Consider the following 57671-nt stretch of genomic DNA (forward strand, 5'->3'; position numbering starts at 1 on the left):
GCAGCAAAATGCCGCACACGATGCCAACCAGCCCCTGGATCCGGAATAGCTGTGCTGCCACGGCGCCCGCCGAAATCCGGTCGAGCGACGTGAACAGTACCGGCGCGACGGCATAGCCGATAGTCAGCAGACTGCCGACCCACAGCACCGTCAAAAGACGAAAAAGTCGATGTGGCATCTGGGACACCGCAGCCGCCATCAGACGTAGCTAACCGCGATAATTTCGTACTCGCGCACGCCGCCCGGTGCCTGCACCGAAGCCACGTCGCCTTCCGACTTGCCGATCAACGCACGCGCGATCGGCGAGCTGATCGAGATCAGACCATGGTCGATATCTGCTTCGTCGTCACCGACGATCTGGTACTTGACCGATGCACCCGACTCCAGATCTTCCAGTTCCAGCGTCGCGCCGAACACCACGCGGCCGTCCGCGTCGACCTTGGACGGGTCGATCACCTGTGCACCAGCCAGCTTCGATTCGATCTCGGCAATCCGGCCTTCGATAAAGCCCTGCTTTTCCTTCGCCGCGTCGTATTCCGCGTTTTCCGACAGATCGCCCTGCGCACGCGCTTCAGAGATCGAATTGATCACCGAGGGACGCTCAACCGATTTCAGGCGCTGCAATTCATCGCGCAACATTTCCGCGCCGCGCTTCGTCAATGGAACAGTGCTCATAAACAACTCTATGCAAAAAACAGCCGTAAAAAAAATCACCGCGGTTAAGTGCATTCCGCGGGAACCAGCGCCCCGGGGCAAAACCCGGGCCACAGCACCTACGGAACGCCGCTTAACCGCGGCACTTACTTCTTGGACAAAAAGTCGAAGCCTTAGTTTAGGCGAGCGTGCAGCCCTTGTAAATCATAGACTTCGAGGTCCTTCAAATAGCGCAAACCTTCAACTGCAGCACGCGCGCCGGACATCGTCGTGTAGTACGTGACCTTGTTCGCCTGCGCGCTCATGCGGATTGAACGCGAGTCGGCGATCGCTGCGCGGGTTTCGTCGACGGTCGTGAAGACCAGCGCAATCTCGCCGTTCTTGATCATATCGACGATGTGCGGACGGCCGTCCTTCACCTTGTTGACGACCTTGACCGGCACGCCGGCCGCTTCGATCGCGGCAGCCGTGCCCTTGGTCGCGACGATCGGGTAGCCGAGTTCGTGCAGCATGCGCGCGACTTCGACGGCCTTCGGCTTGTCGGCGTCCATCACCGTCAGCAGCACCGTGCCCGATTCCGGCAGACGCGAGCCCGCGGCGAGTTGCGACTTGAACAGCGCTTCGCCGAAAGTCTGGCCCACGCCCATCACTTCGCCGGTCGAGCGCATTTCGGGTCCGAGCACCGGGTCGACTGCCGGGAACTTGACGAACGGGAACACGGCTTCCTTGACGCTGAAGTACGGCGGCACGATTTCCTTCGTGATGCCCTGTTCTGCCAGCTTCTGGCCGACCATTGCGCGCGCCGCAATCTTCGCAAGCGGCAGGCTGGTCGCCTTCGACACGTACGGCACGGTACGCGAGGCACGCGGGTTCACTTCGAGCACGTAGATGATGTCTTCTTTCGAGCCATCAGCCTGCGGCACTTGCTGGATCGCGAACTGCACGTTCATCAGGCCGATCACATTCAGCGCCTTGGCCATCGCACCGGTCTGACGCTTCAGCTCAGCCACGGTTTCTTGCGACAGCGAATAAGGCGGCAGCGAGCAAGCCGAGTCGCCCGAGTGGACGCCTGCCTGTTCGATGTGCTCCATCACGCCGCCGATGAACACGGCTTCGCCATCCGAAATGCAATCCACGTCGCATTCGATCGCGTCGTTCAGGAAGCGGTCGAGCAGCACCGGCGAGTCGTTCGACACCTTGACGGCCTCGCGCATGTAGCGCTCGAGGTCGCGCGGCTCGTGGACGATTTCCATCGCGCGGCCGCCGAGCACGTACGACGGACGCACCACCAGCGGGTAGCCGATTTCGTCGGCGAGTTTGAGTGCTTCGTCTTCGGCGCGTGCAGTGCGGTTCGGCGGCTGACGCAAGCCCAGGTCCTGCAGCAGCTTCTGGAAACGCTCGCGGTCTTCGGCGGCGTCGATCATGTCCGGCGACGTGCCGACGATCGGCACTCCGTTCGCTTCGAGGTCGAGCGCGAGCTTCAGCGGCGTCTGGCCGCCGTATTGCACGATCACGCCGACCGGCTTTTCCTTGTCGACGATTTCGAGCACGTCTTCGAGCGTCAGCGATTCGAAGTACAGACGGTCGGACGTGTCGTAGTCGGTCGAAACGGTTTCAGGGTTGCAGTTGACCATGATCGTTTCGTAGCCGTCTTCGCGCATCGCGAGCGCGGCGTGCACGCAGCAGTAGTCGAACTCGATGCCCTGGCCGATCCGGTTCGGGCCGCCGCCCAGCACCATGATCTTCTTGTTGTTGGTCGGGTTCGCTTCGCACTCTTCCTCGTAGGTCGAGTACATGTACGCGGTTTTCGTCGCGAACTCGGCCGCGCACGTGTCGACGCGCTTGTACACCGGGCGCACGTTCAACTCGATACGGCGCTGACGCACTTCCGCCGGCTTCGCGCCGAGCAGCTTGGCCAGACGGCGATCCGAGAAGCCGCTCTGCTTCACGTACTTCAGTTCTTCCTTCGTGAGGCTGGCCAGCGTGCGGCCTGCCAGCGCCTTTTCCTTCAGGATGATCTGTTCGATCTGCGCGAGGAACCACGGGTCGATCGACGTTTCGTCGAAAATTTCCTGAGCCGTCATGCCGACACGGAACGCGTCGCCGACGTACCAGATACGATCCGGACCGGCTTCGCCGATCTCGCGGATGATCTCGTCGCGGTTATCGGTCTTTTCGTCCAGACCGTCGACGCCGACTTCCAGACCACGCAGCGCCTTCTGGAACGATTCCTGGAAGGTGCGGCCAATCGCCATCACTTCGCCGACCGACTTCATCTGCGTGGTCAGGCGCGAATCGGCTTCGCGGAATTTCTCGAACGCGAAACGCGGAATCTTGGTGACGACATAGTCGATCGTCGGTTCGAACGACGCCGGGGTCGCGCCGCCGGTGATTTCGTTCTTCAACTCGTCCAGCGTGTAGCCGACAGCCAGCTTGGCCGCGACCTTGGCGATCGGGAAGCCGGTTGCCTTCGACGCCAGCGCCGACGAACGCGACACGCGCGGGTTCATTTCGATCACCACCATCCGGCCATCTTTCGGATTGATCGAGAACTGCACGTTCGAGCCGCCAGTATCGACGCCGATCTCGCGCAGCACCGCGAGCGACGCGTTACGCAGGATCTGATATTCCTTGTCGGTCAGCGTTTGTGCGGGCGCCACGGTGATCGAGTCGCCGGTATGGATGCCCATCGGGTCCAGGTTTTCGATCGAGCAGACGATGATGCAGTTGTCCTTGGTGTCGCGGACCACTTCCATCTCGTACTCTTTCCAGCCGAGCAGCGATTCTTCGATCAGCAGTTCGCGCGTGGGCGACAGGTCCAGACCGCGCTTGCAGATCTCTTCGAATTCGTCGCGGTTATACGCAATGCCGCCGCCCGAACCGCCGAGCGTGAACGACGGACGAATCACGACCGGATAGCCGCCGCTGCCGGTTTGTGCAGCGATATCCGCCTGCACGGTCAGAGCTTCTTCCATCGAATGCGCGGTGCCCGACTTGGCCGAACCGAGGCCGATCTTGGTCATCGCGTCTTTGAACTTCTGGCGGTCTTCCGCCTTGTCGATTGCTTCCGGCGATGCGCCGATCAGCTCGACCTTGTACTTTTCCAGCACGCCGTGCGCGTGGAGATCGAGCGCGCAGTTCAGCGCGGTCTGGCCGCCCATCGTCGGCAGGATCGCGTCCGGGCGCTCCTTCGCGATGATGCGCTCGACCACTTCCCACGTGATCGGCTCGATGTAGGTCACGTCGGCCGTGTTCGGGTCGGTCATGATCGTCGCCGGATTGCTGTTGACGAGAATGACCTTGTAGCCTTCCTCACGCAGCGCCTTGCATGCCTGCGCGCCCGAGTAATCGAACTCGCACGCCTGGCCGATGATGATCGGACCCGCGCCGATAATGAGGATGCTCTTGATGTCTGTCCGCTTGGGCATAACGCTCTCGCTAATGTATTCCTGAATTCTTTCCGTCGGCGCGCGTCGGTGTTGCGTTGCGCGCGCTTTGCTGTGCGCTGCTGCTTGCTGCTGTGTGCTGCCGTTGGCTGTTGCGGGCGGCTCATTTGGGGGGCGCTTGCGCACCTTGCGCGCTGGAAGCGCTCATCGCCTGACGAGCCGCGCGCTGCCGGGATGCCGTGCCACTTCTTCCGGCAAGCCCGCAGCGCCGAGCCGCTTCAGCTTACGCCGCCGCGCTCTTGTCGCCCTTCTTCGCGTCCATCAAACCGGTGAAGCGGTCGAACAGATAAGCGATGTCGTGCGGACCAGGCGACGCTTCCGGGTGACCCTGGAAGCAGAACGCCGGCTTGTCGGTCAGCGCGAAGCCTTGCAGCGTGCCGTCGAACAGCGAAACGTGCGTGGCGCGCGCGTTCGCGGGCAGCGTGTCGGCGTCGACTGCAAAACCGTGATTCTGCGACGTGATGACCACGCGGCCGTCGTCCAGATCCTTTACCGGATGATTCGCGCCGTGGTGGCCGGTCTTCATCTTCATGGTCTTGGCGCCGACTGCGAGGCCCATGATCTGGTGCCCCAGGCAGATGCCGAACGTCGGAATGCCGCGCTCGATCAACTCACTTGCCGCTGCAATCGCGTAATCGCATGGTTCCGGGTCGCCAGGGCCGTTCGACAGGAAGATGCCGTCCGGGTTGAGCGCGAGCGCGTCGGCCGCGGTGGCTTGCGCCGGCAGCACGGTGACGTGGCAGCCACGTTCGGCCAGCATGCGCAGAATGTTGTACTTGACGCCGTAGTCGAACGCGACCACGCGGTACTTCGGCGCGCTCTGCGTGCCGTAGCCGCTGCCCAGACGCCATTCGGTCTGGGTCCATTCGAAGCTTTCCTTCGTCGACACGACCTTCGCGAGGTCCATGCCCGAGAGGCCCGGGAACGAGCGTGCGAGTTCGATCGCCTTGGCTTCGTCGTCCGAACCGGCGAGGATCGCGCCGTTCTGCGCGCCCTTGTCGCGCAGAACGCGGGTCAGCATGCGGGTATCGAGGCCGGCGATGGCGACGACGCCTTCGTCCTTCAGGTATTGCGGGAGCGTGCGCTCCATGCGGAAATTCGACGCGAGAACCGGCAGATCACGGATGATCAGGCCGGCGGCATGGACTTTCGTAGCTTCGACGTCTTCGGCGTTCACACCGACGTTACCGATGTGCGGATACGTGAGGGTCACGATCTGGCGCGCGTAGCTCGGGTCGGTCAGGATTTCCTGATAGCCGGTGATAGCGGTGTTGAACACGACTTCGCCGATCGTATGGCCGGGGGCGCCGATCGAGTAACCACGAAAGACCGTGCCGTCGGCGAGCGCGAGCAGAGCGGGAGAAAATGACGGCAACACGGGAGACTCCTTGGGGGAACACCCTGTTGCCGACCAGCCTATCCGACTGCGAGCCGCAGCGAAGCACATCGAGGATGCGCGCGCAGACTCGCTCGCGTACTGCCTGTAACGTTGCAAGGGGTGCGCGACATGTCCAATGTATCCATTGTGTGGACGGATCGGCTTGGTGCGGGGCCCTTCTTGCTACGCCATTGGCGCGCGGCGGATGAACGGTATGGGAGAGGTAGGCGCTAGGGTGCGGGTTGATAAGCTCAAACCTTGAAATTATAGCCTGAAACCGCCCTTCCCTCCAAATCCGAGATGGCGCGCGGACCCGGTGCAGGCCGGTCTCGATCCACGCAAACCCTTACTGGAATTGACTTTGCCGGCGGCAAAGAGAAATTTATCGACACCAAATCAAGATAGCGTCGATTAATCTCCCTTCGCAGCCGCGCGCCCGTCCGAACGCTCAGGCGTCTTGGCCGGCGCGCATTTCCACAGGACGGACCACCGCACGATTGGGCAATATGTACCAGATCGCGCTCAGCACCTGCAGCGTCACCAGAATCCCCCAGGCAGTCAAATGGGCGACTTCCGGGTAATGACCATTAGTTGCCGGCCAATGCGACAGCACCGCGCCAACGCCGATCTGGAAGCCGAAAATCAGCAGAAAGATAATCAGCGTGAGCGTGGTGTTCACGCGGCCGATCATTTGCGCCGGAAAATGACGGGCCATGACAGCGTAGCTAAGAATGCCAGTCCCCCCGAAAATGCCGTACGCCGCCCATAGCAAGCCGGCGGGCAATGGCGCCTTGAACATGATTAGCAACTGCGTCACTACATACAGCGCCATGCCGATTCCGCAAAACGCATAAAGCGAAATGCCGCGTCGCTCGAGACTGCGCGCCGCCGCGCCGAAGCCGACGCAGCCCGCCATCATCGCGAAACCGAGAACCGACACCAGCGCGGCGGCCTCACGCGGCTCGAAGCCTTGCACGTCGCGCAACCAGGCGCCGACCCACAGCGACTGCATCGCGTAGAACACGCCTTGCGTGACCACCGAGAAGGACGCCATTTTCCAGAACGCCGCGCTGCGCAAAATATGCAGCGTGCCTTTGAATTGCGCGCCGATACTGGTCTGATGATGAGTTTCCTTCGTGTCCGGCGCGAGCGTCCATTGTGCGAGCGCGACGAGCACCGTCAACACACCGAGTCCGACGCAAACCGAGCGCCAGCCCGCGAAACCCAGCACCCACGTCAGCGGCGAGCCGACCATCACACCGCCGAAACCGCCGATCGCCATCACCAGTCCGTTCATCAGCGGCAGACGCGCCGTCGCGAAATGCTGCGCCAGCGCCTTGAACGCCGCCCCTAGACAGACGGACACGCCGACGCCGATCAGCAGTCGCCCGATCATCATCACGCCGAGGCTCTGCGCCGCGCCGAACACCCAGATACCGAGCGCGGCGAATAGCAGCGTGGCAGCCGTCACGCGGCGCGCGCCGAAGTGGTCGAGCAGCACGCCCGCAGGAATCTGCGCGCCGGCAAATCCAAGGAAGTACAGGCTGGTCAACAGACCCAGATCTGCCGCCGACAACCCCAGGTCGTGGGTGATAAACGGCGCAAAACCAAGATTGACGCCGCGAAACAGGTAGGAAACGAAGTAGCCGGCGGAGAAGAGGAGAAAGACGCGCAGTTGGGTCGACGACATAGCTTTGCTTTGAATTGGACAGCCGAAGTAACCGAAGCACGAACGATAAAGGAAATGCGCGAAGCTCGCCGCAAATGATCTGCAGAATGAAAAACGCCGTCACCACAGGTGACGGCGTCAGGAAACACGGTGCGTGATCGGAGCGCAATTCATGCGCTGCCCCCGCAGCGCATGGGTCACTACCGTGGGAGCCGCTATTGGTCTACTTACCCTTCTTCGCGTTGGCCGCAGTCTTCGGGCGGCTCTCTGCCGCAGCCTTCGACGCCTTGCTGGACGTGGAAGCCGATACCTTCGTCACCTTGCCTTTGCTGGCGGCGGACGCGGTCGGCTTGCTGACCTTTTCTACCGGCTCGGAAACCTTCACCACAGCGGATGAGTGGCCCCGACCCTTCTTTCTATCGTAGCGCGATTCGCTTCGAGTGTCTGCGACACGGGTGCCGATCTTCTCGACCCCGCCGCCCGACACGTCGGCGGCGATACGCTCCGGACCCGGCTCGCTCGGCATCGCCTTGCCGACCGGCACGTGCAGCACGATCACCTGGCCGCGCGAAACCTGATCGCGGTGCGTACGGTTCCACGACTTCAATTGACCAACCGATACGCCATAACGCACGGCGATAGCAGCCATGGACTGATTGCGGCGCACGCGGATCAGCATCTTGCGGGTGTCGGGGACGTCGGGCTCCATCGCCAGAACCGCGCTTTCGGCGACGTCGGCGCTGATGTCTTCGTCGTCGTCCGAACCGCGGGGCACGACGATCGTCGAGCCTGGCTTCAGGCGCATGCCGACCGGAATCTTGTTCACTTCCATCAGCGTGTCGGCATCGACACCGATTTTCTGGGCGATCGCCGCCGGCGTTGCGCGCTGGTCGACCGTGTACGTGGTCCACGACGACAGCGAGCCGGAATACGCCTTCAGATTACGTTCGAACGCGCTGGCGTTGTCGAATGGAAGCAGGATTTGCGGTTGCGTCGCGCCGAGAATCACCGGCTTTCTGAACGACGGGTTCAGCGAACGGAATTCGTCCGTGGAGAGATTCGCGAGCTTCGCGGCCACCTCCACGTCCATATCGTGCGACGTGGTGACCGTCACAAAATACGGGTGGTTCGGAATGGACGGCAAAGTGAGCCCGTACATTTGCGGGTTCATCACGATGTTTTTCACCGCCTGCAACTTCGGCACGTAATTGCGCGTCTCGTTCGGCATGCGCAGGCTGAGGTAGTCGGTCGGCAAACCCGCTGCCTCGTTGCGCGCGATCGCGCGCTGCACGTTGCCCTCGCCCCAGTTGTACGCGGCGAGCGCCAGTTGCCAGTCACCAAACATGTCGTGCAGATTCGACAGATAGTCGAGCGCGGCGCTGGTCGACGCCAGCACGTCGCGGCGCTCGTCCTGCCACATGTTCTGCTTGAGGTTGTAGGTGCGGCCCGTGCCCGGCATGAACTGCCACATGCCCGCCGCCTTCGCGACCGACAAAGCCTGCGGGCTATATGCGGATTCGATGAACGGCAGCAGCGCGAGCTCGGTCGGCATATGACGCGCCTCGAGCTCCTCGACGATGTGGTACAGGTATTTTTGCGAGCGCTCGGTCATGCGCTGCACGTAGTCGGGACGCTGCGCATACCAGTTGACCTGCATATCGACGAGGTCGGTTTGCAGATCGGGCATCTGGAAGCCACGACGAATACGGCCCCAAAGGTCTGCGTCGGCGCTCGTCAGTTGAGTGACGGAACCCTTGTCGACGTCGATGGTTTCTTTGGCGGTGGCTGTCTTGCGAAGTGCGTCGGCTACGGCTTGCTGACTGGCGGGATTGGTTGCGGTGGAACTGCTCGTTGCCGGTCCTTGACTCGCGCAAGCGGCGAGTGTCAGGACCAACAACGCACTAAAGATAAATCTCATGAACGTCTCGGCTTCCACAAGGGCTGGAATTTGCAGCCGATAGTACGAAACGGCAACGTTTCCGTCAATCAGAAAATTACGAAAAAAATCAAGGAAATCTTGGGCTTGGCGAATTTTTCCGATTCATCGCGTGAGGAGTGCTTACATGCGGAACGAATTAACGGAAACGGTTTTTCCATTCGCGCATCAGCGTAAACGCGGCCAGCCGGTCCGTGATTTTTTCATGCAACTGATCCTGCAAGCTCGCCTGGACCGACGGTTCGGCGGCGCGCAGGAACGGATTCACCGCGCGCTCATGGGCGATCGTGGTAGGCAATGTCGGCACATGACGCGCCCGCAACTCGGTCGCCTTGTCGCGCCAGGCTTGCAGTTCGGCATTGTGCGGCTCGCAGGCGAGCGCGAAGCGGATGTTCGACAGCGTGTACTCGTGCGCGCAATGAACCTCGGTCGCGCCGGGCAACGCGGCGAGCGCGTCGAGCGATGCCAGCATCTGCTTCGGCGTGCCTTCGAACAACCGGCCGCAGCCACACGCAAACAGTGTGTCGCCGCAGAAAACGTGCGGCGTGCCGTTCGGATCGGCAGCCTGAAAATAGGCAATGTGCCCGCTCGTGTGACCCGGCACGTCGAGCACGTTGAATTCGAGCGCAGGTGTCGCGATCGTCACATGGTCGCCATTTTTGAGACGGTGTGTAAGATGCTCGATCGCTTCACCGGCGGGGCCGTAGACGGGAACGGCCTGGCCGTTCAGCAGATCGGCCACTCCACCGACGTGGTCGTGATGATGGTGGGTGAGTAAAATAGCGCTCAGCTGCCACCCGCGTCTCGCCAGATAGGCTTTCACGGGCGCGGCCTCACCCGGATCGACGACTACCGCGTGTTGTCCGTCGGACACGACCCAGATGTAATTGTCTTCAAACGCCGGGACCGGTACGTACTCGAGCGCATTCATAGGCGACGCATTCTTTGATATGACTGACCGAGCGATTATAGACTGGCCCGCCTGGACCGACTCGCCGCCTGGCCGCTATGTGCTGGAGTGGGAACAAACCCAGCTCGACCGCGTGGTGTCGGACGTGTTCGGCTATCATGCGCTGCAACTCGGCCTGCCGCAGCTCGACGCATTGCGCGAAAACCGCATGCCCTGCCGCGGCCTCGTGCTCGATGCCGCGAGCGGAGCCAGCGCTCCATACACGTTTCCGCACGGCCCGTCGCGTTATTCCGGCAATGGCGCGGTGCCGCTGTCCGCCGCCCCTTCGTTTTCGCCCGCCGGCTTGCCCGCGCCAGCCGGACGCAGCGCGGTATGGTGCGATTTGCTGGATTTGCCGTTCGAAGCCCAAAGCGTCGATCTGATCGTGATGCCGCACACACTGGAATTCACGAGCGATCCGCATCGGCTGCTGCGCGAAGCCGAGCGCGTGCTGATGCCCGAAGGCCAGCTGATCATTCTCGGCTTCAACTCGCTGTCGCTGTGGGGCGCGCGGCAGTCGGTCGGCAAGATGACCGGCCGGCCGTTCGTGCCCGCCGCCGTCGACCTGATCGCGTTCACGCGGCTGAAAGACTGGATCAAGCTGCTGGGTTTCGACCTTGAACGGGGGCGCTTCGGCTGCTATCGTCCGCCGCTCGGCAGCGACCAGTGGCTGTCCCGCTACGCGTTCATGGAAGCCGCCGGCGACCGCTGGTGGCCGATTTTCGGCGCCACCTACATGATCAAGGCGATCAAGCGCGTGCCCGGCATGCGTCTCGTCGGTCCGCTGAAAGTGAAAAAACCTGTTCTCGCCGCGGGCCTGGCGTCCGCCGCCTCACCGAATACTCGCAATCACACTCAATGACTTCCGATCTCATCGATATTTATACCGACGGCGCCTGCAAGGGCAATCCCGGCCCAGGCGGCTGGGGTGCGCTGCTGCGCTTCGGCGACCAGGAAAAGGAACTGTTCGGCGGCGAAGCCAACACGACCAACAATCGCATGGAGCTGATGGGCGTGATCGGCGCACTCGAAGCGCTGAAGCGCCCCTGCAAGGCCGTCGTGCACACCGATTCGCAATATGTGCAGAAAGGCATCAGCGAATGGATTCACGGCTGGAAGAAGAAAGGCTGGATCACGGCGGCTAAACAGCCAGTGAAGAATGCCGATCTGTGGAAACGGCTCGACGCGCTCGTCGCGCAACACGAGATCGAATGGCGCTGGGTGCGTGGGCACAATGGACACCCGGAAAACGAGCGGGCCGATCAACTGGCCAATCGCGGCGTCGCGTCACTCACGCAAATGTGATGACTGTTGCGGAGGGCGCGGCTTAAATTCGCGCCCCTCTCCTGGGTCATTTCTTCGCCGTATATTTTCCGCTGCACATTTTCTGAAGCAGGCTATTCCGACATGCGTCAACTCATCCTCGATACCGAAACTACCGGCCTGAATGCCCGTACCGGCGACCGGATTCTCGAACTCGGCTGTGTCGAGCTGGTGAACCGCCGGCTCACCGGCAACAACCTGCACTTCTATATCAACCCGGAACGCGACAGCGACCCGGGCGCACTGGCCGTCCACGGTTTGACCACGGAGTTTCTGAGTGACAAACCGAAGTTCGCCGAAATCGCCGATCAGTTTCGCGACTTCGTGCAAGGCGCGGACCTGATCATCCACAACGCACCGTTCGACATCGGCTTTCTCGACGCAGAATTCGCACTGCTGGGCTTGCCGAAAGTGAGCACCTATTGCGGCGAGATCATCGACACACTCGCACGCGCGAAACAGATGTTCCCCGGCAAGCGCAATTCGCTCGATGCGCTGTGCGACCGCTTCGGCATCAGCAACGCGCACCGTACGCTGCACGGCGCACTACTCGACTCGGAGCTGCTCGCCGAAGTCTACCTGGCGATGACACGCGGCCAGGAAAGCCTGGTCATCGACATGCTTGGCGAATCGCACGCCGGCGGCGACGCAAATGCGCCGCGGGTTGCGCTCGACTCGCTCGACCTCGTTGTCATTGCCGCCAGCGACGACGAAATTGCCGCGCACCAGTCGGTACTCGACGGTCTCGATAAGCAGATCAAAGGCACCAGCGTATGGCGCGTTGAAACCGTATCGACAACGGATGAGCAAACCGCTTAAAAAGTACTAGACAGGGGTAAAAATTCCTGACATAATTTGAATCTCTTCGGGTGGTTAGCTCAGCGGTAGAGCACTGCCTTCACACGGCAGGGGTCACTGGTTCGATCCCAGTACTACCCACCAGAATTTTGGTGTGTCGATCACCGAAGATTAAAGGGCTCACGTAGAAATACGTGAGCCCTTTTCTATTTTTCGGTCGACGTCGCGGTCCTCAAAGCAGCCCAGACAATCGGACTCAACGCCCTTGCACCGTCCGACTTCGCAGTCAACACCGTAACTTCGTACAATTGCGGCAGCCAAATACTGCTGATATAGTCAGCTTTCGGGCATTCGCCCCATCTGCTTTCTCCACCACTTCATTCGACCATAGGGAGGCGCCACATGTCCGCAGTGCATATCGCTTTCCCACACATGGTCCCGCGATCGCCGTCACGACCTTAACAAGTCGTTGCATCGTCGCTCAAGCGGCCTCGCCTCAACAGGCTAGCCGCACAAAATCCAGACAGTCCGTCGTTCCGTTGCCATCGCATCCCGGCATGCTTTGACTGTCTCGTCCTTTCGCTTCTGACTGGAACCTCGGTGCGCTCGCGCGTCATCGGGTCGTGGCAAATGGCTAACAAAAAACTCGACTTTCGCGGACAAGCCTTCAAGGATGTCCTCGGCTTCACCTTCCTTCACTGGGCGCAACAGCCGTGGCGAATCTTCGTCATCGCAGCGCTCGTACTGTTCGCGGCCCTCGCGGACGTGCTCACGCCACTGTTCGCCGGACGCCTCGCCGATGCCATCGCGTCCGGCCCGGCGGGCGACGCAGTTGCGCTGCACGCAGCAATCACTGCGTTCTGCGTATTGAGCGCGCTCGGCCTGAGCGCCACGCTGCTCCGCCAGGGCATGTACTTCAACATCATTCGGCTCACGCTGAAGATGATGAGCGAGATCGCGGCCAACGCGTTTCATCGCGTGCAACGCTTTTCGACCGACTGGCACGCCAACAGCTTTGCCGGCTCCACCGTCCGCAAAATCACGCGCGGCATGTGGGCGCTCGACCTGCTCAACGACACCTTGCTGATTGCCCTGTTCCCGTCGCTGGTCATGCTGGTGGGCGCGACCGTGCTGCTCGGCTGGCACTGGCCGTTGATGGGCGCAGTCGTCGGGATCGGCTCGGTGGTGTATATCGCGGTGACCGTGGCGATGTCGCTCGGCTTCGTCGCGCCGGCCGCGCGCCTCGCGAACGCATGGGACACGCGCATGGGCGGCGCACTCGCCGATGCCGTCAGCTGCAATGGCGTCGTGAAGGCGTTCGGCGCCGAGGAGCGCGAAGAAGCGCTGCTTCAGCGCGTGATCGGCAAGTGGCGTCATCGCACGCGCCGCACGTGGGTGCGCGGCACGATCAACGGCGGCGTTCAGGGCGGCATGCTGGTGGCGATCCAGACAGCCATCCTCGGCGTGGCGCTGCTGATGTGGATGCGCGGCAACGCGAGCGTCGGCGACATCACGTTCGCGCTGACCATGTTCTTCATGCTGCAAGGCTATTTGCGCGACGTCGGCATGCACATCCGCAACCTGCAACGCTCGGTCAACGACATGGAGGAACTGGTGTCGCTGGAGAAGCAGCCGCTCGGTATCGAGGACCTGCCCAACGCAGGGCCGATCGCCATCGGCAAAGGCGAGATCCGCTTCGAGCACGTCAGTTTTCACTACGGTTCGAATCCGAAGCCGCTTTACGACAACTTCTCCGTGCGGATCGCGCCGGGTGAGCGTATCGGGCTGGTCGGGCATTCCGGTTCGGGCAAGACGACGTTCATCAAGCTGATCCAGCGTCTTTACGACATTTCGGGTGGCCGGATCACGATCGACGGTCAGGACATCGCGCATGTGCGGCAGGCGTCGCTGCGCAGCCAGATCGCGATCGTTCAGCAAGAGCCGGTGCTGTTTCACCGCTCGCTCGCCGAGAACATCGCCTATGCCCGGCCGGGTGCGAGCCGGGCTGAGATCGAGCGGGCCGCGAAACTCGCCAGCGCGCACGATTTCATCGCGGCGCTGCCGAACGGGTACGACACGCTGGTCGGTGAACGAGGCGTCAAGCTATCGGGCGGCGAACGCCAGCGCGTGGCGATTGCCCGGGCGTTTCTCGCCGACGCCCCGATCCTGATTCTGGACGAGGCCACGTCGAGCCTCGATAGCGAAAGCGAAGTGCTGATCCAGCAGGCCATGGAACGCCTGATGATGGGCCGCACGACGCTGGTGGTCGCGCACCGGCTGTCCACCGTGCGCGCGCTGGACAGACTGCTGGTGCTGGACAAGGGCAAGGTAATCGAGGAAGGCAGTCACGACGCGCTGATCCGGCTCGAAAACGGCCTGTACCGGCGGTTGTTCGAACGTCAGGCGCTGGAACTGATCAAGGGATTGAGCGAGTCCGATTTCATACCCGGCACTTTGGACGCAAAAACGGAGACGAACCGGGTTGACGACTCCAGCCTGGTGACCGAAAAGTAAAAGGCGCTATGCGTTTGACAGGCGAGGTGGAGGCCGCTTTAAGGCGGCCTCCACATTCAGCGGCATGATCTTGCCCGCAGCACATACACCGGCAGCTACAGTCGCCGCTTACGGCAAAACCACAACGCGGTCGCAACCACGCCCCCCCCCCCCGCTTACACCACCGACGCCGGCAACCCAATGCCGCGCGCCATCCCCGTTGCAGCAAACACCATCAGCACCAGCAAAATCGTCTGGATCACGCTGAAGCGCGCATACGACCGCGCCTTCTTCAGATCCGGCGGTGCACCTTTGCGGATTGCCGCGCGCCAGCGCATCAGCGCGAGCATCGACGGAATTTCAAGGAGCAGGATTAGCACGAGCAGTGTCATCTTGAGATGAAAGAGCGGCTCGTGCAGGTAGTAGTCGGCGCCCTTTTCGTAACCGCCGAACGCGCGCATCAACCCGGTGACCACCAGAATCAACGCGGAAATGCCCCACCCGGTATCGGCGCGGAAAACGGATCGCAACGCGGCTGGTACGGAAGCGCGACGCAACGCCCACGTGCGCCGGAGTATCGACGCGAGAGCGAAGCCGTAAGCGAGCAGATGAAGGGCGGCAAGCAACCAGCGAACCAGCATGGCGACTCCTGCGAAAGACGCAATACGATCGATGTATGTCCCACTCGCCCGTCGTTGAACGACGGGCGCCCTGACTCCATTATCGGCTAAGGATCGATTTACGACGCGTGCATTGGCCACAAGGTGTGACCGACAGCACAAAGCGCGCAGATTCAGACTTGCTGCAAGGTGGTGTCGAGTGCCCGTGCGGCGACCCGGTCGCCTTCGGTCATCAACGCGGCGCGGAAGACGGTTTGCCGGTTGTGGCCCGCCGCAGCAGGCGAATCCCACAGCAATTCGACCTTAGGACGACGGCCGAACGCACCACGCGACAACGCGGGAGCGGACGCCGCAGCCGAATGAAGCGGCGCCCCGGATGGATCGCCCGCAGCGCCAAACGCGACCGCGGGTGTCGGCGTGGGCGTAGCCCGCACGTCCTGCCCGGCAGCCCAGCGCACGGACAGTTCGCGCGCGTCGTACTGCCCCACCTTGCGACGCTCGGCCCACACGCTCACCGTGCGTGTAGTCTGATCGAGCGCGACCGCGTAACGGCCGATCGCAAAACGGCGCGCGGCGATATTGGTTCGCCACAACGGACGCGGCCGGCAAATCCAGATGACCGCGACATACAGCACCGGCGCGGCAATCAGCCAGCCATTGGTGGCCGCGACCGCTTGCGCCGCGCGCCGCCAGCCGGCGCTGGCGACAAACGCGCCAACCGACCAGACCGCGAACAGAAATCCAAGGAAAGCAAACAGACGCACCGCCTGCCGCAGCCATTGCGGCAACGGATGAAACGGACGCTCGGCCACGGCGCGCGCGCCCGGCAGGAAGATCAGCAGGAACAGAAAAACCAGGTTGATGCACGCCCACGGCGACGACACCATCGCCGACAACGACGCAGTCAGACCCATCTGCGCCATCGAAAAAAGCCAGCGGGCGAGGAGCACGAGACCGATGGCGCGCAACGCGAAAATCGTTCCGGCGCCAGGCGCGGCATTCGCACGCGTCTCTTTCGTTCTCGCCAAGGCATCCTCCTGTCGTCGGCGGCTTTGCAGCCAAATTTGCGGCACGGCCATTATAGGGATATTACCGAGCGTGGCTCGCAGTTACCGGGCCCAGCCCCACACTTTCGGCCATTCGTCCGAAAAAACGCGGCGCGGATGCAACAACGCCCCGTGAGCGGTTTGCGCACGGGGCGTTGCGTGGGTGGCCGGCGGATTGAAGCGTCCCGCCGGCCCTCCTTTGAATGACAGCAAAGAATCAGCTTGCGTTGACTTCGCGCAGCACCGTGCGCTGTTTCTGACGCAGCAGTTCTTCGTAGGTCGCGACGTAGTTGCGCGCCATGACCTTCGACGAGAAACGTGATTCGAATGCCTTGCGCACACCGGCGCGCGGCAACGTGTGCAGACGCTTCAACGCGGCCACAGCGCTGATTTCGTCTTCGACGACGAAGCCCGACACGCCGTTGTCGATCACTTCCGGCACCGAACCGCGATTGAAGGCGACGACCGGCGTACCGCAAGCCATGGCTTCGATCATCACCAGACCGAACGGCTCCGGCCAGTCGATCGGGAACACCAGCGCATGCGCGTTACCGAGGAACTCACGCTTTTCGGCTTCGCCGATTTCGCCGATGTACTCGACGTGCGGGAGCGCCATCAGCGGCTTGATCACTTCTTCGTAATAGGCGCGGTCGGCCTTGTCGATCTTGGCGGCGACCTTCAGCTTCATGCCTGCCTGACCGGCGATACGGATTGCGCGGTCAAGACCCTTCTCCGGCGAGACGCGGCCGAGGAATGCAAGGTAGCCCGGTTCGACGTCGGGGATCGGCGTGAGCACGTCTTCCGGCAGACCGTGATAAACGGTTTGCAGCCAGTTCGCCTGCTGCAGCGGGATGCGCTGGTTGTCGGAGATCGACACGACCGGCACGTCGCTGAACGTGTTGAAAATGGGTTGCAGTTCCGGCAGGTCGAGACGGCCGTGCATCGTGGTCAGGAACGGCACCGGCTGACGCGCGAACAGCGAGAACGGGTAGTAGTCGATGTGGAAATGCAGCACGTCGAACTCGTCGGCACGGCGGCGCACTTCTTCGAGCAGCAGCATGTGCGGAGCCATCACGTCGCGGATGGTCGGGTCGAGGCGGAGCGCCTGCGGCCAGAACGCTTCGAGCTTGGCCGACGTTTGCGAATCGCCGCTCGCGAAGAGCGTCACGTCGTGGCCTTGCTCGACCAGAGCTTCGGTCAGATAGGACACCACGCGTTCCGTCCCGCCATACAGCTTGGGAGGAACCGCCTCGTGCAGCGGAGCGATTTGAGCGATTCGCATAATAGAGAACTCCTGGAAAAAACTGGCAATAGTACTGCGTTTGGTTAAAAGCGACTCGCTTGCTCGCCAGGGCAGTCGGCCGGATATGCCGGCTCAGGCCTGATTCTTTCGAGAAATCCTGCGATGGATCGCTTGGGTAGTGAGCCCAGACCAGTTGGTCACTGTCTGCGCATCTGCGAGTAAACGCGCATGCGACACCTACGTTGACAAACTGTCAGATATTTTGCTGGGCCAACAGAGCATGCATTATCGATGCCGGCATTCTCGTTGCACCACAACATTTCAAAGTCTTTACGTTGTTACAAACGCGAAACACTTTGCAAACCATTGTTTTATAAGACAGTTCTACAGTGGCAACTGGCTTGCGGCATCTCGTGGAGACGCGGCATCGGTAAGCCCTTGCGTCAACTTTGCCGGCAAGCATTGAAAAAATGCCGCACCGCAGTTGAATGCAATCTGTAATTATATCTCGAAATTATCTGCAACTAGCGTGAACCACCTGCCAGTCGGCGGGTCGAGCAACAGGTAGGTTGCAGAGGTCTATCGCGAAAATCAGTCGCGTCAACGCCCGGATACACAGGGCGCAATCGCTTTTGCATGTTTACAATGCGAAGCATCGGCTTCGCGGCGAGCCTATTTCGCCCACGTAGCTTATGTGGCCCGCGCTTTGCATGCACAACCCGAAACACACCGACCTCACGATCAATTGGAACAATTAACCATCGCCCAGCGCAACGCCCAGAACGCAAAGCTCGCGAGCTATGCGCATAGGCCGCTTGCGTTTCTCTTCCGCTTTATCCGCCGCCACCCGCTCGCACATGCGATCGTCCTGTGCAGCGTGTTTGCGGCCGTGGGCTGTGCGCTCGCTTCGCAATACGCGATCAAACATCTGATCGACGTGCTCGGCGAAGGCCGTCATCATCCTGGCCCGCTGTGGGGCGCGTTTGCGATCCTCGTCGGTCTGATCGCCGCGGACAACCTGCTGTGGCGGGTCGGCGGATGGGTCGCTGCGCATACGTTCGTCGCCGTGACGGGCGACTTGCGGCGCGACCTGTTCTCGTATCTGAGCGGACACTCCCCGAGCTACTACTCCGAGAAGCAGCCCGGCATGCTGGCCAGTCGGATCACCGCCACCTCGAACGCTGTCTACACGGCCGAGAACACGACTGCGTGGAACGTGCTGCCGCCGTGCATCGCGGTGCTCGGCGCGATCGTCATGATCATCGCGGTGAATCCGTTGATGGCCGGCGGTTTGATGCTGTGCTCGGCGATTCTGTCGGTCGTGCTGTACAAGCTCGCCGGGCGCGGATCGGCACGCCATCATCATTTCGCGACCAAGGCGGCGTCCGTCGACGGCGAACTGGTCGACGTGATCAGCAACATGGGCCTCGTGCGTGCATTCGGCATGACGTTCCGCGAACAGCAGCGTTTCGGCGCGACGGTCAAGGCCGAGATGGACGCGCGTCAGCAGAGCCTGCTGTATCTGGAAAAGCTGCGCCTGCTGCACGCGGTGATCACCGCGCTGCTGTCGGCGGGCTTGCTGGGTTGGGCGCTGTGGCTGTGGGACCAGGGCAAGGCAACCTCGGGCGACATCGTGCTGGTCAGCTCGCTCGGCTTCACGATTCTGCACGGCACGCGCGATCTGGCCGTGGCGCTGGTCGACGTGACGCAGCACGTCGCGCGGCTCGCCGAAGCGGTCCGCACGCTGCTGGAACCGCACGGCATGCCCGACCGCGACGGTGCTAGCGAACTCGTGCCGCAAGGCGGCCGTGTCGATTTCGAAGGCGTGACATTCGCGTATCCGCGCCGCCGCGCGATTCTCGACCATTTCGATCTGCATATCGAACCGGGTCAGCGGGTTGGTCTGATCGGCAAGTCGGGCGCGGGTAAATCCACCGTGCTGGCGCTGTTGCAGCGTTTCTACGAGACGCAGGGCGGCGCGATCAAGATCGACGGCCAGGATATCGCGGCCATCACGCAAGACAGCTTGCGGCACGCCATCGCGCTGGTGCCGCAGGACATCTCGCTGTTCCATCGCTCCGTGTACGAAAACATCGCGTATGGCCGCCCTGAGGCGACCCGTGACGAAGTCATCGCGGCCGCGCGGGAAGCGCGTTGCACGGATTTCATCGAAGCGATGCCGGAAGGTTTCGATACGATCGTCGGCGACCGTGGCGTGAAGCTGTCGGGCGGTCAGCGTCAGCGGATCGCAATTGCGCGTGCCATTCTGAAGAACGCGCCGATCCTGCTGCTCGACGAAGCGACCTCGGCGCTGGACAGCGCGTCGGAAGAAGCGATCCAGAAGGCACTCGACCGGCTGATGGTCGGCCGCACCGTTATCGCGATTGCGCACCGGCTGTCGACGCTGAACAACTTCGACCGGATCATCGTGATGAGCGCGGGCAAGGTAATCGACGACGGCAGTCCCGAAGAATTGCGCCAGCGTCCCGGCCTGTATCGCGACCTGCTCTCGAAGCAGTACGGCAAGGGCACGACATTGCACATCGGCGGAAAAAAGGTCGACGAACAGCACGTGGTTTGAGTTGTGCGATGCGCGGTGGGATTGCCCAGCGCGCGCACGTAGAAAAAAAGCCGCTTCCTGGAAGCGGCTTTTTTTCGACTGGAGAGATAAGCGGCGCAACACACCGCGTTCAGCCAAAGCTTCTAGCCGGAAAAACTATACCGCCGGCTTCTTCCGCACTGCGCGCTTTTTGCCCGCCGTAACAACCTTCGACTTCGCGCTTTTCGCAGCCTTCACCCGCGCTCCCACGGCCTGCAAATCGCGCATGAAGTTATCGCGCCACACCGACACATTGTTCTCGCGCAATTGCACCATCATGTCGCGATGACGCGCCTGGCGCTCCGCCAGCGGCATCTGCAATGCGGTAGCCAGCGCCTCGGCCATCCCGTCGATATCGACCGGATTGACGATCAGCGCCCCCTCCAGCTCCTGCGCCGCGCCCGCAAAGCGCGACAGCACGAGCACGCCCGGATTCTCCGGGTCCTGCGCCGACACATACTCCTTGGCGACGAGGTTCATCCCGTCGCGCAACGGCGTCACATAACCGACGTGCGCGGTACGGAACAGCGCGGCCAGCACCGAGCGCTCGTACTGTTTGTGGATGTAGAGAATCGGAGTCCAGTCCAGTTCGGCGAAGCGTCCGTTGATGCGCCCCGACTCCCCTTCCAGTTGCAGACGGATGTCCTGATACGCGTGCATGTCGGCGCGCGTCGGCGGTGCGATCTGCAGGAACGACACCTTGTTGCGTTGCGCAGTCGCGTGCTCCAGCAGACGCTCGAACGCGCGGAATCGCTCGACCAGTCCCTTCGAATAATCGAGCCGGTCGACGCTCATGATGAGCTTGCGCGAATGCAGCGTCGCCTTCATCGTGCGCACCGGCTTGCCACGCTCGCCCGCTTTCGCGAGTTCGGCGATCTCGTCAGGATAGACGCCGATCGGATAAGCCGCCGCGCGCAACGTGCGGCCGAATGCGTGCACGGTCAGCGGACCGCTGCTACCCGCGTTATCGACTGAACCGTTCGCCTCGTTGACGATGTAATCGCAGAACGCGCGCAGATCCGGCGCGGTCTGGAAGCCGAGCAGATCGAACGAACATAGTGCTTCGACCAGCTCGCGATGCGGCGGCACCGCCAGCAGCACCTGTGACGCGGGAAACGGAATATGCAGGAAGAAACCAATGCGATTCTTCACGCCGGCCGCGCGCAACGCCTGCGCGAACGGAATCAGGTGATAGTCGTGAACCCAGATCACATCGTCGTCGCGTAACAGCGGCACGAGTTGCTGCGCGAGCCACGCGTTGACGCGGCAATAGCCTTCGAAATCGTGCCGGTCGTATTGCAGCAGATCGGCGCGATAGTGAAACGCCGGCCACAGCGTGGCATTCGAAAAACCGCGGTAGTACTGGTCGTAGTCGCGGCGCATCAGCGCGATGGTCGCAAAGGTGACGGGTCCGCGCTCTTCGACCTTGATCTGCGGCTGGCCCGAGCTGAGCACGTCGCCGCTCCAGCCGAACCACATGCCGCCGGTTTCCTTCAGCGCGTCGTACACGCCCACCGCCAGCCCGCCCGCTGCCGGACCGCCCTCCGAAATAGGCGCGACCCGGTTCGATACGATGATCAGTCGACTCATGAAGCGCGATTCCCGATGCAATACGATTGCGTTGTTTGCGTTGTTAGCGTCGATTGAAATGGCGTCGCCGTCATGCTCACTCTCATGCTTTGCGCGCCGCCGCGACGATCGTCTCCAGCCAGTCGAGCAGCGCGGACACCGAGTCGATTCGCGAATGCGCCATCGTCTCGCCCGCGCCGACCTTGATCGACACGCCGCCGCGTTCGTTGACGACCGCAAAACCTTTCTCGTCGGTCAGATCGTCGCCGGCGAATACCGGCGTGCGGCCGACGAAAGGCGGCTCATCGAGGAACGCGCGCATCGCGCGGCCCTTGTCGACGTCCTTCGGCTTGATTTCGTAGACCATCTTGCCCGGCTGCAGCACATAGGCATCGGGATAGTCGGCGACCAGCCGTTCGGTCGCCTCGCGCGCAAGCTGTTCGCGATCGGGCGCGTTCCGGTAGTGCAGTGCGAGCGCCGCGCCCTTGATCTCGAGCAGCATGCCGGGATGTTCGTTGACGACCTGCGCAAGCACCTGCTCCATGCGCAAAAGCCGCTCGTCGTGGAAGCCAATACGTTGCGTATCGCCGTTCGCGTCACGCCGCTCGGCGCCGTGCAAACCGGCAATCGGCAGATCGGGCATGCCGAGAAAACTGTCGATGCTGTCGATGCCACGGCCCGACACGATCGCGACCGCGCCGTTCGTCAGGCTTCGCAGTGCGCTCAGCAACTCGATCACGCGCGGTTGCACCAGCACGCCGTCCGGCGTGGGCGCGAGTTCGACGAGCGTGCCGTCGAAATCGAAGAAAAATGCTGTCTCGCCAGGAGACAGAACAGCCGGAAGTGCTTGCATCGATTGGGTTCGCCTTTCAGCCTTCTGCGGCCGGAAAAGTGTGCGCATCTTACCGCGCATCGGTCAAATTTTCGAGAAAGTAAGCTTCGGTTCAAGCCCGGCGGCACCGCGCGCGCCCGAGCTTTCGGTGATTGCATTCAAAAATGGAACAATCCGGCTTCAGCACGCTTTCAGCGGTGTGCGTCAAATTGCCCCGCGACGCACGCGTCATGAGCGGTGCGCGGCGTTGCCAGGGGTTTTGTTATACAGTCCCTGCCACAAAGGCGCTTGTCGTCATGACCATATTTGCACACTATGGCGGACTCGTAATGCGCCCGATGTCCGCCATCGCAGCATGCAAATCGGGCGACGCCGTTCACACACCACGTCACGCGCCACTATTCAATCGAGTCATTGAGCCCTGCTTTGTTCCCGATCCTGTCATCGCGTCAACCGCAAACGAACCTCGCCGCGCCGTCGCGCCGCCAACGGTTCGCACGGCGCTTCGCAATGACGTTGACGATCGGCGCGTTGACCGCGCTCGCAGGCTGCACGCATCGCAGCGAGTCCTGGCAGTTGACCAACGTGACCGGCCATCTGCCGGATCTCGACTTCACGCTCACCGGCGACGACGGCAAGCCCGTCAACGGCGATTCGTTCAAGGGCCGCACCTCGCTCGTCTACTTCGGCTACACGCACTGCCCGGATGTGTGCCCCGAAACGATGGGCCGCCTGATGCAGGTGCTCGGCAAGCTCGGCCCCGACGCGCAGAAGGTCCGCATCCTGTTCATCACCGTCGACCCCGCGCGCGACACGCCGCAGGCGTTGCACGATTACGTCGGCGCGTTCGATCCGCAACACGCCGAAGGCCTGACCGGCAGCGACTGGCAGATCGAGTCGCTGGCCAAACGCTACCGCGTCGCGTATCAGATGGAAAAGCGCGACCCGAGCGGCAATTACGAAGTGACCCACAGTTCCGCCGTTTACGTGTTCGACAGCCAGGGCCACGCGCGCCTGCTGGCTACCGATCACGACACGTCCGATACGATCGCGCAGGACCTGCGACGTATCATTGATGACCGTTCCTGACCTTTCCCGAGTTCATTCATGTCGATCAAGATCAAAACGTTCGCTTCGCTGGGCTGCGCCCTTGCCCTTTCGTTCGGTATCGCCGGGGCTGCGCAAGCCGCCGGTTCCAACGCGATCAGCGTCAAGGACGCATGGGTCCGCTGGCTGCCGAACAATCTGCCCGCCGCCGGTTACGCGACGCTGGTGAACGCCAGCGACAAGCCCGTCGACCTCGTCGACATTTCGAGTAACGACTATGGCGATGCGATGCTGCATCAGACCGTGTCGAACGGCTCGTCGCAAAAGATGGTGATGGTCGACAAGCTGACCGTGCCCGCGCACGGCCAGGTCGCGATCTCACCGGGCGGCTACCACGTGATGCTCGAAGACGCGAAGCACAAGGTCGCGCCGGGCGACACGGTTCATCTGCAACTGAAGTTCTCCGACGGCGAAACGCTCGACACGCCGTTCGTCGTGAAGTCGCCGGCCCAGACCAAGTAATTCGCGGCGATGAACCTGCTCTACTGGCTCGACCCGTGGGAGTTTTCGCCGACCGTCGTGATCGCGCTGCTGGTGCCCGCGATCCTGTTCGTACGCGGCGCACGCAAAGCGAAGCTGTCGATCGCGCGGCGCATTTCCTTCTGGTTCGGGCTGGTGGCGCTGTATGTCGTGCTGCATACGCGGCTCGATTATTTCTTCGAGCATGAGTTCTTCATGCATCGCCTGCAGCATCTGGTGCTGCATCATCTCGGGCCGTTTTTTATTGCGCTGTCGTATCCGGGCGCAGCGTTGCGGGCGGGGATTCCGTTCGCGTGGCGGCAGCGTTTCGTGCGGCCCGCGCTCGACAACCTCGTGGTACGCAAGCTGCTCGACGTGGTGATGCATCCGGTTGTGGCCGTCACGCTGTTCGTCGGGCTGATCTACTTCTGGCTGATGTCGCCGATTCATTTCGTCGCGATGCTCGACTGGCGACTTTATCGCGTGATGAACTGGAGCATGGCGATCGACGGGCTGCTGTTCTGGTGCCTCGTGCTCGATCCGCGCCCTGCGCCGCCCGCGCGTTTGTCGCCCGGCAAGCGCGTGCTGGTGGTGATCGCCGCGATTCCGCCGCAGATTATTCTCGGCGCGTTTATCTTTTTTACGTCGCACGAGCTGTATCCGATCTATTCGATCTGCGGCCGCGCGTTCACATGGCTGAGCCCGATGCGCGATCAGCAGATCGGCGGGCTCTTGCTATGGATTCCGGGTTCGATGATGAGCGTGATCGGCGCACTGATCGCACTGCGTCACTGGATGCGGCTGTCGGCGCGCGGACGGCTGCGCAATGAGCGGCGTGCGAAGTCAGGGAGAGCGATGGCGGCGCACGGGGCGTCGACGCCGATTGGCGGTCACCGTTGACGGCTGCAGGCACGGACGCCGAGGTGGACCTGCATCGTGCAGAAACCGGCTTGCGTGAAGAAGCCTGTCTAAACGACGCTGGTTTGTAGAGCGCAGCGGCGCTTTATAAACGGTAATCGGACGGGAGCGCTGCTATCCCGCCAACGCCAACCCTCATCCGCGCCCCTTCAGCACAAGCTCAGGCCGAGCGCATCCACACATGCGGAATGCCATCTTCGTCGTGGATCTCCGAGACGGGAGCGAAGCCAAACGCGCCGTAAAACTTTTGCAGATGGGCCTGCGCATGCAGACGGATCGGCGTACCGGGCCATTGTGCGCGGATGTGCGTGAGCGCCCGTTCGAGCATCGCATTGCCCAGCCCGATTCCGCGGAACGGCGCGGTGGTCAGCACACGACCGATACGCACATCGGCGTCGTCGGCATCGGGCAACAAGACGCGGAGATAACCGGCCAACGGCGTTGTTGCAGCGTCGGTTGCAGGCCCGTATGCCGACAGATGCCACGCTTGCATATCGAGCCCGTCGATATCGCCATACACGCAATTCTGTTCAACGACGAAGACCGCGCTGCGGGCAGCCAGCATTTCATACACTTCGACGCTCGTGAGGTCCGTGAAGGACTTCCAGCGCCATTCGAGTTGCGCGAGCCGCGCGGCGGCAGTTTGCTGTGATTCAGTCATCGGATACTTTCGAAAAAAGACGCGCCGCCAGAAGCGGCGGCGAACGATGCGCAATTATGCCGCGCGCGTCAGCCCGCAGCCATGCCGCGCGCCAGCGGGCGAGCGCCGGGCGGCGTGCACGAGCATCAACCCCGCTGCGCGCCGCGTGCCTTCGACGCCTGCTTGTGGCTGTACATCGCTGCGTCGGCGGCGGCCAGCAGTTCGGCAATCGACACATGGCGCGCCGGATCATAAGACGTCTGCCCGACGCTATAGCGGATCTGATAGCCGCGCCGCTCCTCGGCATTGCGCGCGTCGAGCAACTGCGTGAGACGGCGCGTCACTTCGTGCGTTTCCGTGCTGCCGGTGTCGGTCAGCAGCGCGACGAACTCGTCGCCGCCGAGCCGCCCGATCACGTCGCTCTCACGTAGCGCGGTACGCAGCACTTCGGCGAAGGTCTGCAACGCGCGGTCGCCTTCGGCGTGTCCGAACGTGTCGTTGATCAGTTTGAAATCGTTCAGGTCGAAGAACAGCAGCGACGCGGGTTTATCCATCCGCTTGCAGACGTTCAGCGCGTGTTGCGCGAGCGCTTCGAAACCGCGCCGGTTCGACAGCAGCGTCAGTTCGTCGAGCGTGGCCAGTTGCACGGCCGCCAGTTCCTGCTCGGCCATATGCGCGAGGTCGAGCAGCAACTCGCGCTCTTCGGCATCGAGGCCGCGCGGCTTGATGTCGATCAGACACAGCGTGCCCAGCTTGCTACCGTTAGCCACCGTCAGCGGACAACCCGCATAGAAGCGGATATTCGGATCGTCCGTCACGAGCGGGTTGTCGTGAAAACGCTCGTCGGCGAGCGCGTCCGGCACCAGGAAAAGTTCATCGCCGAGAATCGCGTGCGCGCAGAACGACACGTCGCGCGACGTCTCGGTCGCCGACAGCCCGACGCACGATTTGAACCACTGGCGGTTCGTGTCGACGAGGCTCACGAGCGCGATAGGCACGCCGAACAGCCGCCTGGCGAGCCGGGTCAGGCGGTCGAAGCGCTCTTCGGACGAGGTATCGAGAATTTGCAGCGCACGCAATGTGTCGATGCGGGCGCTTTCATTGCTGGGCGTCGATGGAACATGCATGTCGTGTTCTCAGTGTCCTTCGTGATGACCGAAATCGTGGGCCGTCAGTGTATAGCGGCATTCTTTACGATGGGATTGAGGCGAGCTTGCAGAGTTCCGTCGATGACGATCGACGGGAGCCTTGACTGCCGGGCGTTTCACGTCGGATCGCGCGACGTGCCCAGGATTTTCCCGGAGACGTCATCCGCCTGGAAAGCCGCCTCGACGGGATGCGCGAGGCATTCGATCAGATTGCCCGGACCACACAGATGCAGCGCGCCGACGACCACCAAGGTTCGCTCGGGCCGCCCTGTTTGCTGCGTCAGGCGCGCGGCCCATGCACGATTGCGCATATCGAGAATGGCCTCGCGGATGCCCGGCAAATTGAACATCGGCGATTCGACGGCAACCTGCTGGACCGCGTCGAGATCGCCGTCGAGCCATGCCGCGTGCATGCGCTCGAGGGTGCGTTGCGGTTCATCGCGATCGGCCATCAGCAGATCAAGCGCTGCGCCGACCGCTTGCAGCGGAATCGATTCGAGAGCGGCGGCGACATCGTTCGCTGTTTCCAGATACTCGTAGGGTTTGGACTGCGCGAGCGCCGAGCGCATCATGCGCGGCTCGACGCCTTCGACGACCTGCTGGAACAGCGTCGGCGCGACGATCAGCGCGGCCCATGGACGCAACGCGGTGAACGGCGCCAACGGTCCTTCGGCGGGCCACAGCGCCTGGAGTTGACGCCAGGCATCGGCGGAAACGAACGGCTGCAACTCGCCCGCGCCGGGCTGTGAGTCAGCCTTCAGGAACGGCAGGATTGTCGGCGGATCGGATTCGAAAACGAGCGCTTCGGCCCAGTCATAGGCTTCTGCGATCCAGGGCGGCGTCCGCCGGCTGGTCGCGGGAAACAGATGCATCGAGCCAAGCAGTCGCACATTGGTGCCGGCGAGTTGTAGGTACATTCGGCCTCGGTGAACAAACGGTCACGCAGGAAAGCGTCGGGCACGCCGGCTTGGGGCTCCACGCCAGGCGGTCCGCACAGTGAACGCGACGAACAGAAGAAAAACGATCTGCGAAAGATACAGATCCATCCGCACCGGATGATGCAGCGCGAACCACGAATTGTGCGCCACGTCCGTCACGATGACGGCGACGCAGAGTATCAGCCCTATCCTCGGCATGACGAGCAGAAGCAGTGCGGTGAACGGATCGATGAAGAGCAGCGAAGTCCAGTAGATGCGCGTGAATGGCGCGGCGCCGCCGTAGTCCCAATCGAGCCCATGGACTAACGCCACCTGCAGATGCGTCCACGTCGCGCCAAGCAGACAGAGTGCGTAGATCGCGCGCAGATAGAAGGAGCGGCGGCGGATGTCCGTGGGACGCATGGTGTCGAAGTGGGAGTGGGGGTCTGGGTGCGCCACTATATCCGCGCGAGGGGTCGCCCGGGCGATTGCGGGCGTGGTTGCGGGTGAACACCGGGTGCAACGCGCATGGCGATGATCAGATCGCTATAGCGAATCTGCATCTCACACGCAGCAGAAAAAAGAAAAGCCCCGACTTGTCGGGGCTTTTCTTTACATCAACTACTGGAGGCGCGAGCCGGAGTCGAACCGGCCTAAACGGCTTTGCAGGCCGCTGCATAACCGCTTTGCTATCGCGCCGCAAGCGGGCTGGAACCTAGCTGCAGGCTCGCAGATTTGTTTGTTGGGCGATCAGGCCAGATGGCCGACCCATCAAACAAAAAGGGAAGCGTTGCTTCCCCTAATGTATGGAGCGGGAGACGAGGCTCGAACTCGCGACCTCAACCTTGGCAAGGTTGCGCTCTACCAACTGAGCTACTCCCGCATTGAACTGCTTCACAACGCGCTGCACTTTTTACTGAGCCAAACAACGCGGTGCTTCAAAAATCTGGAGCGGGAGACGAGGCTCGAACTCGCGACCTCAACCTTGGCAAGGTTGCGCTCTACCAACTGAGCTACTCCCGCATTGTGCTGCTTGCCTACCTATCCTGCTGGTTACTGCTGCCAATTTGCAGCAACCGTCTTGCTTCTGCTCCGTCGCTTCAAACTGCGTGCATCGGAGAAACGAGATTATGGAGAAACGACCGAAAAGCGTCAACCCCCTTTGCGAATCTTTTTTAAATAAAATTTTTGACTCGTACTCCTGCCCCGTTTGGGCGAACTTCTGCGCCCTCTTCGCTCACCCTCAACAACCGTTCCCGCCGCGATTAAAACTCAGGCGGCCCCGCCCCGTTCACGGATTTGCGGCCACGCGAGCTTCATGTAGTACAGCATCGACCAGATCGTCAGGAACGCAGCGAGATAGATGAGCCACAGGCCCCACACACGGGTGTCGACGGATACGCCGGCGCCGAACGGCAACGGCCCGTAGAACAGCAGCATCGGAATCGCCACCATCTGGCAGACGGTCTTGAGCTTGCCGAGCGAATTCACCGCGACACTCTTCGATGCGCCGATCTGCGCCATCCACTCGCGCAACGCGGAAATTGCGATTTCGCGTCCGACGATCACCAGCGCGATAGCCGAGTCGATTCGCGCGAGTTGCACGAGTACAAGCAACGCAGCGGTCACCATCAGTTTGTCGGCGACCGGATCGAGGAACGCGCCGAACGCCGAGGTCTGATTCCATTTGCGGGCCAGAAAGCCGTCGAACCAGTCGGTGAGCGCCGCCAGGATGAAGATCGTCGCGGCCGCGAGATTGCGGTGCGCGGGGCTCATCATCATGTCCGGCAGATAGAACACACCGACGACCAGCGGAATCAGAACGATCCGCAGCCAAGTCAGGAAAATCGGGAAATTGAACGGCATGGGCAGGCGCAACGTCTGGCGAGGGAGATGCAATTGTGCCGTGTCACAAGGCCTGCCACAAGCAAAGCGGCGGGCGGGGCTTGGTGGGTACGGGATTCCGAGGGCTGGATGACGGTTATTTGGGGGCGCGCGTGCGGGCTGGAAGGGAGCCGTGAGCGGCAATGAGTGACAACCGCAGTCCGCTTCGGCAACCGCGTGCCTCGCTCCCACGCCTGCCGCCCGCGCTCTTCAGCACAGCCACCCTCGACGCGCCACCCGGCCCACCCTCGCCTAATGCAACTGCCGGTAAATCTGCTCGGCGAGCGCTTGCGAAATCCCTTCGACACTCGCCAGATCCTCGACGCTCGCCGCGACCACGCCACGCAATCCGCCAAACCGCGCGAGCAACCGTTGACGCCGCTTCGCCCCCACGCCCTCCAGTTCCTCGAGCCGCGATGTCTGACGCGTCTTGCCGCGCTTCGCGCGCATGCCGGTGATCGCGAAACGGTGCGCCTCGTCGCGAATCTGCGCGACCAGCATCAGCGCGGCGCTTTCCTTGCCGAGTTCGAGCGCCGCACGGCCGTCGGCGAAAATCAGCGTTTCGAGGCCGACCTTGCGCCCCTCGCCTTTCGCGACGCCGACCAGCATGCCGGTATCAAGCCCCAGCTCCGTGAACACCTGGCGCGCGATTTCCACCTGCCCCTTACCGCCGTCGATCAACACGATGGTCGGCAGAATGCCGCCCGCCGCGACGGGTTCGGCGGCATCGGACGCTTGCGCCGGGTCGGCGGCCGCGTCGCCTTGCAGCTCGGCGGCTTCGTCGGCGGCATTCGCTGCGGCTTGCGCGACCATCTTCTCGTAACGGCGCGTGAGAACCTGACGCATCGCCGCGTAATCGTCGCCCGGCGTGATGCCCGTGATGTTGTAGCGCCGGTACTCCGACGACTGCATCTTGTGATGGTGATACACCACGCATGACGCCTGCGTCGCCTCGCCCATCGTGTGACTGATGTCGAAACACTCGATGCGCAGATGCGCGAGGTCGTCGCATTCCATGCCGAGCGTGTCGGTGAGCGCGCGGGTACGGGCCTGCTGCGAGCCTTGCTCCGACAGCAGGCGAGCCAGCGCGAGCCGCGCATTCTGTTCGGCCATCGAGAGCCACGCGCGCCGTTGTCCTTGCGGCTGACGCAACACGGTCACCTTGTGGCCGGCCTGCTCGATCAGCACGTCGACCAGTTCGCGCGTGGCCGGCGCATGGCTGACCACCAGCACGGGCGGAACGCGGTTGCCGAGGTAGTGCTGGGCGATGAACGCTTCGAGGACTTCCGACTCGATTCCACCGGATGCGCGGCCTTTGCGAGGTTGGGCGGGCTGGGGATTTTCGGCGTCGGGTTCTTCGGTGGTTTCAGTGGCTTCGGCGTCTTCGGCGCTAAAGACTGACTCCGCATCGTCGCCCTCGTCATCCTCAGGCGGCAGCTCTTGCGCGAGCATCAGCGCATCGGCCTCGCCCGCCACTTGCGTGTCGCCACTCGCGCCGCCGCCCACCGCCGCATTTGTTTCGTCATCGAGCCCGCCCTCGTCCGCGGTCAACGCGCTTTCCACGTGCGCGGGAAAATACGCCTTGTCGCCCAGATGCCGCCCGCCGCGCACCATGGCGAGATTCACGCAGACGCGGCCGCCGAGCGCGACCACCGCCAGGATGTCGACGTCGCTATCGCTGCCCACTTCGATTGCCTGCTGATGCAGCACCGTCGACAGCGAACTCATCTGGTTACGCACCGCCGCCGCCTGCTCGAACTTCAGCTCGCTCGCGAACGCGTGCATTTTCTGCTCGAGTTCCTTCATCACTTCGCCTTGCCGGCCGAGCAGAAATCGCGACGCATTGGACACATCGCGCGCGTAGTCTTCCTCGTTGATCAACGCGACGCACGGCGCGGTGCAGCGTCCGATCTGATGCAGCAGACAAGGCCGCGTGCGGTTGTTGAACACGGAGTCTTCGCAGGTCCGCAACTGGAACACGCGCTGCAGGATCTGGATGCTCTCGCGCACCGCCCACGCACTTGGAAACGGCCCAAAATACTGGTTCTTCCGATCCACCGAGCCCCGGTAGTAGGCCATACGCGGAAACTTGTGCCCGGTCAGCTTCAGATATGGATAAGACTTATCGTCGCGGAACAGGATGTTGTAACGCGGCGTGAGCGCCTTGATCAGATTGTTCTCAAGCAGCAGCGCCTCTGCCTCAGAGCGCGTGACCGTGGTCTCAATTTTTGCGATGCGCGTCACCATCATCGCGATGCGCGGCGACAGTTGCGTTTTCGTGAAGTAGCTGGACACGCGCTTCTTGAGATCGCGCGCCTTGCCCACGTAAAGCACTGCGCCGTGCATATCGTAATAACGATAGACGCCGGGGAGATGCGGCAGTTGGGCGAGCACCTTTTTGGGCTCGAAAGCGTCGATGGCTTCGGGTTCGGTCATGCAGGATCGATTGGGGTGGGGACAGTCTCGCGAGGCCTCGCTCTGCGTGCCGCGCGCGAATCGGACCGGCGCGCGCAATCGTGAACGAAGGCTTTAGAATCGCCAGTTTAGAACATTCCGCGCGCGTTCGAACCCCGTCCCTCAGGCCGCCATGTCCTCAGCCTCTCCCGTCTCCCCCGCCAGCGAACAAGTCCCCGAACAACCCGCCGCGCCGTCCGCGGCGATTTCCTGCGACATCTTCTGCGCGGTCATCGACAATTTCGGCGATATCGGCGTGTGCTGGCGGCTCGCCCGCCAACTCGCGGACGAACACCGCTGGCAGGTGCGCGTGTTCGTCGACGATCTGCATTCGTTCCAGAAACTGTGCCCGGCGCTCGCGCTGGATCGCGCCCGGCAGACGGTCGACGGAATCGTCGTCGAGCACTGGCACGAGCCGTCGCATGCGGGCGATACGGTCGAGGTAGCCGACGTGGTGATCGAAGCTTTCGCCTGCGAACTGCCGTCCATCTATGTCGCCGCGATGGCCCAGCGCGAACGCGCGCCGGTGTGGCTCAACCTCGAATATCTGAGTGCCGAGGATTGGGTCGCGGACTTCCATCTGCGGCCTTCGCCGCATCCCCGCTATTCGTTGACCAAGACGTTCTTTTTCCCGGGACTCGGCCCAGGCACGGGCGGCGTCCTGAAGGAACCGCAGCTCGACGCAGCGCGCGCGGCCTTCGAGGCATCCCCGGCAGCCCGCGAAGCGTGGTGGCTCGACACCACCGGCCACGCGCCCCCTCCTGCCGGCACGACCGTGATCTCGCTGTTCGCCTACGAAAACCTCGCCGTCGACAGCCTGCTCGAACAATGGCGCGACAGCGCGTCCCCGGTCGTCCTGCTGGTGCCGGAAGGCCGCATATCCGGCGCGGTGGCGCGCTTTTTCGGACTGCCGTCGTTTGCCGCAGGCTCGCACGCGACACTCGGCAGCCTGAGCGCGCACGCTCTCGCCTTCACCGATCAACCCGGCTACGACGCGCTGCTGTGGGCGAGCGACGTCAATTTCGTGCGTGGCGAAGACTCGTTTGTCCGCGCCCAGTGGGCCGAGAAACCATTCGTCTGGCACATCTATCCGCAAGCCGACGACGCCCATCTGCCCAAGCTCGACGCCGCGCTCGCCCACTACGCCCGCACCTTGCCCGACGACGCCCGCGAAGCACTGGCCCGCTTCTGGCACGCGTGGAACGGCGCCGGCCGCCCCGACTGGGCCGAATTCCAGCGCTACCAGCCGGCGCTGACGCAGCGCGCAGCCGAATGGGCCGGCGAACTCGCCCAAGTCGGCGACCTCGCTGGAAATCTGGCCTTGTTCGCAAAAACTCAGTTAAAATAAGCGGTTATCCAACGGCCGACGACGCAAGCGCGGCCCGATCAGAACAACGCACCGAGTCAAACCGTCAGGCCTTTTTCATCGGCCTCATGGGCCGCACGGCATCGAAAGATGCAAGACATGTCGCCAAGCCGCGTCGCTCAGCTTCGGTGGCATGGCGGAAATGTCAAAAAAGGGACGTATGTTGTGGATCGGCGCCACTCGTGTACACGCCCGCACCGGGTAAAAGCAGGTAACGGATTGTCTGGGATCGGTGGGATTCATGGGGCTGCGGCCTCGCTACCGGTCCTCGCAGCAAGCCGGCCACGCTTCTCACACTTACGGTTCACCGCACCGCTCGCATGCGGCGCGGTATCCAGTGAACGAAGCGCCGAAGCCGCTTGCGCCGTATGCCGTTGAGCAACAGTTGAAGCTACTCATTTCGTACAGGACAGTTTTTTATGAAGACCGCACAGGAACTCCGCACCGGCAACGTCGTGATGATCGGCGCAGACGCAATGGTCGTGCAAAAGGCCGAATACAACAAATCGGGCCGTAACTCCGCCGTCGTCAAGATGAAGTTCAAGAACCTGCTGACCGGCGCAGGCATGGAAAGCGTGTACAAGGCTGACGACAAGTTCGACGTCGTCGTGCTGGAACGCAAGGAAGTCACGTACTCGTACTTCGCCGACCCGATGTACGTGTTCATGGACGCCGACTACAACCAGTTCGAAGTCGAAGGCGAAATGATGGGCGACGCCCTCCATTACCTCGAAGACGGCATGGCTTGCGAAGTCGTGTTCTACAACGAGAAAGCGATTTCGGTCGAACTGCCGACCACGCTGGTCCGCGAAATCATCTACACGGAACCGGCTGTCAAGGGCGATACGTCGTCGGGCAAGGTTCTGAAGAACGCCAAGCTGACCACCGGTTTCGAACTGCAAGTGCCGCTCTTCTGCAACATCGGCGACAAGATCGAAATCGACACGCGTACCCACGAGTACCGCAGCCGCGCATAATTTGCGCGTCAAAGTCCGCTAGATGAAACCAGCTTCGGCGCAACGCCGCCGCTGAGAAATAAATCCAAAAAAAAAGCGCCCACATTGGGCGCTTTTTCTTTTTTGTGCCGCCGTGTATGGTTGAGGAAAACTTTACCGGCGGCTGTCCAGAATTTGCCATCCCATGTTCGCAAACTTCCCATGACTCATCGGACAAACCGTTGATAATTCTAAGCAAATTGCGTTGGCATGGTTCATGCTCGAATTGAAGGGAAGCCATATGGAATATTTTCTTCACTTTGGGAGAGAACCATGAATAACGATATTGCTGAAGGCAAGTGGAAGCAGATGGTCGGTAAAGCGAAGACGGCATGGGGCGAATTGACGGACGACGAGCTCACCAAGGCCGAAGGTCGCGCGGACAAACTTGCGGGGCTGATTCAGGAACGTTACGGCAAGACCCGCGAAGAGGCAGAACACGAAGTGCGCCGCTTTTTCGACAGCAACCGGGATTTCTGACTGACCGGTGAGGAACCGCAAAACCGCAAACGCCCCGCCATGCCAGTCAGATACGAGACAGCACCGGAGGGGCGAGTACTTGCCAAGCCCAGAAAATCCAAGGACCAGAATTACGTGAGTCGAATCGCCATCCGTCGCACCCGGCATCACTGCATGCCTGACGCCGTGCTTCCGCCTGCCGCCCCGCTACTTGCGGGTTGCACAGGCGAACGCTGGCCGCGCGACGCGTCGTTCGACCACATCGGCCAGCCATCGCGCCTGGGAGCGCGCCAGCCAGCAAGTTAATCCCTGCTGCTACGGTGCCCCAGGCATTCCATCCATTTACAAAATAGCGCTCGCCATGCCACACGCCCTGATTGTTGAAGACGATCCTAATAGCCTGTCAGGCCTGTCCGCCATCCTCTCGGCCGACGGCTTCTCCGTCGATACCGCGACCACGATTGCCGAGGCTCGCGCGGCGCTGACGCGCTTTATCCCCGATGTCGTACTGGTCGACCTGAATCTGCCGGATGGCAGCGGACTCGACCTGTTGCAGCACCTGCCCGCGCATCCTCCCGGCGGCGCGTTGCCGGTGATCGTGATGACCGGTAATGCCACCGTCGAAAGCGCCATCGAGGGCTTGCGGCACGGCATCTGGGACTACCTGCTCAAGCCGGTCAACATTCCGCGCCTGCGCAGTCTGCTCGCACGCATTCCGCGTCCGTATGAGCTGACCGAAGAAGTGCAGACGCTGCGTGCATCGCTGCGTCAGCTGGGCCGATTCGGTTCGATGCTTGGCCGCAGCGGCGCGGTCCAGCACGTCTACGACACGATCGAACATGTTGCCCCGACCGAAGCTGCTGTGCTGATTTCCGGCGAACCCGGCACGGGCAAGCAGATCGCGGCGCGCACGCTGCACGACATGAGCCGCCGTCGCAAAGGCCCGTTCGTTACGCTGGATTGCCGGGGCACTGCAAACGGCGGCGCGCAACGCTCACTGGAGAGCCTGTTACTCGGCCACGAACGCGGTGCGTTCAACGGCGCCGAGCATCGCGAACCCGGTCTGTTCGAACAGGCCAGCGGCGGTACGCTATTTATCGACGAAATTGCCGAATTGCCGCATGCGCAGCAGGAAGCGCTGCTCCGCGCGCTCGATTCGCAGACCTTCATGCGGGTCGGCGGCACGAACCAGGTGGCGACGGATTTCCGACTGATCGCGTCGACTCGCAAGTCGCCGCGCGCCGCCGTGGCCGACGGCAGTCTGATGGAGGATTTGGCGTTGCGCCTCGAAGCGGCTGCGGTGACGTTGCCGCCGCTGCGCGAACGCGGCGAAGATCCGGCGCTGATCGCTCAGGCGATGGTCGACGAATTGAATCGCGAGGCCGCTGCACATGGCGCGTCCGAGGGCGCGAAGCAGGTTGGGCCGAACTTCCTGCGCGAATGTCTCGCCTACGAATGGCCGGGTAATGTGCGCGAATTGCAGGAGCGCGTGCGGCGGGCTTATCACGCGTCGGGCGACGTGCTGGAGTCGTTGCGCGCCGACGACGCAGGCTCGCCGAACGGTCGCGATCTGAATGGCAGCCGCGTGCAGGTCACGGTCGGCACGCCGCTCGCGGACGTCGAGGAAATGCTGATTCGCGCGACGCTCGACGCAGTCGGCGGTACGCGGCATCGGGCGGCGTCCCTGCTGGGCATCAGTCCGAAGACGCTGTACAACAAGCTTCAGCGGATGAGGTTGAACTGAGTCGGCGCTTAATCAGCACCGGCTAACGAAAGACGGCGCCTTGATCGAATCAAGGCGCCGTTTTTTATTTTGCTGAAGTGGCCCGCAAAGGGACAAACAAAGCCAGGCTCAAGCAAACACACTACGCAGCAAAGACTGCGCGTCCAGATATTGCGGATCAGCAACCAGCTTGCTCCACTTCAGCGCCTTGCCGCGCGGCCGCATCCGCTCGATGCGCCGCCGCGATTCCTTCGACTGCGTGAATCGCAACGCATCCAGCACCTTCTCCGCTTCATCCGGCTGATTACAGATCAACACCATGTCGCAGCCGGCCTGCAACGCGGCGGTCGCGCCCTCGGTCAGCGTGCCGCCCTGACGTGCGGCTTCCATCGACAGATCGTCGCTGAAAATCGCGCCTTCGAAGCGCAGCTTCTTGCGCAGAATGTCCTGCAGCCAGATCCGCGAGAAACCCGCCGGCTTCGAATCGACCTGCGGATAAACCACGTGCGCGGGCAGCACAGCACCCAGCGACAAACCGAGCCAGTCATACGGCGCCACGTCGTCACGAATGATTGCTTCGAGTGAACGATCGTCGACCGGCATCGCGACGTGCGAGTCCGCGTGCGCAAAACCATGCCCCGGAAAGTGCTTGCCGCAATTGCTCATGCCGGCCAGCGCGAGGCCGTGATTGAGACTCTTGGCCAGCAAAGTCACCACGCGCGGATCGCTATGGAACGACCGGTCGCCGATCACCTGCGACTGCCCGTAATTCAGGTCGAGCACCGGCGTAAAGCTCAGGTCGATCCCGCACGCGCGCAATTCCGTCGCGAGGATATAGCCGACCGCCGTCGTCACCTTCGTGGCGTGCAGAACGTCGCGGTCCCACAGCGCGCCGAGCTTGCCCATCGACGGCAGCACCGTGAAGCCGTCCGTACGAAAACGTTGCACGCGGCCGCCTTCGTGATCGACGGCGATCAGCAGATCGTCGCGAATCGCGCGGATCGAATCGGTCAGCGCAATCAGTTGCTCGCGGCTCTCATAGTGGCGCGCGAACAGGATCACACCGCCGGTCATCGGATGGGCAAGGCGGCGCTTGTCGTCGTCGTTCAGCGTTTTGCCGACCACGTCGAGCATCACCGGTCCGGGAATGATTTTCATCGGATTTCGCCAGAAAAAAGCTTGGAACAGGAAGAGACGCGACCTGCATGGGCCGCGTTCAGAGAAGGGTTATTCGATGGCGGCCGAAGCGTTCGGAAGACTCGGTGTGCCGGCCTTATCGCCCGCTTGCCCGGTCTCCGCAATCACGAACGACACCGCGTAATCGCGCTCGTCGCTAATCGTTACGCGCGCCGTGATGCCGCGCGCGTCGAGCCATTCGGCCAGCTCGCCCGATGCGACCACCATCGGCTCGCCGCTCGGCTTGTTCAGCGTTTGCAGCGCGCGCCAGGTCATCGGCCAGCGCATGCCGAGGCCGATCGCTTTCGAGAACGCTTCCTTCGCCGAGAACCGCGTGGCGAGGAACGCGAGACCGCGCGCAGCCGAGCGGGCCGTGCGCGCGTGATAGACGCGAAGTTCGTCCGGGCCGAGCACTTTCTCGGCGAAACGGCCGTTGGTGCGGGTCATCACCGCGGCCACGCGGCTGACCTGAACGATGTCGGTACCGATGCCGTAGATCGCCATATGCAAGCCGCCGGGCTTAGGCGCGCGCGCCGAGACGCGCGGCGACCATGATCGCCTTCATCTCGCGCACCGCGTTTTCCCAGCCCGCGAAGATCGCGTGCGCGACGATCGCATGGCCGATGTTCAACTCGACAATGCCGTCGATCGCCGCGATCTGCTGCACGTTGGTGTAGTGCAGGCCGTGGCCCGCGTTGACCTTGATGCCGAGCGTCGCACCGAATTCGACCGCATGCACCACGCGCTCGAATTCACGTTGCTGTTCGGCGGGATCGTGGGCCTCCGCGTAACGGCCCGTGTGCAACTCGACCACCGGCGCTCCCGCTTCGTGCGCTGCACGAATCTGCGTCTCTTCCGGGTCGATGAACAGCGACACGCGTGAGTTCGCGTCGGCGAGTTGTTTGCACGCGGCACGCACGGCTTCGAACTGACCGGCGACGTCGAGACCGCCTTCGGTCGTCAACTCCTGGCGCTTTTCCGGCACGAGGCAAACGTCGTGCGGCTGCACTTCGCACGCGATGTCGAGCATCTCCTGCGTGACAGCGCATTCCAGATTCATCCGCGTCTTCAGCAACGGACGCAGCTTGCGCACGTCCGCGTCGACGATATGACGGCGGTCTTCGCGCAAATGTAGCGTGATGACATCCGCGCCGGCCTCTTCGGCCATCAAGGCTGCGCGGATCGGATCGGGATAAGACGTGCCGCGCGCGTTGCGCAGCGTGGCGACGTGATCGATGTTCACGCCCAGGTCAATCACATTCGGCGACGTAAGAAAGAAGCTCATAAGTTCTGCAAGTCGATCAGGATCTGGCGCGTCGCGAGCGGCGTGCCGCCAAGGTAGGTGTTGAGCAGGAAGCGCATCAGCGTTTTGCTTTGCGCCACGGTCTGCGCTCGATGGTAATCGTCCTGTTCCATATCGAGCAAGGTTTGCCCCGAAATCACCGGCCATTGCAAAGGCCACTCGTCGGACGCTTCGCGCACGCCACGCTCGGGATCGAACACATAGCGGCCTTCGGCCACCACGGCCCTACGCGCGACGGTTCGATCGAGCGCCATTGCGTAGCCGGTTTCACGCAGCAGCACGCGCTCGAACGAACGCAGCACCTGCACGGGCGGTTCGTCGTGCGCGAGACGCGTCATCGTGACAACGTAGTGGTGAAATAGCTGCGGATGCGGGTCTTCGCGCGCGCAGAACTTGACCAGCAGTTCGTTGACATAGAAGCCGCAGAGCAGCGCGCCGCCTGTCAAAGGCAACATGCCGCCGACCCATTCGGCGCCCGTCAGCGTGCGCATTTCGGACTTGCCCGACCACGACAACGCGAGCGGCTGGAAGGTCTGCAACACGCCTCTCAGCGCGGAGTGAGGACGCTTCGCGCCCTTCGCGACCAGCGCAATGCGGCCGTGATCACGCGACAGCACGTCGATGATCAGACTGGTCTCGCGGTACGGATAGCTATGCAGAACGAACGCGGGTTGCTCCGCGATCTTGTAGATGGAGGCGGAAGTGCGCGGCGCGCGGGGTGTCGGTGATTTGCGCGCCTCGCCTTCGCCGGCGGACGCGCTTTTGCTGGAAGTTTTTTTGATGCTACGAGCCGGTTTGGACGATGGCTCGCGAGCCGGCGCGGCCGGCTCCTGGTCGTCCGGGGCTGCGTCGGAATTCAGCGTCATCCACGCGTCATTCGTACCCATACGCACGGAGCCCGGCTTCGTTGTCGGCCCAACCGCTCTTCACCTTGATGAAGGTTTCCAGATACACGGGGCCGTCGAACAGCTTTTCCATATCCAGGCGCGCTTCGGTGCTGATCTGCTTCAGCTTCGCGCCCTTCTGCCCGATGATCATCGCCTTGTGCGTGTCGCGCTCGACCATGATGGTCGCGAAAATGCGACGCAGACGGCCTTCGGTTTCGAACTTGTCGATCAGCACGGTGCTCGTGTACGGCAGCTCGTCGCCGGTCCAGCGGAACACCTTTTCGCGCAGGATTTCAGCGGCAAGGAAGCGCTCGCTGCGATCGGTCAGATCGTCTTCGCCGTAGATCGGCGAGCCTTCCGGCAGGAACGGCTTGACGGTCGCCATCAGACGCTTGATGTCGTCGATGTTTTTCGCCGACAGCGGCACGATCTCGCTGAACTTGTGCAGCGCACTGACCTGCTGCATGAACGGGAACAACGAAGCTTTATCCGACACGCGATCGAGCTTGTTCGCGATCAGCAGCGTGGGGACCGACGGTGGAATCAGGTCGAGCACTTTCTGATCGTCCGCGCCGAAACGGCCGGCTTCGATCACGAACAGGATCGCATCCACCGAGGTCAGCGTGGACGTGACCGCGCGATTCAACGAACGGTTCAGCGCGCCGCTGTGCTTGGTCTGGAAACCGGGCGTGTCGACAAAGATGTACTGCGCATCTTCGAGCGTATGAATGCCGGTGATGCGGTGGCGCGTGGTCTGCGCCTTGCGCGACGTGATACTGACTTTCTGGCCGACCAGCGCATTCATCAGCGTGGACTTGCCGACATTAGGGCGGCCGACGATCGCGACCATGCCGCAGCGAAAATCAGTGGGAGTGGGAGCGTTCATATTCGGGCTACGGCAAGTTCAGATCGACACGCGGAAATGGCGCGCCGATGGCAATCAATGGCCCGCGTCGGCGACGCGCGTTTGCACCGCGTCGGCTACGCCGGGTTCGTGTTCGGCTGGCGCCGGTGCGCCCGGCGTGGATACGGCCGCACCGGATGTTGTAGCTTCACGGCCGCGGGCCTTGTCTGCGCCGCGCGGGGATGCAGTTTCTGCCTTGATTTCGGCTTTGGCTTCAGCGGGTTTGTCGCTTGCGTGGGAGCCTGCTCTCTCCGGTTTCTCAAGCTTCTCGGCTTTGTCCTGCCCGCTGTATTCGACATGAGCGGCACGGATCACGGCCAAAGGTGCGCCTATGACCGTCAACGTGGAGCGCTCGGCGGCGGCTTCGGTTGCGGCCGTCGCAGCGTTTGCGCGCGGCTCACCGCGTGCGGCGGCCCGCTCAGCACGTTCGCTTTTGCGATCGGGCGTGCGCAAATCCAGCGCGGCCTGCACGCCGGTGACGCCAGGAACGATCTCGGGCTCGGCATTCTTTGCCGCGCGCGCGCTCTTCGAACGCTTCGATTTGGTGACCAGTGCGGGCGCTGCGGCCATCACATCGTCGAGCGCTTTCTTGGCGGCAGCCTGCTCCGCCGCGCGACGGCTCGCGCCGGAACCGGACACCTTTACGTCAAGCTTCGGCACCGTGCATTCGACTTCGAACTGTTGATTGTGCGCCGCACCATGCGTCGCCACCACCGTGTAGGTAGGCAGCGCGATCTTGTGACCTTGCAGATACTCCTGCAACAGCGTCTTCGCGTCCTTACCGAGCGTACGCGGGTCGATGTGGTCGAGAATCGGCACGTACAAACGCTTGATGACCGTCTGCGCGGCGTCGAAGCCACCATCGAGGAACACCGCGCCCAGCACGGCCTCAAGCGTGTCGGCAAGAATTGACGGACGGCGGAAACCGCCGCTGCGCAATTCGCCTTCGCCAAGCCGCAAGCCTTCAGAAATATTCAGGGCCTGAGCGATTTCGTAAAGCGACTGCTGTTTGACCAGATTGGCACGGACGCGCGACAGATCGCCCTCGTCCAGCTTGCTGAAACGTTGGAACAAAAGCGCAGCCACCGCGCAATTTAGAACGGAGTCGCCGAGAAACTCGAGCCGTTCGTTATGCGTGGAGCTATGACTGCGGTGCGTTAAAGCCTGGCGCAACAATTCCGCATTGCGAAATTCGTAGCGCAAACGGCTTTCCAACGGAGATAGGGGCATGGGCAGAGTATAACGCGGGCGCCTGACCCGGCGAAAACGCCGGGCGACCTGCGGAAAAAGCGTGGTGAAGCGACGTTACCGCGACTTCTTAAAGTGGCGTGATAACACGCCGCGACTGATGTGACCGATGATCGGTTCACCGCGCGGCGTGTGGGGCAATCGGTGCGCGACGACTCAGTGGAACGTGCCGATGCGCTTCAGATCGCTAAAGTTCATCCAGATGAAAAACGCGCGGCCGACGATATTGCGGTCCGGCGCAAAACCCCAGTAACGGCTATCCGCGCTGTTATCGCGGTTGTCGCCCATCATGAAGTAATTGCCCGGCGGCACTTTGCAGATCACACCGCGTGCGTTGTACGTGCAGTTGTCGCGATACGGATAATCTTCGGCGCCCACGATGAACGGCGGCACTGCAGGATTATTCAGAATAGCGTTCTTGCGGCCGTCGAGATCTTCTTCGAACTGCTTCGCATAACCCATGCGTTCGTCGTCGAGATAATCGGGCAGCGGCGTTTCGGGCACCGGCTTGCCGTTGATCGTGAGTTGCTTGTCCTGATAGGCGACCACGTCGCCCGGCAAACCGATCACGCGCTTGATGTAGTCGACCGATTCGTCTTTCGGATAACGGAACACGACCACGTCCCCACGTTTGAGCGGGCTGCCTTCCGTGATCTTCGTATTCGTGATCGGCAAACGAATACCGTATTCGAATTTATTGACGAGGATGAAGTCGCCGACCAGCAGCGTCGGCACCATCGAACCGGACGGAATCTTGAACGGCTCGACCACAAACGAGCGCACCACGAACACCACCAGAATCACCGGGAAAAAGCTCGCCGAATACTCGAGCCACCACGGTTGACGCAGCTTGTCGTCACGCAGACGAGCCCGCGTTTGCGCTGCGTTTTCGTCGGCGAAACGCTCGCCGATACGTGCTTGCTGACGGTCGAACTCGGCGACTGCGGCCTCTGCCGCACGGCGCCGTTTTGGCAGGAAAACCAGTTTGTCCGCGACCCATGCGACGCCCGTCAAAATGACGAGCACAAAAAGAATCAGCGCAAAATTCATAGGGTTCCGTTATTCAACTTATTTGTCTTCGACACGCAGAATCGCAAGGAAAGCTTCTTGCGGAATCTCGACCGAGCCCACCTGCTTCATTCGCTTCTTGCCTGCCTTTTGCTTTTCCAGCAGCTTCTTCTTACGTGAAATATCGCCGCCGTAGCATTTTGCCAGCACGTTCTTACGCAACGCTTTAATGTTCTCGCGCGCGATAATGTTCGCACCGATGGTGGCCTGAATCGCGACGTCGTACATTTGCCGCGGAATCAGCTCGCGCATTTTCGCCGCCACTTCGCGACCCCGATACTGGCTTTGCGAACGGTGCACGATCACCGACAACGCGTCGACCTTGTCGCCGTTGATCAGCATGTCGACCTTCACGACGTCGGCCGCGCGATACTCCTTGAACTCGTAGTCCATCGACGCGTAACCGCGCGAGATCGACTTCAGACGATCGAAGAAATCGAGCACAACTTCGCCCATCGGAATTTCGTACGTCAGTTGAACCTGACGGCCGTGGTACTGCATGTTGATCTGGTTGCCGCGCTTTTGCGTACACAACGTGATCACGGCACCGACGTAGTCTTGCGGCATGTACAGATTCACCGTGACGATCGGCTCGCGCACCTCTTCGATCTTCGGTGGCTCCGGCATCTTGGCCGGATTTTCGACCATGAGAATCGTGCCGTCTCGCAGCAGGACTTCATACACCACGGTCGGGGCCGTCGTGATCAGGTCCATGTCGAACTCGCGTTCGAGACGTTCCTGCACGATCTCCATATGCAACAAGCCAAGGAAGCCGCACCGGAAACCAAAACCGAGAGCCTGGGAAACTTCCGGCTCGTATTGCAGCGAAGCGTCGTTCAACTTCAGCTTTTCGAGCGAGTCGCGCAGCGCGTCGTACTGGTTAGCCTCAACCGGATAGAGACCGGCGAACACCTGCGGCTTCACTTCCTTGAAGCCTGGCAGCGGCTCGGCCGCGGGCCGGTTCACCAGCGTGACCGTGTCGCCCACCTTCGCGGCAGCCAGTTCCTTGATGCCGGCGATGATGAAGCCCACCTGCCCGGCCGACAACGATTCAAGATTTCTGGACTTCGGCGTGAACACGCCGATGTGTTCGACCGGATATTGCGCGCCGGTCGCCATCATGCGGATTTTGTCCTTCGGACGGAGCGTGCCGTTGACAATACGCACCAGCATCACAACACCGACGTAGTTGTCGAACCATGAGTCGATGATCAAAGCCTGCAGCGGCGCTTCCGGATCACCCTTTGGCGGCGGCACTTTCGCGATCAACGCCTCGATGACATCTTCGACGCCCAAACCAGTCTTCGCGCTGCAATGCGTCGCGTCGGTAGCGTCGATGCCAATCACGTCTTCGATTTCGGCAATCGCATTTTCGGGATTCGCGGCCGGCAGGTCGATCTTGTTGAGCACCGGAATCACGTCGACACCGAGTTCGATTGCCGTGTAGCAGTTGGCGACGGTTTGCGCCTCCACGCCCTGGCTCGCGTCGACAACCAGCAACGCGCCTTCGCATGCGGACAGCGAGCGGCTGACTTCGTACGAGAAGTCGACGTGGCCCGGCGTGTCGATCATGTTCAGGTTGTAGACCTGCCCGTCGCGGGCACGGTACGTCAATGCGGCGGTCTGTGCCTTGATGGTGATGCCGCGCTCGCGCTCGAGATCCATCGAGTCAAGCACTTGGGCTTCCATCTCGCGGTCGGACAAGCCACCGCAAATCTGGATGATGCGATCGGCGAGCGTCGACTTGCCATGGTCGATGTGCGCGATGATCGAGAAGTTACGAATATGATCCATTCAGTGCCGATCAAGCAAAAAAGGCGCGCTCGGACAATAGCGGAGCACGCCTTGTAAGTAGGTGAAAAACCTATCTATTTTAGCCGAAAAGGCCATCGCCCGGCGCATCTTGCGAAGACCGGGCGGAAAAGACGGCTCAGGAGAGACATGAAACCTGGTAAGAACGGCACGCATTTTCGCGCCGTTTGAAGTCGTGAACGGTGTCAGGGCGCCGCTGCAACACGCGCGGCCAGTGCGCTGCGAACCCGCGCGACGTCGAGGTGATAGTGACAAAGTTCGACGCCGTTGCAGACCAGAACCGGCACCAATTCGTTATAACGGGCTTCCAGTAACGGATCCGCGTCGACGTCGACTACGATCACCCGCGCGTCGAACTCAACCAGCAAAGGCTCGAGCGCGGCGCGCATGTCCTCACAAAGATGGCACCACGCGCGCCCGTAGAGCGTGAGCGGTGCTGTTTCTGTCATTTCTGGGCGCTGCGCGGACGAATCGGCACGAACTGCGTGTTGTCGCCGCGACGAACCAGCAGCGCGACCATCTTCTGCGGATCGAGATGCGAACTCAGGTCGTCGAACTGCTTCGCGCTCGTGATGTCCGTGTCGCCCACTCGCAGAATAATGTCGCCCTTTTGCAGCCCGACACGCGCCGCCTGACCGTCCACGGCATCGATCTGCACGCCGTTATGGAGCTTCAGCGCTTTCATCTGGTCAGACGGGATGTCGCTAACGGCCACACCCAGCACGTTCGTGGCACGCTGCTTCGGCGCTTGCGGCTTTTTCTGGTCCGTCTTGGCCGCCTTGTCCGGCTGCATTTCGGCAATCGTAACCGGCAAATCGCGAGTCTGACCCTTGCGCCAGATCGTGATCGTCGACTTCGTGCCCGGCTTCGTATCGCCAACCATTCGCGGCAGATCCGTGGCCGTGTCGACCGAATGGCCGTTGAACTTCAGGATGATGTCGCCCGGTTGCACGCCAGCCTTATCCGCTGGGCCACCCGGTTCGACGCTGCTGACCAGCGCGCCCTGCGCCTTCGGCAGACCGAGCGAGTCAGCCACGTCCTTCGTGACTTCGCCGATCGCCACCGCGATACGGCCACGCACGACCTTGCCCGAATTCTTCAACTGATCGGCCACACGCATCGCCTCGTCGATCGGAATCGCGAAGGAAATGCCCATGAAACCGCCGGTACGGCTGTAAATCTGCGAGTTGATGCCGATCACCTCGCCCTGCATGTTGATCAGCGGGCCACCCGAATTGCCCGGATTGACGGCCACGTCGGTCTGGATAAACGGCAAATAGTCGCCTGTGTCACGCCCCTTGGCGCTGACGATCCCGGCCGTCACCGTATTCTCGAGCCCGAACGGCGAACCGATCGCGACCACCCACTCGCCCACACGAACCTTATTCGAATCGCCGATGGTGATAGTCGGCAAATTGGCCGCGCTGATCTTCACGACGGCGACGTCGGTGCGGTCGTCCACGCCGATCAGCTTTGCCTTGAACTCGCGCTTGTCGGTCAGCGTGACATAGATGGTGTCCGCGTCGTCGACGACGTGCGCGTTGGTCATCACGTAACCGTCCGCCGACAGGATGAAGCCTGAACCGACGCCACTGTTCTGTTCAGGATCACTGTTATCCGGTGCGTCCTGGCTGCCGCCACTACCGCCGTTGTCGCCGTTGTCCCCGCCACGCGGCGCGCCCGGAGATTGCGGCGACTGCGGCAACGGAATGCCGAAAAAGCGCCGGAAAAACTCCGACATATCGCCGTCGTCCATGCCCGGCGGCAAGCCGCCGCGGGTAGTGCCACCGCTCGACACACGAGTGGTCGTGCGAATGTTGACGACAGCAGGACCCACCTTGTCGACGAGGTCAGTGAAGTCGGGCAGATTGGCAGCGGAAGCCGCCGACGCCGTATGCGGTACGAGCGGCAAACACGCCGCCACCATTGCGGCAGCGAGGAATTTACGCACCGAGAAAGTCGTCATATCGTAGCGAGCCGAGGGATTCAGGATTCGGAGGGATTACTTCGGAGCTTTGTATTCTATGGCAGACGCGAATTGCTGCAATGTGCTCTGGGGCACTTCACCCAGCAGAGTAATCCAGAAGTCGCCCCGACGCTTGACCAGCACGTGCGTCGCGCCGGTGCTGCCCGCGCCTTCCTTGCGCGTATTGTTCTCGACCGGCTCAACGAACACCGAAATCGCCGCCAGACCATCGGAAAAGACCGCCTGGTCGACCGGGATGGTCGGCTGCCCCGCTTCGCGCGCGGCCATTGGACGGCGCAACTGGCGAATCATGCGAAAGCCCGGAACCGTGGGATTGATCTGCCAGCCTTGCGCGGCCATATCGACCGGTTCGATCGGCGGACGCACCACCGTCCAGCCCGCCGTATTACGAATGCCATTGACAATGCCCGCCTTGTCGACCGGCACGCCAATGCTGATTTGCGAAAACGACAGTTGTTCGAGCACTTGCCCGTCAGCGTCGAGAGTCTGCGTGCGGAGCAACAGGCCCGTTTTCTTGTCTGCCCACAGCTTGTGAGCGAATCGATAGCCGTCTTTCGGATCGAGTTCGATTACCTGGCTGTCGACGCCCGCCACGCGGTCGTCACCCAGCAGTTTCGGCTCGTAAGCAGAAAGCACCTGCTCGCCACTGACTGCGAGCAACGCGGGGAACGAGTCTTTGTTCTGACGCTTCTCGACTACAAGCAAATGCCGTTCAGGCACGAACGTGTAGAGATCGTCGTTATGACGCAGCATTTTGCGCGGCTTACCGTCGAGGCTTTCGAGCTGCTCGAATTCGCCATCCGAACGGGTCGAATAGTGCGCGATTCGCGAGGTCTGAACGAAATTACCCCGCTGATAGACGAACGCGCCCTCGTAGTTCTGCTGCTGCGCGGCCTGATGGATCCGATCGAGCAGATCCGCGGCCGTGCGACGGGCGACGAGCGGATCGTCGGTTTGTGCGAAGACCCGCGGTGTGGCGGATATCAATACGGCTGCGCAGAACAGGAATGCCGGCAACCGCCCCCAGATAGTCGTTTTATTCAACCGCGGAGTCTGCATCAAACTATTGGCCTTGCGTAGAAACAGCGGCAGCGCGAATCAGCGGCATCGAACCCGGCATAACCGGTTGCTGAGCGAATTGCTGGTGAGCTTCCAGATATTGATCGAGACTGGCGTCACGAATGATGTTGGCATCTTGCGCGACCGGTTGGACGTTGGTAGCCGGCGCCATTGCCACGCGTTGCAGCGAATCGCCGTGTGACTGGATCGACGCGATCTGCGAACCCGGCACTCCCGGCACGCCCTGAAGTTGCGGCACGACAATCCAGGTCAACGTAGCAGCGGCAGCGGCGACAGCGAAAGCCGGCACGACCCGGCGGCGCAATGCCAGCAGACGACGCGCGACCGGCATGGCGGCAGGCGCGAGCACATGCGGCTCGTTGTCGAAACGAGCGGCGAAACCGCTCATGAACGCGCTGCTTGCCTCGGTTCTGATTGCCAGATCGTCGGAGCGCAATGCATCGCCGATCAGGTGATAAGCCGACCAGGCAGTGCGATCTGCACCGTCCAGCTCGGAAATAAACTTGTCCAGATTCAAATGCTCTTCGCCGAACAGCTCACCGTCGACAAAAGCGGACAGACGCTCGCCGCGCGAGCTGGCTTGCGATTGCATCGAGACCGACCCCATGATGCTCCCCATCTTACGAATACCCCGTAGTGACACCACTAATCCAGATATTGCACCCGTGCCCCGGCTGGCCGGCTGGTGTTTACCAGCGCTTGCCCTCAGGTGTGTCAAGCAACGGACGCAATTTTGCCGCAATGGCTTCGCGAGCGCGGAAAATTCGTGATCTGACTGTGCCAATTGGGCAACCCATCATTTCGGCGATTTCCTCGTAGCTCAAACCTTCAATTTCACGAAGAGTAATGGCGGTGCGCAACTCTTCCGGTAAAACCGCCATCGCAGCATTGACCGTCTCAGCGATCTGCTTGCTCATCAACATCGACTCAGGCGTGTTGATATCCCTTAGTTGGTCGGCGTCGGAGAAAGTTTCAGCTTCTTCAGCATCTGCTTCGGTCGAGGTCGGTGCGCGACGCCCCTGGGTGGCAAGGTAGTTCTTTGCCGTGTTGACCGCAATCCGGTACAACCACGTATAAAACGCCGATTCCCCGCGAAACTGCGGCAACGCCCGGTATGCCTTGATAAAGGCATCCTGCGCCACGTCTTCCACTTCGGCCGGGTCGCGAACGAGACGCGAAATCAGCCGGAGAATCTTGCGGTGGTATTTGGAGACCAGAAGCTCGAACGCGGCCTTGTCACCTTTCTGAACGCGCTCGACCAGCACCTGGTCAATTTCTTTTTCGCTCACCTGATAAATCCGTTAACTATAGGCCGCATGGCGGGGGACCATTGTAGCGTCCCCATCATTGGGGCACGTTACTCCGGTAACAGCGGTTACAGTCGTTACAGTCAGGCACCGGCGCCGCGACGGCCGAGCACCGACAGTTCGCGGAAAGCGCCGGCCGGCAATGCGTCGGCGGTGAGTAGCAGCGAGCGCTTACGGCCATCCTCCTGCACGAGCGCCAGAATTAACAGACGGTTGCTCCACTGGGAGCAGCCGGAAATACGGCCTTGAACCAGCAGCGCGCCCGCCCGATTCCATGCGGACAAGCCGTCCCGGTCGATTTTCAGTGCGACGGGCTGTGCGCGCTTGTGTCGTGCCGCGCCAAGCGCGAGCAAGGCCGCCACGGCGAGCGTCAACGGAACCGCCTGCCATGCGCCTAACCGCGGCGCGGCGACGCTGTAGACGGCCAGGATCGCAATCAGAACGAATATCCCCAACGCGGCGCGCATAAGAAAAGAGCGGCGCAGCACAATTCGCTGCGCCGCTCTTTCGAACGGTGCCGATTCGGAGGGAAGCGCCGGCAAAGCCGGCGTCGTCGACTGACGCGTCACCCGTTACTGGCGATCAGGCGCGCTTGAACACCAACGTGCCGTTCGTGCCGCCGAACCCGAACGAGTTCTTCAGCGCGACGTCGATCTTCATCTCCCGCGCGGTGTTTGCGCAGTAATCGAGATCGCAGGCCGGATCCTGATTGAAGATGTTGATGGTCGGCGGCGACACCTGGTTGTGCACGGCCAGCACGGTGAACACCGATTCCAGACCGCCAGCGCCGCCCAGCAGGTGACCCGTCATCGACTTGGTCGAGTTCACGACCATGTCTTTGGCGTGGTCACCGAATGCGCGCTTGATGCCGGTCGTTTCAGCCAGATCGCCGAGCGGCGTGGACGTACCGTGCGCGTTCAGGTAGTTCACCTGATCCGCATTGATGCCCGCGTTCTTCAACGCGGCCAGCATGCAGCGGCGTGCGCCATCGCCGTCTTCCAGTGGCGCGGTCATATGATACGCGTCGCCGCTCATCCCATAGCCGCTGACTTCGGCGTAAATCTTCGCGCCGCGTGCCTTCGCGTGTTCGTACTCTTCGAGCACCATCACGCCGGCGCCCTCGCCCAGCACAAAACCGTCGCGATCCTTGTCCCACGGACGGCTCGCGGTGGCCGGATCGTCGTTGCGTTGCGACAGCGCGCGCGCCGCCGCAAAGCCGCCGATACCGAGCGGCGACACGGTGGATTCCGCACCGCCCGCGATCATCACGTCGGCGTCACCATATTCGATCAGGCGCGAAGCCTCGCCGATGCAATGCAGACCCGTGGTACATGCAGTCACGATGGCGAGATTCGGACCCTTGATGCCGAACTTGATGGACAGGTGGCCGGAGATCATATTGATGATCGATGCCGGCACGAAGAACGGCGAAATACGGCGCGGACCGCGGTTGAGCAGTTCGGTTTGCGTCACTTCGATCATCGGCAGACCGCCGATGCCCGAACCGACGATTACGCCGATACGCTCCGAATTCTCGTCGGTGACTTCGAGGCCGCTGTCCTGCATCGCCTGGATGCCTGCAGCCACGCCGTAATGGATGAACGTATCCATATGGCGTGCTTCCTTACCGGGGATGTAGTCCTCGATATTGAAGCCCTTCACCTCGCCGGCAAAACGAGTCGAGAAGTTCGACGCATCGAACTTCGTGATATTGGCAATACCCGACTTGCCGGCGACCAGATTGGCCCAGCCGTCGGCAACATTATTGCCAACAGGCGAAATCAGCCCCAGGCCTGTAACAACAACACGACGGCGGCTCACGGTAACCCCTTTTTCATAGATGACAAAAGCAAAAGCCACAGCGGCCACAGGAATTTGCCCTGTGTGCCCTGTGGCTGTTAAGTCGGCAATCGCGCGGAAAGTTGCGCTGTCAACATCGCAGGCTCCTGCACGGCAAATAGCGCCAACCCTGCTGGCGTCGGCAAGCGACACGGCAGGGCGTCATACGCCACCAACGCAGAAACGCAGGCGCGAATGACTTTAGGCCTTGACGTTCGCGCGAGCGTAGTCGATCGCTTGCTGAACGGTGGTGATCTTCTCGGCTTCTTCATCCGGAATTTCCATGCCGAATTCGTCTTCGAGGGCCATCACGAGCTCAACGGTGTCGAGCGAGTCGGCGCCGAGGTCGTTCACGAACGAAGCTTCGTTCTTGATCTCAGCTTCTGCAACGCCCAGTTGTTCTGCGACGATCTTCTTGACGCGCTGTTCGATATTGTCCATTAACCCCTCCAAGGGAAAAGAAGTTCAAAAATACAGGTGCGCGCATTTTATCAGGTTTGACCCGGCAAAAAAGCGGCGCGTCGGGTTCCTGTCAAGGCATGCGCCTTACGCTTTTGCAAACGCATCAAGGCGCGGATAGTAACCGAAATTGGTTACTACATGTACATTCCGCCGTTCACATGCAGCGTAGTGCCGGTGATATAGCCCGCTTGCGGCGATGCGAGGAACGCGACAGCGTGCGCGATATCGTCCGGGCTACCGAGGCGGCCCAGCGGAATCTGCGTCTTCAACGCGGTCTGCTGCTCTTCCGGCAGACCTTTGGTCATGTCGGTATCGATAAAGCCCGGTGCAACGCAATTCACGGTGATGCCGCGGCTGCCAATCTCACGTGCAAGCGAGCGCGTCATCCCTGCAACGCCCGCTTTTGCTGCAGCGTAGTTGATCTGGCCAGGGTTGCCGGACGAGCCGACCACCGACGTGATGTTGATGATGCGACCGCCCTTCGCCTTCATCATCGGGCGAAGCACTGCGCGCGACAGACGGAACACCGAACGCAGGTTGGTGTCGATCACCGCGTCCCAGTCGTCGTCCTTCATGCGCATGGCGAGCTGATCCTGCGTGATGCCGGCGTTGTTCACCAACACGTTCAGCGCGCCGAATTCCTTAACCGTACCGTCGATCAGCGCATCCACTGCAGCCGAATCGTTCACATTGAGCACGGCACCGCGGCCGTTCACGCCAGCTGCGTTAAATGCTTCAGTGATGGCGGCAGCGCCGCTTTCGCTGGTCGCCGTACCGATCACCGTCGCGCCCTGGCGCGCCAGTTCCATGGCGATTGCACGGCCAATGCCGCGCGACGCACCGGTCACGATTGCAATCTGCTTGTCGAGAGTCTTTTCCATCTGTCAGTCCGAATGCCCTTCGGAGGGCTGATTGATTCCTGATGCTGGAGCGCAGTGCCGTTTGCAGCCGCCAGTCAACCCGGCGCCTGCCGTCGGCACGGCCTTCAGCCTGCGGTCACGAGCTTGAGGGCTTCTTCGAGCGATGCCGGATCGAACACCGAAGCGCCGACCAGATTGCCGTCGATCCGCTTGGTCAAACCCGACAGAACCTTGCCCGGACCGCATTCGATCACGTGCGTAACGCCCTGCGCCGCGATTGCCTGAACGCTTTCGACCCAACGCACGGCGCCGGCCGCCTGGCGCACCAGCGCATCCTTGATTCCGGCCGGCTCGTTGACGATAGCGACGTCGACGTTATTGATGACGGGAATAGCCGGCACCTGCACATTGACGCTCGCCAGACATTCGCGCAACTGGTCCGACGCCGGCTTGAGCAGCGACGAGTGGAACGGTGCCGACACCGGCAACGGCAACGCGCGCTTCGCGCCCTTCGCCTTAGCCACCTCGCACGCTTTTTCAACCGCCGCCTTATGGCCCGCGATCACGACCTGAGCCGGCGCATTGAAATTCACCGCCTCGACAACTCCTGCCACCGAAGCTTCGGCGCAAACCGCGCGCACGGTGTCGTCGTCGAGACCGAGAATCGCGGCCATACCGCCTTCGCCGACCGGCACTGCCGTTTGCATCGCCTGAGCACGAAAGCGCACCAGCGGCACAGCGTCGCGGAATGCAATCGCGCCCGCCGCGACCAGCGCGGTGTATTCGCCGAGGCTATGGCCGGCGACGATAGCCGGCTTCGGGCCGCCCGCCTTCTCCCACGCGCGATAAATCGCGTACGCGGCGGTCAGCATGACGGGTTGGGTGTTGGTGGTGAGGTTCAGATCGTCGGCAGGGCCCTCGGCGATCAGCTTGCCGAGATCCTGATTGAGCGCGTCAGACGCTTCCTGAACCGTCTCACGCACGATCGCGTGATCGGCAAATGCGTTGAGCATGCCGACCGTCTGCGAACCTTGCCCAGGAAAAACGAACGCAAATTTCATATCGTCCCCAAAATCGGATTAGTCAGATGTGGGTGCTGCACGGCGCGAACTCGCGCCGGAGCGCGGACGCCGCAAACGGCGCCCGTCGATGCGTCGCCGCTATCAGTAGCGGATAACCGACGCGCCCCACGTGAAGCCGCCGCCGACGCCTTCGATCAGCACGTTCTGGCCGCGCCTGATGCGGCCGTCGCGCACTGCGACGTCAAATGCGAGCGGAATGGACGCAGCCGACGTATTGCCGTGCTCGCCCACCGTGACGACCATGCGTTCCTGCGGCAAGCCGAGCTTGCGGCAAGTGCTTTGCATGATGCGGATATTGGCCTGATGCGGAATCAGCCAGTCGATCTGCTCCGCTTTCAGATTGGCTTTTTCGAGCGCTTCGACAGCGACTTTTTCGAGCACGTTGACGGCGAGCTTGAACACCGCCTGGCCGTCCATGTGCAGGAACGCGCTGCCGGCGACCACGCCGCCGTTCACGTTACCCGGCGTGCAGAGAATGTTCGAGTGGCTTCCGTCGGCGTGCAATGCGCTGGCGAGCACGCCTGGTTCCTCGGACGCCTGCAGGATTACCGCGCCCGCGCCGTCGCCGAACAGCACGCAGGTGGTGCGGTCGTTGAAGTCGAGGATGCGCGAGAAAGTTTCCGCGCCGATCACGAGCGCCGTGCGATGCTGGCCGCTGCGAATGAAGCTGTCCGCCGTCGCAACCGCGTACGCAAAACCGGAACAGACGGCTTGCACGTCGAACGCTGCGCCGTGGTTCTTGATGCCGAGCTTGTTCTGCAACAGGCAGGCCGTGCTCGGGAACACGAAGTCCGGCGTGGAGGTGGCGACGATGATCAGATCGATGGACTGCGGATCGATGTCCGCTGCTTCGATCGCGCGCTGCGACGCGATCAGGGCGAGATCGCTGGTCGTGACATCAGGGTCGGCGAAATGGCGCGAATGGATACCGGTGCGGGCAACGATCCATTCGTCGCTCGTCTCGACGCCTTGCCTGGCGAGACGTTCAGCCAGATCCTGATTGGTGACGCGGTTGGGCGGCAGATAGCTGCCGGTGCCCAGCACGCGGGAATAAATTGTGGATTGAGCCATTATGCCTTCGAGGATTGCGCAGCGTAGGGCTCGGCAGGCTGGCCGGCAATCGGGCTTGCGTTACCCGCGCCGCTTGCATCCCGCGCGGCCTGTTCGAGAGAACCCGCGTTCTCTTCCATTGCTCGCGCAAGGCGCTCCAGCACGCCGTTTTTGACGGCATCATACCCGCGTTTGATAGCCCACTCAAACCCGTAGGCATCGGCGGAGCCGTGGCTTTTGATCACCAGTCCGCGCAGACCGAGCAGCGCAGCGCCGTTATATTGCCGATGATCGACGCGCTTCTTGAAGCGCATCAATACTGGCAATGCCAGCACCGCCATCACCTTGGTGAGCCACGAACGGCCGAACTCTTCCTTGATGATGTTGGACAGCATCTGCGCGAGACCTTCCGACGTCTTCAGCGCGACATTGCCGACAAAACCGTCGCAAACGATGACGTCGACCGTACCTTTGAAGATGTCGTTACCTTCAACGTTGCCGTGAAAGTTAAGTGTACTCGCGCGCAGCAGTTCGCCGGCACGTTTGATGGTGTCGTTACCCTTGATAACTTCTTCGCCGATGTTGAGCAGCCCGATGGTAGGCCGCTCCTTACCTTCGATCGCCGACACGAGCGCATGCCCCATCTCGGCGAACTGCAGCAGATGCTGCGGCTCGCAGTCGACGTTGGCGCCCAGGTCGAGCATCGTGGTATAGCCAATGGGATTAGGCATGGCGAACGCGATGGCCGGGCGTTCAATGCCCGACAGCGTTTTCAGCACATAACGCGAGACCGCCATCAGCGCGCCGGTGTTGCCGGCGGAAATGCAGGCTTCCGCCTCGCCTTCCTTGACGCGGTTCAGCGCCACGCGCATGGACGAATCTTTTTTCTTGCGCAGCGCGACCTCGACCGGATCGTCCATGGCGACGATCTCGGATGCGGGTACGACAGTCAGCGCTGGCAGGTCTTGCGCCTTTAACTTCTTTAACTGCGCACGAATCGCACTTTCAATGCCGACGAGCAGCAATTGTGCGTCGGGATGCGAACGCACGAAGTTAACGGCTGCGGGAACGGTCACGGACGGGCCGTGGTCGCCTCCCATGCAATCTATCGTGAGCTTTACTGTCATGGAGTGCGACGAATTTCAGGCGCCCTGAATGGGACCGCGACAAGCGCCAGGGCGCCAATTGCGATCGACACAAAAAAGCGGCAAACGAATGCCGCCTTTTTGCCGAGCCGGGAAAATGTCAAGCGAGCCGATCGCCACGCGAAACGCCAAAGGGCGCAACGCAGTGAAACGATTAGTCGTTCTTCGTCTTGACGACTTTCTTACCGCGATAGTAGCCATTCGGGCTAACGTGGTGACGCAGATGCACTTCACCCGTGCTCGGTTCCACGGCCAGCGGCGCTGCCGTCAGGAAATCGTGCGAACGGTGCATGCCGCGCTTGGACGGCGACTTCTTGTTTTGCTGAACTGCCATGACTAACTCCTAAAAATTTTCCGAATTCTAACACAGCCCGATACGGTGTCCGCCATAGGCCGAATGGCCAATGCGCCCGCCTCGCGCTTCCCTGCAACTGTTCAGTGCTTCTTGTCGCCCGGCTCACCGCGCTTCAGACTTTCGAGCGCCGCGAACGGATTGGGCCGCTCGGGCTCATCGCCCTCACTGGCTTCGTCGAACGCAGCTTCGTCGCCCTCGCCTTCGGCACCGGCCACACCAGAGACGAGACTCTCGTGCACTTCGGGACAAACCTCGTGTTTGGGCACGAGTGGCAAGGAAAGCAGCAACTCTTCTTCGATCAAGTCGATGAGATCGAACTGGCGCGAGCCCACGATCACTTCGACTTCATCCTCGTCGAGCGGAAACTCTTCGGCTTCCGCCTCAGTGTTGACGACCCGGTAAGTTGCATCGACGTTGAACGGCTGCGAATACGGTGTCATGCACCGTTGGCATTCGAGCCATGCCGCGCCGTGAATCGCCAACCTCAAATACGGCTGGGGACCCTCGGTGCCGTCATCCTGCAACTCCGGCTGCGTCGCTCCTTCGGCTTGCCAGGTGAACGCGGTATCGCGCTCTGGCGCTTCTGCCGGGACTTCGTTTAACATGCGCGGCAGTTGCGAGACGCGCACGACACCCGCGGCCTGACGCCCACTCCGCGCAAATTCGAACAGATCGATTTCATGCGGGTCGGACAGACCAGCAGGGTTGCCAGGATGTTGAGTCATGTGCGCTCCTGCGTCGGCGAGAATTTCGCCGGGGCTAAACCGCGATAAGCCGCGAGGTAAAACCGGTTTGCAAGCCTACCCACCAAGCCGCGGCGCTGGATTCAACAAGGCTCATAACGAAGCCTGATTGAACGCACCGAGACCCGCCTAAGCGGAAGCATACCGATGAAAAGCCCGAAATCATATCTGTTTTGTCTTTTCGAGTCAAACACTTAAGCCCGTATGCGTGCGCACTCCGCGCAAGCCCGTACGCCCTGTCTTTCTAGCCGTTGGTTGACCATGCCAGATTCCCCCAATCGCCCGCCGCGCCTGATTCTGGCGTCGAGTTCGCCGTATCGTCGCGAACTGCTCGAGCGCCTGCGCGCGCCTTTCGATGTCGTCGTTCCCGCGATCGACGAAACTCCGCACGCCGGCGAAACGCCCGAAGTCACAGCATTGCGGCTCGCAGAAGCCAAAGCGCGCAAAGTGGCGAGCGAACTCGGCAAAAATGAATCCGCGCTCGTGATCGGCTCCGATCAGGTCGCCACGTATGACGGCCCGCAGATCGGCAAACCCGGCACGCACGAAAAGGCGCTCGCCCAGTTACAGGCAATGCGCGGCCGCGAAGTGCTGTTTCATAGTGCCCTATGCCTGTTCGACAGCGCGGCCGGTACCGTACAAACTGCGGATGTAATCACCCGCGTTCAGTTCCGCAACCTGCCGGACGCGGCCCTGGAAGCCTATTTGCGAGCCGAAACGCCTTACGACGTCGCGGGT

The 57671-nt window shown here is 61.8% G+C and carries 53 protein-coding genes and 4 tRNA genes (2 of these 57 cut by a window edge); 14 read left to right on the forward strand and 43 right to left on the reverse strand.

From position 1 onward, the window contains the following. The 7 genes from BLS41_RS12390 to gloB form a co-directional block, all read right to left on the reverse strand. On the reverse strand, window positions 1-178 hold the 5' portion of the coding sequence (locus BLS41_RS12390) for a DUF4149 domain-containing protein (protein WP_074766503.1). 338 nt of this gene lie to the left of the window's left edge; only the first 178 of its 516 coding nucleotides appear in the window; it begins with the start codon at window positions 176-178; the stop codon falls past the left edge of the window. 20 nt (window positions 179-198) lie between these two features. Continuing rightward, window positions 199-675: a transcription elongation factor GreA gene (gene greA / locus BLS41_RS12395; protein WP_074764856.1), complete on the reverse strand. Its 477-nt coding sequence runs from the start codon at window positions 673-675 to the stop codon at window positions 199-201. A 152-nt stretch (window positions 676-827) separates the two neighbouring features. Continuing rightward, window positions 828-4082, reverse strand: a complete 3255-nt coding sequence (carB, locus tag BLS41_RS12400) for a carbamoyl-phosphate synthase large subunit (protein WP_074764858.1) — start codon at window positions 4080-4082, stop codon at window positions 828-830. 241 nt (window positions 4083-4323) lie between these two features. Then, the gene (gene carA, locus BLS41_RS12405; RefSeq protein WP_074764860.1) at window positions 4324-5478 is read right to left on the reverse strand and encodes a glutamine-hydrolyzing carbamoyl-phosphate synthase small subunit; all 1155 of its coding nucleotides are present in this window, start codon (window positions 5476-5478) and stop codon (window positions 4324-4326) included. 448 nt (window positions 5479-5926) lie between these two features. Further along, a complete protein-coding gene (locus tag BLS41_RS12410) occupies window positions 5927-7168 on the reverse strand; it encodes an MFS transporter (RefSeq protein ID WP_074764862.1) in 1242 nt (413 codons plus the stop codon). Between the two features lie 202 nt (window positions 7169-7370). Then, window positions 7371-9065: a transglycosylase SLT domain-containing protein gene (locus tag BLS41_RS12415; protein WP_074764864.1), complete on the reverse strand. Its 1695-nt coding sequence runs from the start codon at window positions 9063-9065 to the stop codon at window positions 7371-7373. A gap of 157 nt (window positions 9066-9222) precedes the next feature. Beyond that, window positions 9223-10014 (reverse strand): hydroxyacylglutathione hydrolase, encoded by a 792-nt coding sequence (gene gloB / locus BLS41_RS12420; protein WP_074764865.1) that lies wholly within the window; start codon window positions 10012-10014, stop codon window positions 9223-9225. Window positions 10015-10033: 19 nt separating this feature from the next. On the opposite strand from gloB, the gene BLS41_RS12425 reads away from it, so the two are divergent. From BLS41_RS12425 to BLS41_RS12445, 5 genes are all read left to right on the forward strand, one after another. Further along, window positions 10034-10894, forward strand: coding sequence for a class I SAM-dependent methyltransferase (locus BLS41_RS12425; protein ID WP_074764867.1), 861 nt, complete (start codon window positions 10034-10036; stop codon window positions 10892-10894). Beyond that, window positions 10891-11337, forward strand: coding sequence for a ribonuclease HI (gene rnhA, locus BLS41_RS12430; RefSeq protein ID WP_074764869.1), 447 nt, complete (start codon window positions 10891-10893; stop codon window positions 11335-11337). Before BLS41_RS12425 ends, rnhA begins: the two co-directional genes overlap by 4 nt. Before the next feature lie 102 nt (window positions 11338-11439). Further along, window positions 11440-12174 carry a DNA polymerase III subunit epsilon gene (gene dnaQ, locus BLS41_RS12435; RefSeq protein WP_074764871.1) on the forward strand — a complete coding sequence of 245 codons (735 nt, stop codon included), beginning with the start codon at window positions 11440-11442 and terminating at the stop codon, window positions 12172-12174. Window positions 12175-12222: 48 nt separating this feature from the next. Continuing rightward, window positions 12223-12297: transfer RNA gene (locus tag BLS41_RS12440), tRNA-Val, on the forward strand. A gap of 486 nt (window positions 12298-12783) precedes the next feature. Beyond that, window positions 12784-14667, forward strand: coding sequence for an ABC transporter ATP-binding protein (locus BLS41_RS12445; RefSeq protein WP_074764872.1), 1884 nt, complete (start codon window positions 12784-12786; stop codon window positions 14665-14667). Window positions 14668-14822: 155 nt separating this feature from the next. Here the strand turns inward: BLS41_RS12445 and BLS41_RS12450 are convergent, their stop codons facing one another. From BLS41_RS12450 to BLS41_RS12460, 3 genes are all read right to left on the reverse strand, one after another. Continuing rightward, the gene (locus BLS41_RS12450; RefSeq protein WP_074764874.1) at window positions 14823-15287 is read right to left on the reverse strand and encodes a DUF2214 family protein; all 465 of its coding nucleotides are present in this window, start codon (window positions 15285-15287) and stop codon (window positions 14823-14825) included. Window positions 15288-15439: 152 nt separating this feature from the next. Next, window positions 15440-16294, reverse strand: a complete 855-nt coding sequence (locus BLS41_RS12455) for a hypothetical protein (RefSeq protein ID WP_074766504.1) — start codon at window positions 16292-16294, stop codon at window positions 15440-15442. A gap of 235 nt (window positions 16295-16529) precedes the next feature. Next, window positions 16530-17594, reverse strand: coding sequence for a glycosyltransferase family 4 protein (locus BLS41_RS12460; protein WP_074764876.1), 1065 nt, complete (start codon window positions 17592-17594; stop codon window positions 16530-16532). Window positions 17595-18300: 706 nt separating this feature from the next. Here BLS41_RS12460 and BLS41_RS12465 point away from each other — a divergent pair. Next, window positions 18301-20136: an ABC transporter ATP-binding protein gene (locus tag BLS41_RS12465; protein WP_074764878.1), complete on the forward strand. Its 1836-nt coding sequence runs from the start codon at window positions 18301-18303 to the stop codon at window positions 20134-20136. Window positions 20137-20271: 135 nt separating this feature from the next. Here BLS41_RS12465 and otsA read toward each other — a convergent pair whose 3' ends face one another. Further along, window positions 20272-21744, reverse strand: a complete 1473-nt coding sequence (gene otsA / locus BLS41_RS12470; RefSeq protein ID WP_074764880.1) for an alpha,alpha-trehalose-phosphate synthase (UDP-forming) — start codon at window positions 21742-21744, stop codon at window positions 20272-20274. A gap of 82 nt (window positions 21745-21826) precedes the next feature. Further along, the gene (otsB, locus tag BLS41_RS12475; RefSeq protein WP_074764882.1) at window positions 21827-22576 is read right to left on the reverse strand and encodes a trehalose-phosphatase; all 750 of its coding nucleotides are present in this window, start codon (window positions 22574-22576) and stop codon (window positions 21827-21829) included. Window positions 22577-23065: 489 nt separating this feature from the next. Between otsB and BLS41_RS12480 the strand changes: the two genes are divergently transcribed. Genes BLS41_RS12480 through BLS41_RS12490 form a run of 3 tightly spaced genes read left to right on the forward strand, consistent with a single transcriptional unit; the run spans window position 23066 to window position 25021 of the window. Continuing rightward, the gene (locus BLS41_RS12480) at window positions 23066-23644 is read left to right on the forward strand and encodes an SCO family protein (protein ID WP_074766506.1); all 579 of its coding nucleotides are present in this window, start codon (window positions 23066-23068) and stop codon (window positions 23642-23644) included. Between the two features lie 18 nt (window positions 23645-23662). Next, complete coding sequence (locus tag BLS41_RS12485; RefSeq protein ID WP_074764884.1) at window positions 23663-24124, forward strand: copper chaperone PCu(A)C; 462 nt, start codon at window positions 23663-23665, stop codon at window positions 24122-24124. 9 nt (window positions 24125-24133) lie between these two features. After that, the gene (locus tag BLS41_RS12490; RefSeq protein WP_074764886.1) at window positions 24134-25021 is read left to right on the forward strand and encodes a cytochrome c oxidase assembly protein; all 888 of its coding nucleotides are present in this window, start codon (window positions 24134-24136) and stop codon (window positions 25019-25021) included. A 178-nt stretch (window positions 25022-25199) separates the two neighbouring features. On the opposite strand, the gene BLS41_RS12495 is transcribed toward BLS41_RS12490, so the two are convergent. From BLS41_RS12495 to uvrC, 9 genes are all read right to left on the reverse strand, one after another. Continuing rightward, complete coding sequence (locus tag BLS41_RS12495) at window positions 25200-25700, reverse strand: GNAT family N-acetyltransferase (protein WP_074764888.1); 501 nt, start codon at window positions 25698-25700, stop codon at window positions 25200-25202. A 125-nt stretch (window positions 25701-25825) separates the two neighbouring features. Then, window positions 25826-26806 (reverse strand): GGDEF domain-containing protein, encoded by a 981-nt coding sequence (locus BLS41_RS12500; protein WP_074764890.1) that lies wholly within the window; start codon window positions 26804-26806, stop codon window positions 25826-25828. Window positions 26807-26943: 137 nt separating this feature from the next. Beyond that, a complete protein-coding gene (locus BLS41_RS12505) occupies window positions 26944-27744 on the reverse strand; it encodes a TraB/GumN family protein (RefSeq protein WP_074764892.1) in 801 nt (266 codons plus the stop codon). 21 nt (window positions 27745-27765) lie between these two features. After that, window positions 27766-28167, reverse strand: coding sequence for a hypothetical protein (locus BLS41_RS12510; RefSeq protein WP_074764894.1), 402 nt, complete (start codon window positions 28165-28167; stop codon window positions 27766-27768). 202 nt (window positions 28168-28369) lie between these two features. Continuing rightward, a tRNA-Cys gene (locus BLS41_RS12515) sits at window positions 28370-28443 on the reverse strand. Between the two features lie 108 nt (window positions 28444-28551). Continuing rightward, a tRNA-Gly gene (locus BLS41_RS12520) sits at window positions 28552-28627 on the reverse strand. Window positions 28628-28691: 64 nt separating this feature from the next. After that, window positions 28692-28767, reverse strand: a tRNA-Gly gene (locus BLS41_RS12525). A gap of 249 nt (window positions 28768-29016) precedes the next feature. Then, on the reverse strand, window positions 29017-29610 hold the full coding sequence (pgsA, locus tag BLS41_RS12530; protein WP_074764896.1) for a CDP-diacylglycerol--glycerol-3-phosphate 3-phosphatidyltransferase: 594 nt from the start codon (window positions 29608-29610) through the stop codon (window positions 29017-29019). Window positions 29611-29880: 270 nt separating this feature from the next. Then, on the reverse strand, window positions 29881-32064 hold the full coding sequence (gene uvrC, locus BLS41_RS12535; protein WP_074764898.1) for an excinuclease ABC subunit UvrC: 2184 nt from the start codon (window positions 32062-32064) through the stop codon (window positions 29881-29883). A gap of 151 nt (window positions 32065-32215) precedes the next feature. Here uvrC and earP point away from each other — a divergent pair, with 151 nt between their 5' ends. The 4 genes from earP to BLS41_RS12555 all read left to right on the forward strand — a co-directional run bounded on the left by earP (window position 32216) and on the right by BLS41_RS12555 (window position 36646). Continuing rightward, window positions 32216-33430 (forward strand): elongation factor P maturation arginine rhamnosyltransferase EarP, encoded by a 1215-nt coding sequence (earP, locus tag BLS41_RS12540; protein WP_074764900.1) that lies wholly within the window; start codon window positions 32216-32218, stop codon window positions 33428-33430. 437 nt (window positions 33431-33867) lie between these two features. Continuing rightward, window positions 33868-34425 carry an elongation factor P gene (gene efp, locus BLS41_RS12545; protein WP_074764902.1) on the forward strand — a complete coding sequence of 186 codons (558 nt, stop codon included), beginning with the start codon at window positions 33868-33870 and terminating at the stop codon, window positions 34423-34425. Window positions 34426-34716: 291 nt separating this feature from the next. Beyond that, window positions 34717-34923 (forward strand): CsbD family protein, encoded by a 207-nt coding sequence (locus BLS41_RS12550; protein ID WP_074764904.1) that lies wholly within the window; start codon window positions 34717-34719, stop codon window positions 34921-34923. Window positions 34924-35263: 340 nt separating this feature from the next. Then, the gene (locus tag BLS41_RS12555; RefSeq protein WP_074764906.1) at window positions 35264-36646 is read left to right on the forward strand and encodes a sigma-54-dependent transcriptional regulator; all 1383 of its coding nucleotides are present in this window, start codon (window positions 35264-35266) and stop codon (window positions 36644-36646) included. A 108-nt stretch (window positions 36647-36754) separates the two neighbouring features. Here BLS41_RS12555 and nagZ read toward each other — a convergent pair whose 3' ends face one another. The 22 genes from nagZ to BLS41_RS12670 form a co-directional block, all read right to left on the reverse strand. Then, window positions 36755-37783, reverse strand: a complete 1029-nt coding sequence (nagZ, locus tag BLS41_RS12560) for a beta-N-acetylhexosaminidase (RefSeq protein WP_074764908.1) — start codon at window positions 37781-37783, stop codon at window positions 36755-36757. A 69-nt stretch (window positions 37784-37852) separates the two neighbouring features. After that, window positions 37853-38305, reverse strand: a complete 453-nt coding sequence (gene acpS, locus BLS41_RS12565) for a holo-ACP synthase (RefSeq protein WP_074764910.1) — start codon at window positions 38303-38305, stop codon at window positions 37853-37855. 16 nt (window positions 38306-38321) lie between these two features. Continuing rightward, window positions 38322-39086 carry a pyridoxine 5'-phosphate synthase gene (gene pdxJ, locus BLS41_RS12570; RefSeq protein ID WP_074764913.1) on the reverse strand — a complete coding sequence of 255 codons (765 nt, stop codon included), beginning with the start codon at window positions 39084-39086 and terminating at the stop codon, window positions 38322-38324. Then, complete coding sequence (recO, locus tag BLS41_RS12575; protein WP_074764915.1) at window positions 39083-39991, reverse strand: DNA repair protein RecO; 909 nt, start codon at window positions 39989-39991, stop codon at window positions 39083-39085. The genes pdxJ and recO overlap by 4 nt, the downstream gene beginning before the upstream one ends. Beyond that, window positions 39978-40877: a GTPase Era gene (era, locus tag BLS41_RS12580; RefSeq protein WP_074764917.1), complete on the reverse strand. Its 900-nt coding sequence runs from the start codon at window positions 40875-40877 to the stop codon at window positions 39978-39980. The genes recO and era overlap by 14 nt, the downstream gene beginning before the upstream one ends. A gap of 54 nt (window positions 40878-40931) precedes the next feature. Continuing rightward, window positions 40932-42125 (reverse strand): ribonuclease III, encoded by a 1194-nt coding sequence (gene rnc / locus BLS41_RS12585; protein ID WP_074764919.1) that lies wholly within the window; start codon window positions 42123-42125, stop codon window positions 40932-40934. A 174-nt stretch (window positions 42126-42299) separates the two neighbouring features. Next, window positions 42300-43193: a signal peptidase I gene (gene lepB / locus BLS41_RS12590; RefSeq protein ID WP_074764921.1), complete on the reverse strand. Its 894-nt coding sequence runs from the start codon at window positions 43191-43193 to the stop codon at window positions 42300-42302. An 18-nt stretch (window positions 43194-43211) separates the two neighbouring features. Then, on the reverse strand, window positions 43212-45005 hold the full coding sequence (lepA, locus tag BLS41_RS12595; RefSeq protein WP_074764923.1) for a translation elongation factor 4: 1794 nt from the start codon (window positions 45003-45005) through the stop codon (window positions 43212-43214). A 203-nt stretch (window positions 45006-45208) separates the two neighbouring features. Beyond that, complete coding sequence (locus BLS41_RS12600) at window positions 45209-45472, reverse strand: glutaredoxin family protein (RefSeq protein ID WP_074764925.1); 264 nt, start codon at window positions 45470-45472, stop codon at window positions 45209-45211. Continuing rightward, on the reverse strand, window positions 45469-46989 hold the full coding sequence (locus BLS41_RS12605) for a DegQ family serine endoprotease (protein WP_074764927.1): 1521 nt from the start codon (window positions 46987-46989) through the stop codon (window positions 45469-45471). The genes BLS41_RS12600 and BLS41_RS12605 overlap by 4 nt, the downstream gene beginning before the upstream one ends. Window positions 46990-47025: 36 nt before the next feature. Then, window positions 47026-48069, reverse strand: coding sequence for a MucB/RseB C-terminal domain-containing protein (locus BLS41_RS12610; RefSeq protein ID WP_074764929.1), 1044 nt, complete (start codon window positions 48067-48069; stop codon window positions 47026-47028). A 4-nt stretch (window positions 48070-48073) separates the two neighbouring features. Beyond that, entirely contained in the window at window positions 48074-48697 is a 624-nt protein-coding gene (locus BLS41_RS12615; protein ID WP_074764931.1) for a sigma-E factor negative regulatory protein, read from the reverse strand. A gap of 82 nt (window positions 48698-48779) precedes the next feature. Next, window positions 48780-49379 (reverse strand): RNA polymerase sigma factor RpoE, encoded by a 600-nt coding sequence (rpoE, locus tag BLS41_RS12620; protein ID WP_006051939.1) that lies wholly within the window; start codon window positions 49377-49379, stop codon window positions 48780-48782. 101 nt (window positions 49380-49480) lie between these two features. Next, window positions 49481-49885 (reverse strand): protein YgfX, encoded by a 405-nt coding sequence (locus tag BLS41_RS12625; protein WP_436971980.1) that lies wholly within the window; start codon window positions 49883-49885, stop codon window positions 49481-49483. Between the two features lie 94 nt (window positions 49886-49979). Next, window positions 49980-51218: a beta-ketoacyl-ACP synthase II gene (gene fabF, locus BLS41_RS12630; protein ID WP_074766510.1), complete on the reverse strand. Its 1239-nt coding sequence runs from the start codon at window positions 51216-51218 to the stop codon at window positions 49980-49982. A 219-nt stretch (window positions 51219-51437) separates the two neighbouring features. Next, complete coding sequence (acpP, locus tag BLS41_RS12635) at window positions 51438-51677, reverse strand: acyl carrier protein (protein WP_004197638.1); 240 nt, start codon at window positions 51675-51677, stop codon at window positions 51438-51440. A gap of 155 nt (window positions 51678-51832) precedes the next feature. Beyond that, on the reverse strand, window positions 51833-52579 hold the full coding sequence (fabG, locus tag BLS41_RS12640) for a 3-oxoacyl-ACP reductase FabG (protein ID WP_074764933.1): 747 nt from the start codon (window positions 52577-52579) through the stop codon (window positions 51833-51835). Between the two features lie 104 nt (window positions 52580-52683). Continuing rightward, the gene (fabD, locus tag BLS41_RS12645) at window positions 52684-53619 is read right to left on the reverse strand and encodes an ACP S-malonyltransferase (RefSeq protein ID WP_074764935.1); all 936 of its coding nucleotides are present in this window, start codon (window positions 53617-53619) and stop codon (window positions 52684-52686) included. 102 nt (window positions 53620-53721) lie between these two features. Next, window positions 53722-54711, reverse strand: a complete 990-nt coding sequence (locus BLS41_RS12650) for a beta-ketoacyl-ACP synthase III (protein WP_074764937.1) — start codon at window positions 54709-54711, stop codon at window positions 53722-53724. Beyond that, window positions 54711-55817 (reverse strand): phosphate acyltransferase PlsX, encoded by a 1107-nt coding sequence (plsX, locus tag BLS41_RS12655; RefSeq protein ID WP_074764939.1) that lies wholly within the window; start codon window positions 55815-55817, stop codon window positions 54711-54713. Before plsX ends, BLS41_RS12650 begins: the two co-directional genes overlap by 1 nt. 172 nt (window positions 55818-55989) lie before the next feature. After that, window positions 55990-56169, reverse strand: a complete 180-nt coding sequence (rpmF, locus tag BLS41_RS12665; RefSeq protein ID WP_006051932.1) for a 50S ribosomal protein L32 — start codon at window positions 56167-56169, stop codon at window positions 55990-55992. A gap of 101 nt (window positions 56170-56270) precedes the next feature. Beyond that, window positions 56271-56915 (reverse strand): DUF177 domain-containing protein, encoded by a 645-nt coding sequence (locus tag BLS41_RS12670; RefSeq protein WP_074764941.1) that lies wholly within the window; start codon window positions 56913-56915, stop codon window positions 56271-56273. Window positions 56916-57194: 279 nt separating this feature from the next. Between BLS41_RS12670 and BLS41_RS12675 the strand changes: the two genes are divergently transcribed. Beyond that, window positions 57195-57671 carry the 5' portion of a Maf-like protein gene (locus tag BLS41_RS12675; protein WP_074764943.1) on the forward strand. Its footprint extends 141 nt past the window's final position, so the window shows 477 of its 618 coding nt (coding positions 1-477); it begins with the start codon at window positions 57195-57197; the stop codon falls past the right edge of the window.

The organism is Paraburkholderia fungorum (assembly GCF_900099835.1).
GTDB classification, from domain to species: Bacteria; Pseudomonadota; Gammaproteobacteria; order Burkholderiales; family Burkholderiaceae; genus Paraburkholderia; species Paraburkholderia fungorum_A.

Excerpts from the sequence above, each read along its gene's own strand:
- greA (WP_074764856.1), bottom strand. The coding sequence starts at position 675 with ATGAGCACTGTTCCATTGACGAAGCGCGGCGCGGAAATGTTGCGCGAT.
- carB (WP_074764858.1), bottom strand. The coding sequence starts at position 4,082 with ATGCCCAAGCGGACAGACATCAAGAGCATCCTCATTATCGGCGCGGGT.
- BLS41_RS12410 (WP_074764862.1), bottom strand. The coding sequence starts at position 7,168 with ATGTCGTCGACCCAACTGCGCGTCTTTCTCCTCTTCTCCGCCGGCTAC.
- BLS41_RS12415 (WP_074764864.1), bottom strand. The coding sequence starts at position 9,065 with ATGAGATTTATCTTTAGTGCGTTGTTGGTCCTGACACTCGCCGCTTGC.
- gloB (WP_074764865.1), bottom strand. The coding sequence starts at position 10,014 with ATGAATGCGCTCGAGTACGTACCGGTCCCGGCGTTTGAAGACAATTAC.
- BLS41_RS12425 (WP_074764867.1), top strand. The coding sequence starts at position 10,034 with ATGACTGACCGAGCGATTATAGACTGGCCCGCCTGGACCGACTCGCCG.
- rnhA (WP_074764869.1), top strand. The coding sequence starts at position 10,891 with ATGACTTCCGATCTCATCGATATTTATACCGACGGCGCCTGCAAGGGC.
- dnaQ (WP_074764871.1), top strand. The coding sequence starts at position 11,440 with ATGCGTCAACTCATCCTCGATACCGAAACTACCGGCCTGAATGCCCGT.
- BLS41_RS12445 (WP_074764872.1), top strand. The coding sequence starts at position 12,784 with ATGGCTAACAAAAAACTCGACTTTCGCGGACAAGCCTTCAAGGATGTC.
- BLS41_RS12450 (WP_074764874.1), bottom strand. The coding sequence starts at position 15,287 with ATGCTGGTTCGCTGGTTGCTTGCCGCCCTTCATCTGCTCGCTTACGGC.
- BLS41_RS12460 (WP_074764876.1), bottom strand. The coding sequence starts at position 17,594 with ATGCGAATCGCTCAAATCGCTCCGCTGCACGAGGCGGTTCCTCCCAAG.
- otsA (WP_074764880.1), bottom strand. The coding sequence starts at position 21,744 with ATGAGTCGACTGATCATCGTATCGAACCGGGTCGCGCCTATTTCGGAG.
- otsB (WP_074764882.1), bottom strand. The coding sequence starts at position 22,576 with ATGCAAGCACTTCCGGCTGTTCTGTCTCCTGGCGAGACAGCATTTTTC.
- BLS41_RS12480 (WP_074766506.1), top strand. The coding sequence starts at position 23,066 with ATGACGTTGACGATCGGCGCGTTGACCGCGCTCGCAGGCTGCACGCAT.
- BLS41_RS12485 (WP_074764884.1), top strand. The coding sequence starts at position 23,663 with ATGTCGATCAAGATCAAAACGTTCGCTTCGCTGGGCTGCGCCCTTGCC.
- BLS41_RS12490 (WP_074764886.1), top strand. The coding sequence starts at position 24,134 with ATGAACCTGCTCTACTGGCTCGACCCGTGGGAGTTTTCGCCGACCGTC.
- BLS41_RS12495 (WP_074764888.1), bottom strand. The coding sequence starts at position 25,700 with ATGACTGAATCACAGCAAACTGCCGCCGCGCGGCTCGCGCAACTCGAA.
- BLS41_RS12500 (WP_074764890.1), bottom strand. The coding sequence starts at position 26,806 with ATGCATGTTCCATCGACGCCCAGCAATGAAAGCGCCCGCATCGACACA.
- BLS41_RS12505 (WP_074764892.1), bottom strand. The coding sequence starts at position 27,744 with ATGTACCTACAACTCGCCGGCACCAATGTGCGACTGCTTGGCTCGATG.
- BLS41_RS12510 (WP_074764894.1), bottom strand. The coding sequence starts at position 28,167 with ATGCGTCCCACGGACATCCGCCGCCGCTCCTTCTATCTGCGCGCGATC.
- pgsA (WP_074764896.1), bottom strand. The coding sequence starts at position 29,610 with ATGCCGTTCAATTTCCCGATTTTCCTGACTTGGCTGCGGATCGTTCTG.
- uvrC (WP_074764898.1), bottom strand. The coding sequence starts at position 32,064 with ATGACCGAACCCGAAGCCATCGACGCTTTCGAGCCCAAAAAGGTGCTC.
- earP (WP_074764900.1), top strand. The coding sequence starts at position 32,216 with ATGTCCTCAGCCTCTCCCGTCTCCCCCGCCAGCGAACAAGTCCCCGAA.
- efp (WP_074764902.1), top strand. The coding sequence starts at position 33,868 with ATGAAGACCGCACAGGAACTCCGCACCGGCAACGTCGTGATGATCGGC.
- BLS41_RS12550 (WP_074764904.1), top strand. The coding sequence starts at position 34,717 with ATGAATAACGATATTGCTGAAGGCAAGTGGAAGCAGATGGTCGGTAAA.
- BLS41_RS12555 (WP_074764906.1), top strand. The coding sequence starts at position 35,264 with ATGCCACACGCCCTGATTGTTGAAGACGATCCTAATAGCCTGTCAGGC.
- nagZ (WP_074764908.1), bottom strand. The coding sequence starts at position 37,783 with ATGAAAATCATTCCCGGACCGGTGATGCTCGACGTGGTCGGCAAAACG.
- acpS (WP_074764910.1), bottom strand. The coding sequence starts at position 38,305 with ATGGCGATCTACGGCATCGGTACCGACATCGTTCAGGTCAGCCGCGTG.
- pdxJ (WP_074764913.1), bottom strand. The coding sequence starts at position 39,086 with ATGAGCTTCTTTCTTACGTCGCCGAATGTGATTGACCTGGGCGTGAAC.
- recO (WP_074764915.1), bottom strand. The coding sequence starts at position 39,991 with ATGGGTACGAATGACGCGTGGATGACGCTGAATTCCGACGCAGCCCCG.
- era (WP_074764917.1), bottom strand. The coding sequence starts at position 40,877 with ATGAACGCTCCCACTCCCACTGATTTTCGCTGCGGCATGGTCGCGATC.
- rnc (WP_074764919.1), bottom strand. The coding sequence starts at position 42,125 with ATGCCCCTATCTCCGTTGGAAAGCCGTTTGCGCTACGAATTTCGCAAT.
- lepB (WP_074764921.1), bottom strand. The coding sequence starts at position 43,193 with ATGAATTTTGCGCTGATTCTTTTTGTGCTCGTCATTTTGACGGGCGTC.
- lepA (WP_074764923.1), bottom strand. The coding sequence starts at position 45,005 with ATGGATCATATTCGTAACTTCTCGATCATCGCGCACATCGACCATGGC.
- BLS41_RS12600 (WP_074764925.1), bottom strand. The coding sequence starts at position 45,472 with ATGACAGAAACAGCACCGCTCACGCTCTACGGGCGCGCGTGGTGCCAT.
- BLS41_RS12605 (WP_074764927.1), bottom strand. The coding sequence starts at position 46,989 with ATGACGACTTTCTCGGTGCGTAAATTCCTCGCTGCCGCAATGGTGGCG.
- BLS41_RS12610 (WP_074764929.1), bottom strand. The coding sequence starts at position 48,069 with ATGCAGACTCCGCGGTTGAATAAAACGACTATCTGGGGGCGGTTGCCG.
- BLS41_RS12615 (WP_074764931.1), bottom strand. The coding sequence starts at position 48,697 with ATGGGGTCGGTCTCGATGCAATCGCAAGCCAGCTCGCGCGGCGAGCGT.
- acpP (WP_004197638.1), bottom strand. The coding sequence starts at position 51,677 with ATGGACAATATCGAACAGCGCGTCAAGAAGATCGTCGCAGAACAACTG.
- fabG (WP_074764933.1), bottom strand. The coding sequence starts at position 52,579 with ATGGAAAAGACTCTCGACAAGCAGATTGCAATCGTGACCGGTGCGTCG.
- fabD (WP_074764935.1), bottom strand. The coding sequence starts at position 53,619 with ATGAAATTTGCGTTCGTTTTTCCTGGGCAAGGTTCGCAGACGGTCGGC.
- BLS41_RS12650 (WP_074764937.1), bottom strand. The coding sequence starts at position 54,711 with ATGGCTCAATCCACAATTTATTCCCGCGTGCTGGGCACCGGCAGCTAT.
- plsX (WP_074764939.1), bottom strand. The coding sequence starts at position 55,817 with ATGACAGTAAAGCTCACGATAGATTGCATGGGAGGCGACCACGGCCCG.
- rpmF (WP_006051932.1), bottom strand. The coding sequence starts at position 56,169 with ATGGCAGTTCAGCAAAACAAGAAGTCGCCGTCCAAGCGCGGCATGCAC.
- BLS41_RS12670 (WP_074764941.1), bottom strand. The coding sequence starts at position 56,915 with ATGACTCAACATCCTGGCAACCCTGCTGGTCTGTCCGACCCGCATGAA.